Source organism: Nocardia sp. NPDC003693 (assembly GCF_053981095.1).
Genome location: NZ_JBSFNO010000053.1, coordinates 1 through 53,754, shown reverse-complemented (window position 1 = coordinate 53,754; position 53,754 = coordinate 1). Strand labels below are relative to the sequence as shown.

The window sequence follows — 53,754 nt, the reverse complement described above, 5'->3', positions numbered from 1 at the left end:
GGCCTGCGCCGCACCCAGGACCTCATGCTCACCAACCGCGTGCTCACCGCCGCCGAGGCACTCGAGTGGGGATTGCTGCATCGGGTGGTGGCGGACGCCGAGCTCGCCGCGACCGTCGACGAGCTCGCCGAGCAGTTCGCCGCCGGGCCCAAGGGCTCCAACGCGCACGTCAAGAAGCTGCTGCTGGTGTCGGGGCAGCACACGCTCGAGGAGCAGCTGGCCACCGAGGCCACGTTCATCACGAATTCCGCCGAATCGGCCGACGGTGCGGAAGGCATCGCCGCGTTCGTCGGCAAGCGGGCGCCGAAGTTCGCCTGAGCCGGAGCCGGGATACGGGGCGCGGCGACTGTCCGGCGCGCCCCGCCGCTCACCCTTTCATGAAGGCCAGGATCTCCGCGTTCACCTCGGCGGCGTGCGTGATGTACAGGCCGTGACCGGCGTCGGGGTACTCCTTCAGCACCGCGTGCGGGGCGAGCAGCACCGCCTGCCTGCTGCTGATCTCGATCGGGATCGACTGATCGGCCCAGCCGTGCAGCAGCAGGACCGGCAGGGTCAGCGCCTCCACGTCGGGGCGGTGATCGGAGGTGAACAGCTGACGCTGCACCTCGACCGAGGCGTACGGGGAGGCCGAGAGGCAGCGGCTCATCTCCAGGTCCATCACCGCCTGACTCGTGCCGGGCCGCAGGTGGGTGGCGAAATAGCCCTGCGCGCGATCGGCGAACCACTGCGGGCGGTCGGTGCGGAGCTGGTGCAGGGAGGCTTCGAGCAGTTCACGCGGGGCGCCCACCGGGTTGTCCGGGGTCTGGCACAGGTAGGGAATCGCGGGCGCGAGTAGGGCCAGGCGCACCGCGCGGTCCCGGCCGTGCCGGGCCAGATAGCGCACCGCCTCCGCGCCGCCCGCCGAATGCGCGACGAGCGTGAAGTCGCGCAGGTCCAGGTGCTCGACGAGACGGGCCAGGTCGTCGGCGCGGGTGTCCACGTCGTAGCCGGTGCTCGGGCGTTCGGAGCGGCCGTGACCGCGCCGGTCCGGCAGGATGCAGCGGTAGCCCCGGTCCAGGAAGAAGTGCAGCTGGTACTCCCACATCTCCGAGTTCAGGGACCAGCCCGCCACGAAGAGAATCGGGTTCCCGGTGCCGTAGTCCTCGTAAGCGAGGGTGGTGCCGTCGGTGCTCTGGTAGGTCGGCATATCGGCTGCGCTCCTTTGCTTTTCGCGGGTTGGGACAACGGTCCCGCAGCGGGTGAGCGAAAGCGATTACCCGCGGGGTAATGCCGCCTCGCCGACGCCGGACCCTGTTGTGGCGGGGAGCCGGGTCCTATGCTCGGAGCATGGAATTCCAGGCGATGGTGGCACACAAATCGGACAGCGGGATCACGCTCGATCGCGGGGTGGTCACCGAGGATTTCCTGCCCGCGGGCGACGTGACGATCAAGGTGCATTTCTCCAGCGCCAACTACAAGGACGCCCTGGCCATCACCCCCGGCGGCGGCGTGGTGCGCGACTACCCGATCGTGCCGGGCATCGACATCACCGGTGAGGTGTTCCGCTCGGACAGCCCCGACTTCGCCGTCGGTGATCCGGTGGTGGCGCACGGGTACGGCATCGGCGTCACCGAGCACGGCGGCTTCGCCGAATACGCCCGGGTGCCCGCCGAGTGGGTGGTCAAGCTCGACGGGCTGACCCCGCGCGAGGCCGCCGCCATCGGCACCGCCGGGTACACCGCGGCCCTGAGCGTGCAATCGCTGCTCGACCACGGGCTCACCCCCGCCTCGGGTCCGGTCCTGGTCACCGGCGCGACCGGCGGCGTCGGCAGCATCGCGGTGGACATCCTGTCCACGCTGGGGTTCGAGGTCATCGCCTCCACCGGCAAGCTCGGCACCACCGAACTACTCACCACGCTCGGCGCGTCCGAGGTGATCGGGCGGCTCCCCGCCGAGGGCGAGAAGGTCCGGCCGCTGGGCAAATCGCTGTGGGCCGGCGCGGTCGACAGCGTCGGCGGCACCTCGCTCGCGCACATCCTCTCGACCACGAAATACGGTGGGGCGGTGGCGGTCAGCGGTCTCACCGGCGGCACCGACCTGCCCACCACGGTCATGCCCTTCATCCTGCGCGGGGTGTCCCTGCTCGGCATCGACTCGGTGCACCATCCCATCGCCGCGCGCCGCGAACTCTGGTCCCGGCTCGCGAAAGAGCTGAATCCGCAGAGCCTTTCGCTGCTGGAGAACTACGCGCCGGTGACCGAGGCCGGCGCCGTGCTGCACGCCGTCCTCGAGGGCACCCACTCCGGCCGCACCGTACTGGGCGTGGCCGGGGAGTTCTGAGCCCGTCAGTCGATGACGGCGTGGACCAGGTTGTGGTCCGACACCCCCGCCACATCGACCACGGCGGCCGCGCGCACGGCGCGGCCGCGCGCGATGACGTGATCGATGAACTGGGATTTCGAACTCGCGGTGCGTGGCCGGGTCGCGGCGGAGCCGGGCGCGAAACTCGCGAAGGCGAATTCGGGCCCCAGCGCGGTAGCCACGGTGATGCTGTCGGCGTTGAAATCGCCGAGCAGGACCGCGGGCTCGCACCCGGCCAGCTCGGCGAGCCGGGCGAATTGGACGTCTCGGCGACCGTCTCCGGTGACATGGGTGGCGATCACGAGCACACCGTCCACCTCGACGGCGAGAGCGCCGTTGCCTGGGTCGCTGACGAACGGCTCGGCGGACACCTCCCGGCTCGGCCCGTCCACCATGAGCACCAGCGCTTCGGTACCGTCGGCCAACTGCGAGGCAACCCGCTTGGGCCTGGGAATCCGCGGGTACCGCAGCGTGTGAAAACCCCTGTCCGGCATAACCCTTCGCAGTTCCGCCAGCTGGTCGCCGCTGACCTCCTGGAGCGCGATCACCTTTTCCGATCGGTCGGCCAACAGTGCCCCGACGGCGGAGATGCGCTCGCGCTCGTCCGGCCACTTCTCGGCAATCTCGCTGTCCCAGTTGTCAGCGTGTACACGGTGCAGAACGTTCCAGGTGGCAACAGTCATCACAACCAGTCACCGTACGAGAAATGAACGGCCCGTGCAGGTTTCGTTTCATGTGAAACATACACGGGCCGTTCGGGTTGCCAGTTGTTTACTCCCCCGGGCTCATCGGCGGGATGTGCGACCGAGGCCGGACACGGCACGGCGGCCGTGCGGGTGGGGAACACACGCGCACGGCCGCCGTGGGTGAGCGCCGGTCAGGCGGTGGCGCTCAGGGTGCGGCCATCGAGCGCCGGTTCGATGACCGGTTCGATGGCGTAGGCCAGGATGTCGGCCACGTCGGCGACGGGGCGCACATCCAGGGCGGCCAGGACCTCGGCGGGGACCTCGTCGAGATCGGGCTCGTTGCGGGCGGGGATGAAGACGGTCTTCAGGCCCGCGCGCTGGGCGGCGAGGAGTTTCTGCTTCACGCCGCCGATCGGCAGGACGCGCCCGTTCAGGGTGACCTCGCCGGTCATGCCCACATCCGCGCGGACCTGACGGCCCAGGGCGAGCGAGACCAGGGCGGTGACCATGGTGACGCCGGCCGAGGGACCGTCCTTGGGGACGGCGCCCGCGGGGAAGTGGATGTGGATGTTGCGATCCAGGACCTTCGGCTCGATCCCGATCTCCTCCAGGTGCGAGCGGACGTAGGTCAGCGCGATCTGCGCGGATTCCTTCATCACGTCACCCAGTTGACCGGTCAGGGTCAGCGAGCGCTCGCCCTCGGCGGCGTTGGCCTCGATGTAGAGGACGTCGCCGCCGGCGCCGGTCACTGCCAGACCCGTCGCGACACCGGGCACCGCGGTGCGTTCCACCCCGTCGGGGGTGAAGCGCGGACGGCCCAGGTAGTCCTTCAGGTCGCCGACGCCGATCACCAGGCGATCCGCCGCCGACACCGGAACCCCGGCGTCGTAGCCCAGCTCCGCGTCGTAACCCAGTGCGGCGGAATCGCTTCCGGTGTCCGGCACGAACTCGCCGGCGGCGACGATGCTCCCCGCGGCGGGGTCCGCCGACTCCGACAGCCTGGTCGCCGCCTTGCGCAGGGCCTTGGCGATGAGCCTTTCCAACTGCCGCACACCGGCTTCGCGGGTGTAGTTCGCCGCCACCTCGCGCAGGGCCTCGTCGGTGAACTCGACCTCGTCGGCGGTGAGCGCGTTGCGCTCGAGCTGCCGCGGGATCAGGAAGTCACGGGCGATGGCGACCTTGTCGTCCTCGGTGTAACCGTCGACGGTGATGAGCTCCATGCGGTCCAGCAGCGGGCCGGGGATGGTGTCCATGACATTCGCGGTCGCGATGAACAGCACGTCGGACAGGTCCAGATCCAGATCCAGGTAGTGATCGCGGAAGGTGTGGTTCTGCGCGGGGTCCAGGACCTCGAGCAGCGCCGCCGCCGGATCACCGCGGAAATCGGAGCCGACCTTGTCGATCTCGTCCAGCAGGACGACGGGATTCATCGAACCCGCCTCCTTCATGGCCCGCACGATGCGACCGGGCAGCGCGCCGACGTAGGTGCGCCGGTGGCCGCGGATCTCGGCCTCGTCGCGCACGCCGCCCAGGGCGACGCGAACGAACTTGCGCCCCAGCGACCGTGCCACGGACTCACCCAGCGAGGTCTTGCCCACGCCGGGCGGGCCGACCAGCACCAGCACCGCGCCGGAACCGCGACCGCCGACGACCTCCAGGCCGCGGGCGGCGCGACGAGCGCGCACCGCCAAGTACTCGACCATGCGGTCCTTGACCTCGTCCAGGCCGTGGTGATCGGCGTCCAGCACCGCGCGCGCGGCCGAGACATCGGTGCTGTCCTCGGTTTTCACGCCGAACGGCAGCTCCAGGACGGTGTCCAGCCAGGTGCGGATCCAGCCCGATTCCGGACTCTGATCGCTCGCCCGCTCCAGCCGCCCGACCTCGCGCAGCGCGGCCTCGCGAATGTCCTCGGGCAGGTCGGCGTTCTCGATCCGAGTGCGGTAATCCTCCGCGCCGTCCGGCTCGTCCTCGCCGAGCTCCTTGCGAATCGCGTTGAGCTGCTGGCGCAGCAGGAACTCGCGCTGGGACTTCTCGACCCCGTCGCGCACTTCCTCGCTGATCTTCTCGTTGACCTCGGTCTCGGCGATGTGCTGCTTGGTCCACTCGGTCAGCTTGGTCAAACGGGTTGCCACATCGAGGGTTTCGAGCAGCTCACGCTTCTGGTCGTGGCTCAGGTACGACGCCCAGCCCGCCGCGTCGGCGATGGCCGACGGATCGGAGAGCTGATTGACCGCGTCGATGACCTGCCAGGCCTCACGGCGCTGGAGCACCGCGACGACCAGCTTCTTGTACTCGGCGGCCAGATCCCGGGTGCGGCCGTCGGCGGGCGGGGTCTCGACCAGCTCGGCCTCGACCCACAGGGCCGCGCCGGGTCCGGTCACGCCGTGGCCGATCTTCACCCGGCCCTCGGCCTTGAGGACCGCGGCGGGCGCGCCCCCGCGCATGCGGCCGACCTGCTCGATGGTGGCGACCACGCCGTATCCGGCGTAGCCCTGATCCAGTCGCGGCGCTACCAACACCTGGTTGACCTTGCCGGCCTGGGCGGCGTCGATGGCGGCCTGCGCGGACTCGTCGAGCTCGATCGGGACGATCATGCCGGGCAGCACGATCGGATCGGTCAGGAACAGGACCGGGAGGTTCTGGGTGTTGGTCACGACTTCTACCTCTTCCAAGATTGAGCGTCTCCTACTCAACTCAGGTTGAGCGTTACCCAGTCAACCTCGACCCCCGCCCGGTAATTCCGCGACCTTGTTCGCCCCCGGCGAACGCCCGGGCCACCGGGTGGTGATCCGGGCGAAACAGCAGGCCGGGAGGTATTTCGCGGATTACTGGGCCGCACGGGCGACGAGCGCGCCGAGGAACGCCTCGTCGGCCGGGGTCAGGTCGGTGAGGGCGAAGGAGGTCGCCCACATCGCGGCCTCGTCGAGGTTCGCCTTGTCCTCGAAGCCGAAGGTGGCGTAGCGGGACTTGAACTTCTCGGCGCTCTTGAAGAAGCAGAGCACCTTGCCGTCCTTGGCGTAGGAGGGCATGCCGTACCAGAGCTTGGGCATCAGGTGCGGGGCGTTCGCGGTGACGATGGCGTGCACGCGTTCGGCCAGGGCGCGATCGGAGTCGTTCATCTCGGCGATCTTGGCGAGCACGTCGGCGGTGCCGTCCGCCTTGGAGGACTTGCCGCCGCGGCGGGCCTCGGTCTTCAGTTCGGCAGCATGGGCCTTCATGGCGGCGCGCTCGGCGGCGGAGAAGCCGACGGTGGTCTTGGTGGCGGTATCGGTGGTCATTTCGGGTTCCTCCGGATGTGCGGTGTTTCGGGTGCCGTGGTCGGCGAGAATGATTCGGGGACAGCGAGATTCGAAGAACCGCGGCGGTTCAGCGATCCTGGAGCAGGCCCAGGATGTTGCCGTCGGCGTCGCGCACCTCGGCGACGCGGCGACCGTTGCCGGTGTCGCGCAGGGACTGCCGGGCGGTCGCGCCGGCCGGGCCCAGTTCGGCGAGTTTGGCCTCGATGTCGGGCACCTCCCAGTAGATGACCGGGACGGTGTTGCCCTGCGGGCCGCCGTCCGGCACCAGGCCGATGTGGTGGCCGTCGACCGTGAAGCCGACGTAGTAGGTGCCCTCGATCTCGGGCTCCACCCCGAGCAGGGCGGTGTACAGCGCCTTGGCCGCGGTGAGATCGGAGACGGGGTACAGCACCGTCTTGATGCCCTTGGCTGGGGTGGCGGTCATAGTCTCCGGCTCCTGTTCGTGCTGGTTGGTATGGCTATAACGGTATTTCCGGGCGGTCGGCGCGACATCCGTGCTGACCACGGAAGGCACCACGGAAAGTCCACGGGCTCGGCCGTACGGCGAATCGGGGTGGCCGCTCGGAAGTCAGGGGTTGACGAGTTTGGCTAAAGCTATTAGCTTTATGGCTATCGAACTTAGCTTCACTTCTTCGAGAAGAGGGACACCATGACCGAGTACCTGGACATCGACGGCGGCCGGATCGCGTACGACGTGATCGGTGACGGTCCGCTGGTGGTGCTCTCGCACGGCATCGGCGACCGGCGTCAAGCCTTCCGGCACCTCGCACCCCTGATCGCGGCGGCGGGCTACCGGGTGGTCAGCGCCGACATGCGCGGCCACGGCGAATCCAGCCTGAACTGGCCGTCCGAAACCGGGAAGGACGCCATCAGCCGCACCGACGTGGCCCGGGACCTGCTGGCCCTCATCGCGAAACTGGGCGGACCGGCCGTCATCGTCGGGCATTCGCTCTCCGGCGGCGCGGCGACCATCGCCGCCGCCGAAGGGCCGGAACTGGTGCGGGCCATCGTGGAGATCAACCCGTTCACCCTGGTGCAGAAGTTCGACCTCGGCGCGCTCGTCAAGACCCCGCGGTACCGCCGGGGCATGGTGCCGCTCATGTCGACCCTCGTCTTCAAGAGCCTGGGGCAGTGGGCGAAGTACCTGGATGTGTCGTACCCGACCAAGCCCGCCGACCACGACGCCGAGCTCGCCGCCCTCTTCGCCACCCTGCGCGAACCGGGCCGGATGGCGGAATTCATGAAGACCGGCAAATCCACCCCCGCCGACGCGCAGGCCCAGCTCGGCAACGTCACCCGGCCCGCGCTCGTCGTCATGGGCACCGCCGACCCGGACTTCCCGAACCCCGAGGCCGAGGGCCGCGCCGTCATCGCCGCCATGCCCGCCGGACTGGGCAGCCTCGGACTGGTCGAGGGCGCGGGCCACTACCCGCACGCCGAAATGCCCGAGCGCACCGCCGAACTGATCCTGCCGTTCCTCGAGGCGCACGCCTGATGCCGCGGGCCGGACTGAACAGAGCCGAGGTCATCGCCGCCGGTGCGGCGCTGGCCGACGAGGTGGGCTTCGCGAACCTGGCGCTGAGCCCGCTGGCGCAGCGGCTCGGCGTGCGGACGCCCTCGCTCTACAAGCACGTCGAGAGCCTGGCCGACCTGCAGCACGGCATCGCGGTGCTCGCGCTGACCGAACTCGACGCGCGTATTCGCGATGCCATGCACGGACATTCGGGCAGCGCCGCGCTCGCCGCCTTCGCCGACGGGTTCCGGGGCTACATCGTCGAGCACCCGGGCCGGTACGCGGCGACCGTCGGCGTCGAGCCGGCGGGGCCGGACGATCCACTGGGACAGCCGAGTTCACGACTGCTGGAATCCATGGCGGCGGTGCTGCGCGGCTATTCCATCCCCGAGGACGACACGATCCACGCGATGCGGACCCTGCGCAGCACCTTTCACGGGTTCGCCACCCTGCAGTCCGGGGGCGGATTCCAGTGGGACGGGGAGCCGGACGCCAGCTTCGCCTGGATGGTTCGGTTCCTCGACCGGGGTCTGTTGCAGCTGGGCGAGACTTCCACCGGGGCCTGACGGGCCGCCGCACAACGCGATCCGGCACCGAAACCCGGGAAATGCCCGGCGGCGCGCACCGCGCGGCGCACGATGGGTGCGAGACCATCGGCAACGAGGCCCTGGAGCGTCATGAACGAGTTCGAATTCGACGGCACCCGTATCGCGTATCTCCGGCAGGGGGACGACGGCCCGCCGGTGCTCATGCTGCACAACGCCGGTTCCTCACACCTGATCTGGATGCCGCAGCTCACCGCGCTGGCCCGGAACCATCGGGTGTACGCGCTGGACCTGCCCGGCTACGGATCCTCGGACCGGCCCGCGGCCGGCTACACCCTCGAGCGCTACACCGAACTGGTGCGGGAGTTCGTGATTCGGCACGAGCTCACCGGCATCGGCCTGGTCGGCAACTGTCTCGGCGCGGCCATCAGCCTCACCCTGGCCCGCCGCGAACCCGGGCTCGTGCGCGCGGTGGTGGCGATCAACCCGCTCACCGAGAACACCGCCATGCGCGGCGATCTCGGCCTCGCGGCCCGCGCCACCCGCGCCCTGCCGGAGTTCGGCGCCCGGGTGCTCGGCGGCTGGCACACCCCGGAATGGTTCGCGCGCACCACGATTCGCACCTGGTTCAGCAGCGGCCGCGCCTACCGCGAGTGCCCGTACGTCACTCCCCTGGCCGCCGGTTTCCCCGCCCGCGCTCTGGTGGGCCTGGTCCGCGACCTGGGTTCCTTCGCCGCCCTGGACGACTGGCCCGATCGCGACGCGCTGCCCCCGGTCTGCACGATCTGGGGCACCGAGAACCGGATCCTGTCCGCCGCCGCCGGCCGGACCGTGAACGCCGCCCTGCGCCCCGAACGCGCCGAATGGCTGGACGGCTGCGGGCATGTCGCGATGCTCGAACGGGCGCCGGAGGTTACGGCGATCGTCGGCGAGTTCTTCGCCGAGCACCTGTCTCCCGCGGTTCCGGCGCCGGTGGCGGCCGAAAGCTGAACGGGTTCAGCCGGATACGGGCCGACCGGGCGCGTGAAGGACCGCCGTACCCACCGACCGTCGGCGGATTCGGCGATGGGTCAGAGTGACGGGGGCGGGGGCAGACGCGGGGACGGGCGGCGGGTGAACCACTCCCCCAGGCGGTCGGTCCAGGGCTCGGCCGCCGCCTGTTCGTGGGTGAGCTCGATGGAGTCCACGGTCGGGCCGCCGAGTTCGTACCAGCTCACCGCCAGGGTGTTTTCGGTAGTGGCGAGCGCCAAGCGGGGGGCCGGGGCGGGTCGGCCGGGTATACCGGACAGCTCGAAAACCTGGCCGCCGTCGAACAGCTGGCTCGTCTTCGGCTCCGCGCCCAGGGCGACGGCGGCGTTCAGGACGGCAAGCTGGGCGGGGAGCGGCACCACGCGCAGGGGGCGGGTGTGCCCGAGCGCGGGCGCACCCGCGCGCTCGGCGATCACGCGGATGTCCATCGACAGGGGGTGGATCGGTTTGCCGCGCGATTCGGTCAGGGCCGTGTCCCACGGGATCCGGATGCGGAAGGGGATCAGGACCGAGCCCGAGTCCCGGACCCGGGTATCGGTCGCCACCGTCTCGTCGAGATAGATCCGGTGCCGGGCGGAGCCGAGGTCGTCGTCCCAGTCGGTGGGGTTCCGGCAGTTCACCTGGATCCGGGTGCGCGACACCGTCATCGGGTCCGAGCCACCGGTCAGGCGCACCTGGCCGCCGAGTCGCCGCCCGGGCTGCACCCGCAGGGCGTCCACCGTGAATTCCACGCCGCCGTCGACCATCGCACCGACCTCCCGTCCGGTCCCCGCCGGGACCCCACCACCGAACCACAGCCCGGGCGATCACCCGAACCCGGCACGCGATCGGCCTAGCATGGCGGTCGGAGTGCCCGAACCGATCTGCCACGAGGAGTCGATGACCATGCTCGCCGCGCGTCTACACCTGGGACCGAACCGCCGGTTGGAACTCGACGAGGTGCCGATCCCCGAACCGGGCCCCGATCACGTGCTGATCAAGGTGGAGGCGGCCGGGGTGTGCCTGTCGGACGTGCACCTCATCGACGGCACCCTGACCCCGCTGTTCCTGAAGGGCGACGTCGTCACCCTCGGGCACGAGGTCGCGGGCACCGTGCACGCCCTGGGGCCGGGCGTCACCGGACCCGAGATCGGCGACCGAGTCCTGTTGCAGGCCGGGGAGATGCGCGGCCAGGCCACCTTCACCCGCGGCGTCGACTACGACGGCGGCTGGGCCGAATACACCCTGGCCCGGGTCGACACGCTGGTGCCGATTCCCGACGAGCTGCCCTTCGAGCAGGCGTGCTTCATCCCCGACGCGGTCTCCACCCCCTGGGCGGCCATCACCGCGACCGCCGAGATCAAAGCCGGTGAGCCGGTGGGCGTCTGGGGCGTCGGCGGCCTCGGCGCACACGGCGTGCAGCTCCTGCGCCTGGTCGGCGCCGCGCCGATCATCGCGGTGGACCCGCTGCCCGCCGCCCGCGAACGCGCCCTGGAGTTCGGCGCCGACCTGGCCTTCGACCCCGCCGACCCCGACCTGCGCGCCAAGATCTTCGCCGCGACCGGCACCGGCCTGGCCGCGGCCTTCGACTTCGCCGGCGTCGCCGCGGTCCGCGAACAGGCCGTGGTGTGCCTTGGCCCCCAAGGCCGCCTGGTCCTGGTCGGCCTGACCGACAAGCCGATCACGGTGTCCGGCGGGACCGCCTTCAGCTTCTTCCAGCAGCAGCTGCGCGGGCATTACGGGTCGGGGCCCGAGCATGTGACTCAGCTGGTGAAGTTGCAGGGGTTGCAGCGGGTCGACTTCTCGCGGTCGGTGAGTGCAGTGGTGCCTTTAGCGGACGCCGCCAAGGCAGTCCACGCGCTGGAAGCCAAGGAGGGCAACCCGATTCGGATCGTGTTGAAGCCCTGATTCGAGAGCGGGACGCTTGATCGCTGCTTTCCCGGATGTGCCCGCGTCAGACTGTTCGGTGGACAGGGACGCGGCCGGAACCGGGACTGCGGCGGCCTCGTTCAGAGGACATCTCGACAATGCCCGCTACCTGCGACAAGCTGCAGTCCGACACGAGGGGGAAGTGTTGTCCGACAACGCATACGGCACCGGCGCTCTGTTGCGCTACCGAGTATGGATTCTGGTCGAAGGCCCGGACGGGGAGGGGGCGATCACGTTCAACGCCTACGGCCCCGCCCTGCCCCGGGTCGGGGAGCGCCTGAACTTCAACGGCAAGTTCGGCGACGAGCTCAGCGTCGTGGTCACCGAGATCGACCACACCTGGTTCCGCGCGGGCGAGAGCACCAGGGACCTCGGCGTCACCGTCGCCGCCGAGCTCACCGCACCACGGAACCAGACGTTGGCGGTGCGCCTGATGGACGATATCGAGGCCACGGCCGAGTGGGTCGGTCAGTTCGCGCACCTGGAAGCGATGGACTGGTCCTAGCGGACTCCCTCGGTGCGGCCCCGACGAGCTGATCGTGTCCGTCAGCCCTGATCAAGTCCGAGCGATGGCACGAGTTGGCAAAGGGCGCGGCAGGAGTACTCACTGCGTGATCGATTGGAGTCCACGTGTATCTACCCCGCTCCCGCAGCCGAAGTGGTTGCGGGAGCGGGGACTTGGGGACGTTCAGGCCAGGCGGCGTTGGAAAGCGTTGACCGGCTGACCGGTCGAGGGATCCACCGTGTAGACGGCGAGGTCGGCGGTCGACGGGGTCAGGTCCAGGACCATGAAGCCCAGATCTGTGAAATTCTCGTACAGGGCCGGGGTCGTGGCGCCCTTCGCGTGGGAACCCGAATTGGTTTTGGCGGCGGCGCCGGAGACCAATTGGCGGGTGCCCTTCGTCGCGGGGGTCGGCTCCAGGACCTGGAGGCAGTGGTCGTGGCCGGAGAGGACGTAGTTCGCGCGGCCCAGGACGTGCGTTTCGAAGAACGTCTTCACGTGGTTGCCGTTGATCGGCTCGATCGTCAGGCCCTCGTAGGCGCCGGCGTTGCCGTGGCTGCCGTTGCTCAGATACGGGTGGTGGGTGCAGACGATCTTCCACTGGGCGGTGGACTCGTCGAGGGCGCGATCCAGCCAGGCTGCCTGCTCGGTCATGAACTGGCCGTCGGCGGCCCAGAAGGGGGCGAACAGGGGCGGCAGGTACGCCGCGATCGGGTTCAGGTCGAGCACGAAGAACTCGACCACCGGGCGACCGGGCGGGCCGACCGGGACCGAGTAGTAGCGGGCGGGCATCCACCAGCGCGGGGACCGGGCGTGATAGGCCACCTCGTGATCGCCGCGCAGCAGCCAGCCGCCGTCGCCGGGGATGATCGAGGAGTTGTCGTGGTTGCCCTGCACCATGATCCAGGGGAAATCGAGGCCGTGATTGGGGTCCTCGAACTTGGCGGCGAACTGCGCGTCGTCACTGGCCCACGGACCCGACTCGTACACGTTGTCGCCGAGGCCGAGTGCCAGCGCGAACGGATTCTCCGCGTGCAGCGCGCGGATCGCGTCGGCGACCGCCCACTGCGGCCGGGCCCCGGTGCCCGCGTCGCCGGTGATCAGCACGCGCAGGTCGGCGCCGCCGGGGAAGGGGAACTTCGTCACGGCCGGCGCGGGTGCGGGCTCGGCCCAGGCGGGCCCGGCCGCGGCGGCCAGGGTCGCGACACTCGCGGCGGTGGCGGCGCCGGTCAGAAAGCCACGGCGGTCGACGGTCATCGGGATCTCCCTCACCCTTTCCTTCTGGTCGATTGACCAGTATTCCCGGTCCGCGCGCCCGCCGCGCGGTATGCCGATATTTCGCCCCACCCTATCCACCGGAAGCCACATGTTTGCCGGACCCCGGAGCACGCGCCGGACCCGGCCGCGCGGACACGTTCGCCGAGGCCATGGACCTTTTGACACCATCCGCCGCCGGTGAGAGTGTTGACCGACGCTTGTCTCGAGTGGCAGGCGTCTCGGGCATCGAACGCGCAGGGGGACGCAGCATGACGACACTGGCCTCGGGCGTCTTCATCAATTGGGAAGAGCTGACCGGCCAGTCCAAACTCGTCGTGGATCTGATCAGCTTCCCGCTCTTCAGCGCCATCGCCGGCTGGCTCACCAACTGGACCGGCGTGCTGATGCTGTTCTGGCCGGTCTACTTTCGCGGATTCCGCATCCCCGGCCTCGAACTGCTCTACCCCTACTTCCCGCGCCGGGTCCAGGTGCTGCCCACCTTCTCCGGCGACGGCAAACGCCTGGGCTTCCAGGGCTTCATCCCCGCCCGCGCCGAGAAGATGGCGAGCATCTGCGTGGACGTGGCCATCATGCGAATCGGCAGTCCCCGGGACTTCATTCGCGAACTCGACCTGGACGGCATCGCCGACTACATCGCCGAGGTCGGGCGCAAGCAGGTGCCGTCCCTGGTCAACGAGGTGATGCTGCGGGAAAACCCGGACATCTGGAACGCGGTGCCGCGCGCGGTCCGCAACGTGCTGTACCAGCGCATCGAGCGCGAACTGCCCACGCTGGCCCGCACCGCCTTCGAACAGCTCGGCGACAATGTCGATCAGCTCATCGACATCAAGGCCTTCGTCATCCGGTACCTGCGCCAGAACCCGCACATCCTGAAGGACCTCACCACCACCGTCGCCGCGCCCGAACTCAAGTTCATGGTGCGCATCGGCCTGCTGGGCGCGCCGTTCGGCCTGCTGCTCGCGCTGTACATGCATGTGCACCAGAGCATTCCGGTCATCGGCTGGATCCCGGGCTGGGCCGTCATCCTCACCGCGGCCGCGGCCATCGGCGTCGCGGTCAACGTCATCGCCATCAAGATGATGTTCGAACCCGGCGATCCACAGCCGCGCTACAAATACCTGTGGAAGCAGGCGCTGCTGGCCAAGCGGCAGCCCGAGGCCGCCGCCGACCTCGCGCACATCCTGGCCTACCAGGTGCTGACCCTGCCCAACCTGGCCGAGGAACTGCTGGACGGGCCCAACGGCGACAAGACCCGCCAGCTGCTCGAACGGCTCATCTCCGCCGAGATCCATCGCCAGCTCGGGCCGACCCACACCTTCGTGCGCGCCGCCTTCGGGGCGCGGCAGTTCGACAATCTCAAGGTCGGCGCGGCCGGCGCCGCGGCGGGCCTGGCCCCCAGCCTCACCGAGGATCCGGAATTCGCCGCCGCCCAGGCCAAGAAGATCGACGAATTCGCCGCGCGCAAACTGCAGCTGCTCACCCCCGGCGAGTTCATGGAGATGTTCTACGCCTCGGTGGAGCAGGACGCGTGGCTGCTCTACCTGCACGGCGCGGTGCTCGGACTCGCCGTCGGCGGGGTGCACCTGGCGCTGTTCGGCTGGTAGCCAGAAAGTCGCTCACCTGCGTGAACGGCGTCGCCATAAATACAAGCACGCACGCTTGCATTTTTCTGGCCGCACTGCGATGCTGACCGTCGACGGCATTCACCGGCACGGTGAACGACCGGTTTCCGCGCGGCGACAAGGACTTGCGATGGCCGATCTCGAGGCGCTACTGGCCGACTTCACCGCCGAATGCGGTGACCTGGACGCGCTGGTCGCCGACCTGGACAGGGTCGACTGGACGCAGGACACCCCTGCCGCCGGCTGGACCATCGCCCATCAGATCGGGCATCTGCACTGGACCGATCAGGTCTCGGTCATCGCCGCCACCGACGCCGAGCGCTTCGGCGCACTGGTGCAGGAAGCCCTCCCCCGGGCGCTGACCTTCGTGGACGAAGCCGCCGAGATCGCGGCCGAACAGCCGGCAGCCGACCTGCTCGCCGCCTGGCGCCGCGACCGCGCCGCCCTGGTCGAGGCGCTGCGCGTCGTTCCGGCCGGGGTCAAACTCCCCTGGTTCGGCCCGCCCATGAGCGCCGCGTCCATGATTACCGCCCGTCTCATGGAGACCTGGGCGCACGGGCAGGACGTGGCCGACGCGCTCGGGATCACGCGCACGCCGACCGCCCGGCTGCGCAACATCGCCCACCTGGGCGTGCGCACCCGGAACTTCGCGTACATCACCAACAATCGGGCCGTGCCCGCCGAGGAGTTCCGTATCGAACTCACCGCGCCGGACGGCGACACCTGGGCGTGGGGCCCCGAGGACGCGGCGCAGCGGCTGCGCGGACCCGCCCTGGACTTCTGCCTCGCCGTCACCCAGCGCCGGCACCTGGACGATCTCGCACTCGAGATCGAGGGCGCGGACGTGGCCGAATGGCTGGGTCTGGCACAGGCTTTCGCGGGCCCGCCCGGGACAGGACGAACGGCAGGCCAGTTCCACTGACCTGCCGTCGATCCCGGCCTCCGGCCCGTCGGACCTTCACCTGAGGCGATGTCGGCGCGACATCTGCCCCGAGTCCCATTCCAGGAGGCAAGGAGCGAGCGAGCGCCACCGTGGGTGCGCCGTGCCTGGTGCGACCGGACGACATTGGCCGGAAGTCCTCGATGGCAGTCGAGTTGGCGCTCGCCGCTACCCGGTATTTACCCACCCTTTCGAGGGCGGAAACCTCTCCGTTCCCGCGGAATCGCTGGCCACCGCGATATGCGTTCCATGCTGTGATCCTGCTCTCATCGACGACTGCCGCCACCGCGCGCCGCCGTAACCTGGACGCGCGTACGACTTTCAATGGTGCGGGTCGTGGGCGTCGAAAGACGCAGGGGGACCAGGGGAGAGGAAGGACGCACCAGTCATGTCGCACGAACTCGCGACGCAGGCCGTCCGGTCGACCCGGCGCGCGGCACAGGCGGCCCGCTACACCGCCGTCGTCACCGCCGCCATGGCCAGCATCGGCCTCACCGTCACCGCGGGCGCCTACATCGCCAATCAGATGGCGGGCGTACAGCATTCGGACAGCATCCTCGCCGGACCAGCGCCCGCGCGGGATCGCACCGCCGTGAGCGCGGATCGCTACCCGGGCGACGTCGTGCCGCTCGCCGAAAGAACCGATATCGCAGCGCTGCTCGGACATCCGCGCACGGTGGCGATCAACAACGACGGACCGGCCACGACGCAGGGCGTCACCGCCGACGAGGCGCCCCGACCGCAGAGCTCCGCGCTGGCCGGGCAGCTCCGGGTCGGAAACACCTACGTCGGCGCGCAAGTTCTTCCCGTGCAGCGCAATTCACTGACCTTCACCGTGGACACCAATCTGTTCGCCACCCTCGCCGACCTGGTGCTGCGCGGGCCGATCGGCGAACAGCTCGGCGTGGCCGGCGGCAATCCGAGCGCGGTCACCCAGTTGCGCACCGATCTCGACACCCGGCGCGGCGAGGTCACCCTGACCCTGTCCGACCCGGCCATCGGGGCCCACGGCCTGCAGCTGGCCCGCCACCCCGCGCCGGCGGCCACCACCGGCGAGCTCGCCACACCGGAACACCCCGTCGTACCCGAACACCCCGGCGCGGCCGCCACGCTCGACCCCGCCGGCACCCGGGAAGGGTCGCCCGACGCGCCGGACGGCACCGCTGTGTGAGACTTCCCCCGTGTACGACTACTGCGTGATCGGCGGCGGCATCGTCGGGGTGGCCACCGCGCACCGCCTGCTCGAACTGCATCCGGGCGCCCGCCTGCTCCTGATCGAGAAGGCGGACCGGCTCGCCGTCCACCAGACCGGGCACAACAGCGGGGTCATCCACTCGGGCATCTACTACGAGCCGGGCAGCCTCAAGGCCCGGCTGTGCCGCGAGGGCGCGGAGTGGACCAAGACGTTCGCCGCCGAGCACGGGATTCCGTTCGAGGTGTGCGGAAAACTGCTGGTGGCCACCGACGCCGCCGAGCACGCCCGCATGCTGGCGCTCTACGAGCGGTCCGTCACCAACGACGTCGAGGTGGAACTGCTGGACGCCGCCGAACTCCGGCGGCGCGAACCCCGGGTGCGCGGGGTCGGCGCGCTGTTCGTCCCGAGCACCGGGATCATCGACTACACCCGCGTCACCGAGGCGCTGGCGGACCGGGTGCGCGCGGGCGGCGGCGAGATCGTGCTGGGCGCGGAGATCACCGCGATCGGCGAAAACGAGGACGCGGTAACGGTTTCCGGACCCGCGGGCACCTGGCGCACGGCCCGGCTGGTGGTCTGCGGGGGTTTGCAGGCCGATCGCCTGGCCCGGCTCGCCGGTCTCGATCTCGACCTGCGCATCGTGCCGTTCCGCGGCGAGTACTACCGGTTGCCGGCGCATCGCCGGAATCTGGTGCGCACCCTCATCTATCCCATTCCGGATCCCGAATTGCCTTTCCTGGGCGTGCATTTGAGCCCGACGATCGACGGCGAGCTGACCGTCGGGCCGAACGCGGTGCTCGGGCTCGCCCGCGAGGGCTACCCCAAGGGCAGCGTGAATCTGCGGGACGCGCGAGAGGTGCTGGGGTTCCCCGGTTTTCACCGGGTGGCCGCGGCCAACGTGCGGACCGGACTGCGCGAGATGCGGAACTCGCTGTTCAAGCGCGGATACCTGGCCGAGTGCCGCCGCTACTGCCCCGAACTGACCGCGGCAGACCTGCTCCCGCGCACCGCGGGCATCCGGGCGCAGGCGGTGCTGCGCGACGGCACGCTGGCGCACGACTTCCTGATCGAGCGCACGCCGCGCTCGGTGCACGTGCTCAACGCCCCGTCCCCGGCGGCCACCTCGGCGCTGCCGATCGCCGAGCACATCGCCGCACAATTGGACAATTGACCGAAATCGGGGGAATTGCCGGGCGAGCGCTGGATATCCACATCGGCACCCGCGATATCCGGGTATCCATGTAATAAATAGGATTGCTGTAGTACTTTTGTTGGCAGCCGTGGGACAGGGAGCAGCCTATGGGCCACATCAAATACGCGAGTGACGTCGGTGCGCCGGTCGAGGTCGCGTTCACGTACACGGACAACCATCAGTTCGTGCCGGACTGGGCCTTCACCGTGGCGGCCTTCGAACCGATCGGGGAATCCGATCACGGTTCGGGAGCCGTCTTCGCGACGACCCTCCGGGTCGGCCCGTGGCATCCCACGGTCGAGTGTGAGATCACCGAGTACCGCCGCAACGCGGTCATCGAGTACACGCTGCGCAGGCGCCGGAAGGGGAAGCCGGCGCCCGCGCGGCGTGGCGAGGACGAACGGGCGGCCACCGGCTGCGCCGATCCGCTCGCGGTGATCAAGCTGCGCTTCGACCCGCTCGGCTACGGCCGCGCCGTGCTGACCTCGGAAACCGAGTACTGGACGCCGCCGGGACTCACCGGGCGACTGCTCTCCCGTATGCTGGCAGCCGCCGTACAATCAGCGGTTCGGCGTACCGAGTCGCAATTGCGTAGGGAGATAGAGGAATTCCACGGAACGGATCTTGTCGGCCGGATTGCGTAGGGTAACCAGCATGATCATCGTGAGCACCGACGGATCGTGCCTGCGGAACCCGGGCGGCGCCATCGGCTGGGCCTGGGTCAATCACGCGGGCGGGTCGGGCGACGGCGGTGCGGTCTCGGGCACCAACCAGATCGCCGAACTCCGCGCGCTGCTGGAAGCCGTGCGCGCACACTCGGGCTCCGAACCGCTGCTCATCGAGAGCGACTCGCTCTACGCCATCAAATGCGCCTCCGAGTGGATCAACGGCTGGCGGCGCAACGGCTGGCGCACCTCGAGCGGCGCCGACGTGAAGAACATCGAGCTGATTCGCGAGATCGACCGGGCCATCGCCGCCCGGCCCGGTCCGGTGCGATTCCGCTGGGTGCGCGGCCACGTGGGCAACTACTTCAACGAGCAGGCCGACACGCTGGCCGGACAGGCCGCCCGCAAGGTCGCCGCGTCCGGCGTAGGCACCGACGCGCCCGGCAGCAACGCTGCCGGGGTGCTCGCCGCCACCGAACCTGCGCCGGCCGAGCCGCGGATCGAACCGCTGCCCGCCGAGCCCGTCACCGAGCCGATCCCGGTGATCGCCCCGCAGCCCGCGCCCGCCGCACCGGCCGTCGCCACCGCGCTGCCCGCGACCGCGCACACCGCGAAGACGCCCCGCCGCCGCGCGACCGCGGCCAAGAACGCACCGGTCGCGGACGCGCTGACCCTGTTCTGAGACACGGCCTTTCGAGGCTGTACCAGCGTGGCGACACGCCCGGATACAACGAAACCGCCGCCCGTGGATCCTGCACGGGCGGCGGTCGCCGACGATCGGCTCGACTAGTTGCCGGGGGCCGGGGCGGTGCTCGGCGCGGGCGCGGTGCTCGGCGCGGCGCCGCCACCGCCGGTCGGGCCGGCGAGGCTCTTCATGGCGGGGGAGTCGAAGTTGGCGACCTTCCAGACGCCGTCCGTGTTCTCCAGTTCCGCCACGCCCGGCACGGTCAGCATGTCGGACTGGGCCACCACGCCGTTGGACCGGACCTGGGTCAGGATCAGCACGACCTTGGCCTTGCTGTCGTCGCCCGACTCCCACGCGCAATGGATCTCGTCCAGCGTGGACTTGGCCTGCACGCTGGACATGGCCTCCTTCAGCGCGCCGGACGCGCCGTCGAAGAAGGACAGCCACTGCCCGGTGGACAGGTCCTTCACCCGGGTGAAGTAGTCGTCCAGGCTCTTGGCGTCGTAGTTGGAGACGGCCTTGCCGAAATCGCAGGCCGCGGCGGTCGCGGCGTCACGTGCCTCGATCTCCTGCTTGCTGTCGTCGGCCTGCTTCCACAGCACCGCACCGGCCGCGACCGCGGCCACCAGCACCACGCCCGCGGCGAACGCGGCGATGAGCGGGACCGGCCCCTTACCGAACCGGCCACCGCCGGACGTGGCGGGCGCCGGAGCCTTGGACGCCTTGGGCTCCTTGGCCGCGGCCTTGGGCGGCTGCGGGATCGCGGCCGTGTCCGACTCCTTGGTCAGCTCCGGCTTGGCGGCGGGCGCCTGCTCGGCCGCCGCGTCCGCGGCGGGGATCTTCGCGGTCTCGGCATCGGCGCCGGAACCACTCTCGGAACCGCTCCCAGGGGCTACGGCGTCGGCCTTGGTGGTGGCCTCGTCTTCAGTTGTCTTGTCCTGGGCGGCGTCATCCGACATGGATCGATCCCCACCTTTCCCGGCGCGCTGCGGACGCACCGTCTCGGTTCAGTTCAGCGAGTATGCCGGAACCGGCGGCAACGCCGCCGGTGACCGGGTTTGTCACACCGCGCAGCGGTGGAGTGCGGAGGGATGTGGAGTTATTTGATCGGCGGCAGCGTCCGCTCGCTCGGATCGGCGCCCGCCGGCGGCAGCGCGCCGTTGTCCGGCACGTTCGGCCGCGGCGCGTTGCCCGAGCCACGAATCTGGGTGCCCGCGTCGGGGTTGACGCAGTAGCCGGTCCACTTCGGCAGCGAACCTTCGGTCGCCGCCTCGTTGCGCACCTTGGCGGTGGGGTATTCGCAGGTCGGGCGGGGCCAGATATCCAGAATCGTATAGAACTCGCCGTCATGAGCGGGTACGCCCATGGCCGAGGTGCCCACCACGAGCGAGGGGAACAGCGCGCGCAGTGCCGGGGTCCGCAACTGCGCCGCCTTGGTGACGGCGGCGAAATTGGCGGCCAGGCTGCTCATCGGGTCGGCGGTGCGGTCCAGGACCGCGCCGAGCGACTCGAGCTGCCCGGGTGCCTGCTCCAGGATCGTCTGGAGCTCGGCGTTGGCATCGTTGAACTGCCGGAACAGAACAGACGAGTTGGCAGTCAGCGTACCCAGATCCGGCTGCGCGAGCGAGGTCGTGGCGTTGATGGTCTGCAGATTGCGGATCAGGTTGGTGGTCTGCGGCAGCAGATTGTCCAGGCCGGTGGTGGCCAGGCTGATGCCGTCGATGAGCGAGCGCAGCTGATCCGGCCCGCCCGACAGGGCGGTGTCGAGCTCGGTCAGGATGACGCTGAACTGATCCGGGTTGACCTGCGCGATGAGTTCGCTGGCGTTGTCGAGCACCGACCACACCGGGGTCGGCGTCTTGACCTTTTCCTTGTCGAACTGCACGACATCGTTGTTGCCCAGGAACGGCGCGCCGTCCGAGGCCGGCCGGAAGTCGATGTACTGCTCACCGGCGCCCGACAGCGCGCCGACCGACACCACGGTGTCCTTGGGAATGCGGTACTTGGAATCGATCTCGACGGTCGCGGCCAGCGCCGCGCCCTTGTCGACCAGCTTGATCTGGGTGACCTTGCCGATGCGGTAGCCGCGCAGGGTCACGTCGTTGCCGGCCTGCAGACCACCGGACCGGTCGAGATTGACCGTCACCTGGTAGGTTTCGCGGGTCGGGTTGATCCGCATGACGCTCACGGCCAGGTACGCCGCGCCCACCAGCAGGATCAGCACCAGGGCTCCGTTGGAGACCAGGTTCTTGTGGTTCTTCACCCAGTTCACCGGTGGCCCCCGTTGATTCTGCCTTGGACGATCTGCAGCACCTGGATGAGGCTGCCGGCGAAATCGTTGAGATCGCGGAGATCCGGGAACTTGCTGTTGGCCGGATCGGTGAGCAGCCCGATGTCGAGCATGGTCAGGGTCGCCCCGACCGCGAGCGTGTTGCCCTTGAACGACGCGTCGGCGAGCGGGCGGATGTCGTGCAGGCCGTCGAGCATCGGACCGAAGTCCGCCTCGGTGCGGGCCAGCGCGTCCATCAGCTGATGCACGTTGTCGAGCAGGCTGGCCAGTTCGTCCTGGGTGGTGTTGGCGTAATCGCCCAGGGCCGCACTGGTTGTCGAGACCTTCTCCAGCAATTGCGCGATGGCCTGGTTGTTCTCGGCGATGGCGCCGATCATGCCCGGCAGCGTGTCCGCGACCTGGCCCAGCTCACCGCGATTGGTCTCGAGGGTGTCCGCGAGCGCGCCGAAGTTGGCGAGCACGTTGTCGATGTTCTGGCTGTTGGCGTTGAGACTGCCGACGACGCCGGTCATCTCGGTGAGCAGGTGCGCCAGCTGCGGTCCGCGGCCGCCCACGATCGAATCGAGTTCGGCCATGAGCTTGGACAGGCTCGCGATGCCACCGCCGTTGAACAGCAACGACACCGAGAGCAGCAGCTCCTCGACCGTCGCGCCCGCCGAGGTCTTGGACAGCGTCTCGCCGTCTTTCAGCGCGGGCCCGGCCTCGCCGGACTTGGGCTTGGAGACCGCCACGAAGACGTCACCGAGCGGGGTCGCCTGGCGTAGCTCGGCGGTGGAATTCGCCGGCAGCTCGATGTCCTTGCGGATGTCGAGGTCCACGATGGCCTGGAAATCCTTGGTCGTGATCTTGGTGACCACGCCGACATCCGAGCCGCCGATCTTGACCTTCGCCTGATCGGGCAGGTTCAGCGCGTTCTCGAAGACCGCGTGAATGGTGTAGGTGTCATCGCCCGCACCGGGTTTGGGCAGCGGCAGGCTCTCCACGGTCAGACCGCAGCCGGAGGTGGCGAGCGCGGTGGTGGCCGCGATGGCCACCACGGCGCGGCGGGTACGGGTACTCGCCTTCAGCTGCTGCAGGAATCGATTGTTCATCGCGTCAGTCCCAACATCGCGGCGGTGAGGCCGAAATCGGGTCCCATGTCCTCGATCTTTCCGGTGCGGCAGCCGTCCGCCTTCATCTGCACGCGTTCGCAGAACACGCTGATGATCTCACCGGACAGCGCCGTGCCGATCAGACCGTGCAGGCGGATGAAGCCCTTCTCGCGGTTGACCGAGCGGTCCAGGTTCTGCATGAGCAGCGGCGCCACGTCGACGATCTCGACCACGCCGGCGGCGTTGTCGCGCAGCTGCTGGGTCACCGCGGTGAGTCCGGTCAGCGTGCCGTTGAGCTGGTCGGCGTACTGGGAGAACGCGCCACTGGTGTTGCCCAGGAAGGCGTTCAGCTGATCCAGGGTGGCCTGCAGGCCGGGGGCCTGCTCGGCGAGCAGCGTGCTCATCTGGGTGAGGCGATTGCTGAAGTCGCGCACCGACTGGTCGTTGTCGGCCAGCATCGTGGTGAGTTCGTTCAGCTTGATGATGATGGTGGAGACGGCGTCCTTGTTGTCGACACCGATCTTGAGCGCGCCCGAGAGCGAGTTCAGGACGTCGCGCAGCTTCTCGCCGTTGCCGTTCATCATCGGGTAGAGCACTCGACCCGAGAGCGGCCCGACGCCCTCCTGGCCCTCCTGCGGCTTGAGCGCGGCGGAGAAGGCGTCGATGGTCTTGATCATGGTGTCCAGCTCGACCGGGGTCTTGGTCTGCTGGACGGTCAGGTGCGCGCCGTCCTTCAGCTTCTCCCCGCCGGTGTAGCGCGGCGACAGCTCGATGTGGCGGTCGGTCACGATGGACGGCGAGATCAGCGCCGCGACAACGTTCTTCGGCAGTTCGACGCCCTTGTCCACGGTCAGGTGGACCTCGACGTACTGGCCCTTGGGCACGATCTTGTCGACCTTGCCGACCTCGAGGCCGAGCACGGTGACCGGGTTGCCCTCGAACATGCCCGCGATGTTGAGGAAGTCGGCGGTGATGTGCTGGGTCTGCCCGACCGCGTCCTTCACCCCGAGCGGCACGATCGAGCAGCTGGCCACGGCCAGGGTGGCCGCGCCGATCATGCCCGCCTTGGCGATTCGGGCGAGATTCATGGATTTCATTTCTGCACGCACCCCTCGATCACCTGGACGGAGCACAACCAGTTGTCCGGGAACAGCCACGGCAGGGCGACCTCGCCGTAGTTGCCGTTACCGAAGACGTTGTTGAACTGCCGCACCGCCGGCGGCATGATCTGCAACAGCCGGTCCAGGTTGTCCTTGTTCTTCTGCAGACCGTCGGCCATGGTGTTGAGCTGGATCAGGGTCGGGCCGAACAGATCGTTGTTCTCGGATCCGATGGCCTGCAGCTGCCCGCTGAGCTGAGCGACGTTGTCCAGCAACGTCCGCAGCAGGGCCTGGCGCTCCATCACCCGGCTGGCGATGGCCTCGCCCTGGGTGATGACCAGCAGCACGCTGTTGCGGTTGTCGCCCAGGATCCGGGTGACCCGGTCCAGGTCCTTGAGCAGCTGATCGACCGCGTCCTTGCGATCGTTCATCGTCTTGGCCAGCGCGCCGATCGAGTCCAGCGCCTGCACGGTGAGCTGCGGGGTGTCGCCCAGCTGCTGGTTGATCAGGTCGAGCGACTCGGCGAGCTTGACCGTGTCCAGGTTCTCGAACTTCGGCGTGCCCTCCTGCACCACATCGGACAGGTTGTAGGGAACGGAGGTGTTGGACTTGGGGATTCGCTTGCCCGGCAGGCCGGAGCCGTCGCCCGGATCCAGGTCCAGGAAGCGGGCGCCCAGCAGGGTCGCCATCTTGATCGAGGCGCGGGCGTCGGCGCCGAGCTTCACGTCGTCGTTGATGGACAGCGTGATCAGCACGTGGTCGCCCTCGAGTTCGGCGCCGGAGACCCGGCCCACCGACACGCCCGAGACCGCGACCTTGTCGCCGACCTTGATGCCGGCGGTCTGCGCGAACTCGGCCTTGACGCTCTGTTCACCGACCCCGAGCATGTTGAACACGCTGGAGGCCAGCAGCAGGCCGACCACGATCGCGGCGCCGAGCAGGCCGAGCCAGAAATTGCGGTTGGAATCGAAGCGGGACTTGAGTTTCGCCATCATGGCCGGCACACCGCCGAGTGGTTGTTGCCGCCGATCTGACTGAACAGACCGCGCGGGAAGAGGACACCGTACAGCGAGACATCCAGGCTGCAGATATACGCGTTGGCGTATGCGCCGTTCTGGGTGAACTTGCCGACGTCGGACAGGATGCCGGGCAGATCGACCGCGGCCTTGTCCAGCTTGTCGCCGTTGGCGAGCAGCAGGGTCAGGGCGTCGCGGGTCGAGGTCTGCGCCAGGGCCAGCTTGGGCTGGATGAGGCCGAGCATGCCGACCAGCGCGGTGGTGGCGTCGGCGATCTGCACCGTGGACGCCTGCAGCGACTGGCCCTGCTCGTACAGCCCGCCGATGAGCGAACGGGTCTGGGTCACCAGGGTTTCCAGTTCGTCGCCGCGCTTGGCCAGGCCCGACATGACCCCGGAGAGATTGGTGATCACGTCCGAGAGGATGGCGTCGCGCCGCTGGAAATCGCTCGCCAGCGCCGCGGACTGGGTGATGAACGCGGACAGCGAGACGTTGTCGCCCTGCAGCGCCTGGATGAACGTGTTGGACAGGTTGTTGACCTGCTCCGGCTGCAGCACCTCGAACAGCGGCTGGAAACCGTTGAGCAGCCCCGAGATGTCGAACGACGGCTCGGTGCGCTCGATCGGAATCGAGTCCTTGTTCTTCAGCGGCGTGTGATCGCCGCCCTTCTTGTCCGGGGCCAGCGCGATGTAGCGCTGCCCGATCAGGTTCTGGTACCGCACCAGCGCCTTGGTGTCGCCGAACAGCGTCTGATCGCGCTGCACGATGAAGGTCACCCGCGCGTCGTTCTTCTTGTCGAGCTCGATCTTCTCGACCTTGCCGACGCGCACGCCCGCCATGCGGACGTCGTCGCCCTCGCGCAGGCCGAGCACGTCGCTGAAGGTGGCCGTGTAGGTGTTGGTCTTCCCGTCCACGGTGCGCGCCAGCGTGTTCCAGATGACCGTGGTCACCAGGATCGCCACCACGGCGAAGAGGGTGAAGCCGATCAGCGGTTTACGAATGCTCATCGACCGGCCCCGGTTTCGGTCACTTGCAACGTTCCACCCCTAAGGATCGAGCTGAGCAGCAGGTACTCACCGGCGGTCGGGCGACGGCCCAGGAGCTGGGTGATGGCGTCGTCCGAGTTGTAGGAGATCGGGCCGGCGGCGGGGGCCGCGGCGGGATCCGCCGCGGGTGCGGCGGGCGCGGCCGGCGGCACCAGGTTCGGGAACAACCCCTGCAGCGGGGTGCCCGCGAAGGGATTGCCCGCCTGCGGATCCGGCTGGGTGATCTCGCCGCCGGTGGTCAGGCCCGGCAGGCCCGCGAGACCCGGCGGCAGCGTGAAGGGACCGAGGCCGGCGGCCGAGTCCAGGGCCTTGGGCCGCAACGACTCCGGCAGCGTGCCCGGATCCGAGACCTCCGGCGCGGTGCCGCAGCTCGGGGCGGCCAGCTCGCCGTAGCGCGGGCAGTCCTCGCGGCTCCACGGCTTGTACGGGGTGAAGGTCAGGCCCAGGTTCCAGACCATCTGCCGCTGCGGACCCCAGTGGAAGGTCGACATCAGCTTCTGAATGGACACGTTCAGGTTCTTGATGGCCAGCGGGATCGCGTTCGGGTCGTCGGACAGCGCGCCGAACAGCGCGCTGGTGCCGGTGGTGACCTGCTTGCCCACATCGGGATTGCGCGCGAAGAGACCGTTGACCTTGTCGACGGTGCCCGACGCGCCCGCGATGAGCGCGATGAGCTCACCGCGCCGATCGGAGATGGTCTGCGCGGTCTTCACCGAATCCGCCAGCACGCCCATGAGTTCGGGCGCGGACTGGTTCAGCGCGTGGAACGAATCGGAGAAGTCGGTGAGCATGACGCCCAGGTCCGGAATCGACTCGTCCACCGCGAGCAGCCAGCGATCCACGCGTTCGATGGTGGAGCCGGGCATGCGGCCGCTGCCGTCCAGCGCGTACGACAGGGTGCCGAGCACCCGGCCGAACTGGATGGGATCGATCTTGCTGAGGATGTTGCGCACCGTGGTGAGCGTGTCCTGCAGCGCGATGGTGCCCTTGGAGCGGTCCTCGGCGATCTGCGAACCCTCCTTCAGATGCGAACCGTCGCTGCCGTTGTAGACCAGCTCCACCGAGGTGACCGCGAACAGGTTGGACGGGACCACGCGGGCCGTCACGTTCGCCGGGATGCCGTCGGTGAACTCCGGCTTCATCTCGATGTGGACTTCCTGCAGCTCGCCCTTGGCGGCCACGGACACATCGCGGACCGCGCCGACCAGGACGCCGCGGAACTTCACGTCGGCGTTCTCCGGGAGACCGTCACCGGTGGTGGTGAGGTTCGCGGTGACGTTGACCTTCTCGACGAAATAGCCTTTGTACCTGGCCATCAGGAAGCCCAGGATGATGGCGAAGACCGTGAGGCCGGCGACGCCCGCGATGAGCAACTGCCGCATCGTCGGTCCGCGCCCGCTCGGATCGATGATCATCGGTTACGCCCCCTATCCCGAGATCCGGATACCGGGGTCGACGCCCCAGATCGCCAAGGTCATGAACAGGTCCGCGAATACCACCGCGATGATGCAGAGCTTGATCGCGCGACCGGCCGCCACACCCACGCCCTCGGGGCCGCCGGAGGCGAAGAACCCGTAGTAGCACTGGATGAAGGTGGTGATCGCGACGAAGATGATCGCCTTCACCAGTGAGTACAGCACATCCTGGGGTATCAGGAACTGATAGAAGTAGTGCTGGAACGTGCCGGATGCCGTGCCGCCGATCAATTGCACGGTCAGCGAGCAGGAGATGTAGGCCAGCGGCAGCGCCAGGCAGTACAGCGGCACGATGGCGATCATGGCCGCGATCATGCGGGTGCTCACCAGGTACGGAAGCGGCCGGATGGCAACCGATTCCAGCGCGTCGACCTCTTCGGAGATGCGCATGGCGCCGAGCTGCGCGGTGAAGCGGCAGCCCGCCTGCGCGGCGAAGGCGAGGGTCGCGAGCATGGGCCCGAGTTCACGGGTGGTGGCGAACGCCGAGATGGCGCCGGTCAGCGGGCTCAGCCCGAGCAGGTTCAGCGAGGTGTGGCCCTGGATGGCGACCGTCATACCGCCGAACGCCGAGAGGATGAGCACCACGCCGATGGTGCCGCCACCGACGACGAGATTGCCGTTGCCCCAGGTGACGTCGGACAGCAGGCGCCAGACCTCTTTGGGGTAGTGCTTGAACGCCATCGGCATGGAGCCGACCGAGCGCAGGAAGAAGAAGACCTGATGCCCGATGCGCGCCAGGAAGTCTCGGGGCGAGGACGCCACGCCCCGGATGCGTTGGAACGGCCGCAGCAGCGGCGGAACATACGTTGCTGACACGACTCAGACCATCTGTGGTGGGAACAGGGAGTTGTAGACCTGCGTGAGGATCAGGTTGACGCCGAAGAGCATGACGGCGGACATGACGACCGCGGTGTTCACCGCGTTGGCGACACCGCCCGGGCCGCCGCGCGCGTTGAGGCCGGCGTCGCACGCGATGATCGCGGCGAGCACGCCGAAGATGAGCGACTTGAGCAGCGCGACGAACAGGTCGGTGGTGATCGCGAACGAGGCGAAGGTGCCGATGTAGGAACCGGGGGTGCCGCCCTGGGCGAAGATGTTGAAGACGTAGCCGGTCAGGAAGCCGACGAAGACCACGAAGCCGCAAAGCAGGACCGAGACCAGCATGGCCGCGCCCAGTCGCGGGGCGACCAAGCGGCGCATGGGATCCACGCCCATCACCTTCATCGCGTCGATCTCCTCGCGGATGGTGCGCGAGCCGAGATCGGCGCAAATCGCCGAGCCGACCGCGCCCGCGATCATGAGCGAGGTGACCAGGGGCGCGCCCTGTTGGATGATGCCGAGGCCGTTGGCCGCGCCGATGAACGAGGTGGCGCCGACCTGCCCGGCGACCGAGCCGACCTGGATCGAGACGATGACGCCGATCGGGATGGCCACCAGCAGGGTGGGCGCCGCGGCGACATTGGTCATGAAGGCGCACTGCCGGATGAACTCGGCGAACGGAAAGCGTTTGCGGAAGATCGCTATGAAGAGCTCCGCGATGGCCGACACGCCCATGGCCATCATTCGGCCGCCGGTCTCCAGCGACCGTTTGGGATGGTCGTCCCAGTAGCCCTTGGCCCAGTCGACCGCGCCACTCACCTTCGACCCGGTTGGGCTCCCCTGCCCGTCCTGGCTCTTGGTCAACTGCACTGACTACCCCTCTCGACGCCGGGATACCCGCCTCCGACGACTGTTTGCTTGACGCACCTTACTACGGAGTTAGGAAAAACACATCACGCTCTTGTGGTTCCGGTCATAGAGCCGGATCACTTTCATAGAACGTCCGTGAACAGCCACGTCACGGTTGGTTTTCGTCACAAAGAACCAGGCAGAAGACTAGAACTTGTTCTAATTCCAACTAACTGTGGAGCACTTTCCGAGATGTGAACACGAGCCCTGTAAGAATTAAATGGAAAGAATTTATCGTAATTCGATAGCCAATGTGCATTATTCCGCTGCTCTTCATCCAACTAGGTCCGAACCGAAACTTCGCGCAGGACACGGCTCGGCAACATGCGGCAGTACAAGCGGCCCACTGGGACGAATACTGACAGGATGAAGGACGCAGGTTGGTCCTAAGCGGCTTCCGAAACTTTCTGGAGGGACATGATCAGGAAACTCGCCGGGGCGGCAGGAGTCTTCGCCGTCGCCCTGAGTACGGCGTTGCTGGGCACGGGGGCCGCGAACGCAGATCCCGCGCCGGCAGTGATCGGCGGCGGCTCCGGGATCATCATCGACGACATGTTCGAGTGCACCGTGACCACCATCGGTCACGACGGCGCCGGACGCCTGGTCGGACTCACGGCCGGGCATTGTGGTGACGCGGGCGCCGAGGTGTACGCCGAGAAATCGCGGGGCACCGGGCTGATCGGCAAGTTCGTCTACTCCAATCACGATCTGGATTACGCGGTCATTCAGTTCGATCCGGATCGGGTCGTTCCGGTGAATCGCGTGGGCAATGTCTCCATCACCGGGATCGGCGGTCCCCCGGGATTCCCGATGATCGTCTGCAAGGAGGGCCGGACCACCGGCAATACCTGCGGCATTTCCTGGGGCGACGTTTTCAACAGCAGCATCGAGACCTGGAGTCAGATGTGCGTCGTCGAGGGTGACTCGGGCGCGCCGGTCGTGGTCGGCAGCACCCTGGTGGGCATGGTGAACGCCTACCTCGCGGTGGCCTGCTTCGGCCCGGAGGTCGGCACGAACATGTCGACCATCATGAGCGACATCAATGGGCGCGGCGGGATCGGCTCGGGCTACTACCCGATCTGATTCGCGGCGAGAACGACAGGGCGGGGCGGTGATCCGAACGGATCACCGCCCCGCTCGCGTCTACGGACCGCGACCTCACAGCGCCGAGACGCACACCACGAGTTTGCGTTCCGCATAGGTATAGCCCCGTCCCCCGACCGTGCAGTCGTTGACGTCGGAGGTCCCCCGCATGATGGCGAGCACGCGCACCGCGTCCTTCCCGGTCTTGGCGGAACAGTCGATGCGCGCCGGGTTGTCCGAGCCCAGATCCATGCAGTCCCCGACGACCCAGTCGATATCGAGGCACAGCGCACCGGTCTCGACGCCGGCGATGGTCCGGAAGTAGGCCTGGTCGGCGTCGCCGGGGCACTGATCGTTGGTGGGCGCCTTGGCGATCACCTTGTAATTGGCGTCGGTCGCGCCGCACGTCGCCTTCACGATGGTGGCGTCGGTCATGGTGCCGCCCAAGCGAACACAGTCGCCGACCGCGGCGTCGAAACCGGTGACCCCGCCCCTATCGTTCGCGTCGGCGGGTTCCGCGGTGGCGGTCTTGGGCACCGGCCGGGTCGGCGGCGGCGAGGTCGGCGGCGGCGGGGGATCGGCGGCCAGTGAGGCCAGCGGGCTGCCATCGGTGATGTCACCGCAGCCCGCCAGGAGCACGGTGGCGGCGGCGATCACCGAAGCGGCGATCCGGGCGGAAATCTGCTGACGCGACACGCGTTCGTCCTAAATTCGAGAAACACCGAAGCCTTACTTCCCCGCCCATGAATACACCACGCCCGCGGACACCGTCGACCGCCGCGAACGCGGGCGGGACACGCTTCTCGAACCGCGCCGCAGGTCACCTCGTATAGGGGAGCATGAGGAGCACGACCGGACAGCCCGCATCCGAGACACCCTCCCCGCCGGGGGAACCCCGGCTGGTGCCCCTGCACGCGGTGGCGGCGGGGCTGGACCTCGAGCGGTATTTCCGGTGGCGGCGAGCGCGGGAGGGCGACCCGTTCCGAATGCGGTTCCCGGCCTTCGGTTCGGCGGTGTTCACCGGGAGTCCGGCGGGGGCGCGGGAGCTGTTCCGGGCGCCGGTGGAACTGCTGGAACCGCCGCTGCCCAATCCCATCGAGCCGATGGTGGGCGCGGGATCGCTGATCCTGGCGCGCGGGGCGCGGCATCGGAGCGGGCGGGCACTGCTGATGCCGGCCTTCCACCGGGCGCGAATCAGCGCGTACGGCAGTGTGATTCGGGACGCGACGCGCGCGGAGATCACGGGGGAGCGGACCGGGCGGGCCTGGACGCCGGGCACGCGGGTGGATGCCCGGGCCGCGGCGCGGGCCATCACGCTGCGCGTCATGCTCACCGCGGTGTTCGGTATCGAGGATCCGGCGCGACGGGCCGAGTTCACCGCCGCCACCGCCGCGTTCCTGACCTCGTTCGGCGGTCCGCTGTTCCTGGTTCCGGCCTTGCGGCGCAACGTGTTCGGCGTGACGGGGTGGGAGCGGTTCACCGCGGCCCGGGACCGGCTGGACGCGCTGATCGACGCGGAGATCGCGCGCCGGCGGGCCGCGGCGGACCCGGCCGGAGCTCGGGGTGCGGGATTCGCCGCGGGCGCGGGCGCGGGCCCGGGTGCGAAAGACGATGGCGCCGCGGACATTCTGGGCATGCTGCTGAGCGCCCGGTACGACGACGGCGCGGAGCTCGGCGCCGAGGAACTGCGCGAGCAGGTGCGCACCCTGCTGGTGGCGGGACACGAGACCACCGCGACCGCGCTGGTGTGGGCGCTGTACCGGCTGCACCGCACGCCCGCGGCGCTGGCGCGGCTGCGCGCCGAACTCGCCGCCGCCGGGCCCGGCGCCGATCCGGTCGAGCTCGCCGCCCTGCCGTATCTCGACGCCGTCTGCCAGGAGACGTTGCGGATGCATCCGCCGGTGCCGATCGTGGTGCGCAGGCTCACCGGTGATTACGCCCTGCGCGGGACGCCGCTGGTGAGCGGTGACACCATGGGGCTGTCGGTGCACCTGTTGCACTCCGATCCGGCGGTGTGGCCCGAATCGCACCTTTTCCGGCCCGAGCGCTTTCTCGAACGGCGTTACAGCCCATTCGAATTCGCGCCGTACGGCGGCGGTCACCGGCGCTGCGCCGGGGCCGCGCTGGCCGATTTCGAGCTGCGGGTGGTGCTGGCCACGGTGCTCGGATCGGTGCGGATGCGGCTGTCGCCGCGCTTCGCGCGCGGGCGCGTTCCGCTCACGGTGCCGCACAACATCGCGACCGGTCCGCACGCGGCGATCACCTTCGACATACCCGAGCCCGGCCGCGACTCCAGTGATCTCCCTCACAACCAGGTTTGACCCCGAGTGAGCGCGCCAACCGCGCGCGGGCGACGCCCGGTCGCCGAATCGCCGATGCGAACGGCACATACGCACCCGCGGCACCCGGCCCTCACGCCACTGTGTCGCGGACCACACTCGTCGGTTCGGATGAATAACTCGCGCAACCCAATTGGCAGGCCGCGCACCGGCATGTAGGAATGGATGGTCAGACACGACTGATTTCGTCAGTTCGGAGCAGCTCGCCGCGTACACCCCAGCGGGTTGCTCCCCAACCGCCGCCACGTGTTTCTCAACGGTCATCCACGGCTAATCGGGCAAACAGCCCAGCCGTGCGCACACGATCCCGGAGAGGCGGCAACGAGAGGATCATCGCTGTGCGCGTTACCCGGTTCGGAATGCTCTCCCTCGCCACCCTCGCGGCGGCCGGGGCCGTGGTGGCTGCGCCCGCCCAGGCCGCGCCGCTCTGGCCGGGCGGCCCGGAGGTACCGGGCGTGCCCTCGGCCGTGATGCCGCAGCCGGTCCCCGGCGACCTGCCGACCGCGCCGGGCGCGAGCACCCCGCTGCCGCCCGCGGACTTCACCGCGCCGAACATCAGCCCCGGTGACGGCGAAGTGGTCGGCGTCGCGCAGCCGATCATCATCAACTTCAAGGAGCCGATCGGTGACCGCGCGGCCGCCGAGAAGGCGATCCGCATCACCTCGACCAACAAGGTGGACGGCCACTTCTACTGGCGCAGCGACAGCCAGGTCCGCTGGCGGCCGGAGAACTTCTGGCCGGCCGGCTCGCAGATCACCGTCGAGGCGGGCGGCACCAAGACCGCCTACGAGATCGGCGACGAGTTCATCACCACCGCCGACGACGCCACCCACCAGATCGTGGTCACCCGCAACGGCGAGGTCGTGCGCACCATGCCCACCTCCATGGGCAAGAAGGGTCACGAGACCCCCAACGGCACGTACATCGTCAGCGAGAAGAACCGCAAGATGATCATGGACTCCTCCACCTACGGCGTCCCGATCACCGCGCCCGAGGGCTACAAGCTCGAGGTCGAGTACGCGACCCGCATGTCCAACAGCGGCATCTTCCTGCACGCGGCCCCGTGGTCGGTGGCGCAGCAGGGCGTCTCCAACGCCTCGCACGGCTGCCTGAACGTGAGCACCGAGGACGCGAAGTGGTTCCAGGAGAACGTGAAGAAGGGTGATCCGGTGCTGGTGCAGAACACCGCCGGCGGCACCCTGAGCACCAGCGACGGCTGGGGCGACTGGAACTGACGAGTTCCCGCACTCGGTAAGACATCTCGAATGCCCCGCCCTGAATGGGCGGGGCATTCGGCGTGAATGGGGAGTGCGGACGGCAAGCCCCACCGTCCAGCGCGCCCGGTCCGCCCATCGGCCGACCACCGCGCCGAGGTCCGCCGCGGCTTGTGCACCTGGACCGCTGATGGCCGGGCTGCCGATCGGTGATCCACGCCTGTGGGCAAGACCTGGCACCGCGGGCGAGTTCGGTTATCCGTTTCCGGCATGAAAGGGACTGGGCGGCCGTACTATTCGTCCCATGTCCGCGCCACCCGCGGGTGCTGCTGATGAACGGTCGGTAGCCCCTGTGCGCCGACTATTCAACCGTCCAGCATCTAGACGTTACCGGCTATTCGCTCGCAACCGTCACGCTGCGCGGGTGCGATCCGAGACCGAGAGAGTGCTGCCGCGGGCGCGGGCGCGTGGGCTGCGCGGGCGGCCCTGGACGGACTACGCGCTGTTCCTGGTGCTGGTCGGTCCCAACCTGATTCTGCTGTCGCTCTTCGTGTATCGGCCGCTGATCGACAACATTCGGCTCTCGTTCTTCGACTGGAACATCTCCGACACCACCGCGACCTTCGTCGGCGTCGACAACTACGTCGAGTGGTGGGGGCGCGACGATTCATGGCAAATCGTCGGCAATACAGTGATTTTCACGCTCGCGGCGGTCGTCGGCAGTATGGTGCTCGGTTTGGCGCTGGCCCTGCTGCTGGACCGGAAGCTGTTCGGACGCAATGTGGTCCGCTCCGCGGTGTTCGCGCCGTTCGTCATCTCCGGCGCGGCCATCGGCGTCGCCTTCCAGTTCATCTTCGATCCCGGATTCGGCCTGGTGCAGGACGTGCTGCACCGGCTGGGCGTGGAGAAGGTGCCGGACTTCTACCAGAATCCGCGCTGGGCGCTGTTCATGATCACGCTCACCTACGTGTGGAAGAACCTCGGCTACGCCTTCGTCATCTATCTGGCCGCGCTGCAGGGTGTTCGGGCCGACCTGATGGAGGCCGCGCAGATCGACGGCGCGAGCCGGTGGACCACCTTCACCCGGGTGCTGCTGCCGCAGTTGCGGCCCACCACCTTCTTCCTCTCGATCACGGTGCTGCTCAACTCGCTCCAGGTCTTCGACATCATCAACGTGATGACGCGCGGCGGGCCGCTGGGCACCGGCACCACCACCATGGTCTTCCAGGTGTATCGCGAATCGTTCGTCAACTTCCGGGCCGGATACGGCGCGACCGTGGCCACCATCATGTTCCTGGTGCTGCTCACGGTCACGCTGATCCAGGTGCGGGTCATGGATCGAGGTGAGCGATGACCACGGCGACACCGGTTCCCGCGACGCTGAAGACGGCGCTGAATCGGCTCGACAACACCCGCTGGGCAACGATTTTCGGCTATGCCGCCATGGTGTGCGTGCTGATCATCGTCGGCGTCCCGCTGCTGTGGATCCTGCTCACCTCCTTCAAGGAGCGCGGCGACATCTACACCCAGCCCGCGGTGTACTGGCCGCGCAGCTGGCACGCGGAGAACTACGGGGAAGCGACCACGGTGCTGCCGTTCTGGACCTTCCTGCGCAATTCGATCGTCATCACCCTGGCCATCTCGTCGGTGAAGTTCGTGCTCGGCGTGCTCAGCGCGTACGGGCTGGTCTTTCTGCGTTTCCCGGGCAAGACCGTGCTGTTCCTGGTGATCATCGCCGCGCTCATGGTGCCGAACCAGATCACCGTCATCTCCAACTACGCGCTCATCGCGCAGCTGGGCTGGCGCAACACCTTTCAGGGCATCATCGTGCCGCTGTGCGGGGTCGCGTTCGGCACTTTCCTGATGCGCAACCACTTCCTGTCGCTGCCGCACGAGGTCATCGAGGCGGCGCGGATGGACGGCGCGGGCTGGTGGCGGCTGCTGACCCGGGTGGTGCTGCCCATGTCCGGGCCGACCATGGTGGCGTTCGCGGTGGTGACGCTGGTCAACGAGTGGAACGAATACCTGTGGCCGTTCCTGATGGCCGACGACGCCCGGGTCGCCACCCTGCCGGTCGGGCTCACCCTGCTGCAGAACACCGAGAACCCCAGCGTCACCGACTGGGGGCCGGTCATGGCCGGCACGGTGCTGACCATGCTGCCGATTCTCGTGGTTTTCCTGGCGCTGCAGCGCCACATGATCAAGGGCCTCACCTCCGGTGCGGTCAAGGGCTGATGCCGAGCGAACGCAAGTCCCCGAAGGAGATTCCCGTGTCCGATTCACGTTTTCCCGCCCTGTCGCGGCGTGGCTTCCTCGGCCTGGCCGGCGCGGCGGGCGCCGGGCTGGCGCTGACCGCGTGCGCGGGCACCGGTGGCGGCGGCAAGCAGGACGGTGACGCCAACACCATCACCTTCTGGTCCAATCACCCTGGCACGTCGAAGGATCTGGAAGCCGAGCTCATCACGCGTTTCCAGGCGAAGTACCCGGAATTGCGGGTCGAGCTGATCGACGCGGGCAAGAACTACGAGGAGGTGTCGCAGAAGTTCAACGCGGCGCTCTCGGGCGGTGACCTGCCGGATGTGGTCGTGCTGTCCGATGTCTGGTGGTTCAACTACGCGCTGAACGGCACCATCGAACCGCTGGACAGTCACTTCGCCTCGGCCGGGGTCGATGCCGCGGACTACGTGGACTCGCTGCTCACCGACTACAGGTTCAACGGCAAGCACTACGCGCTGCCGTACGCGCGGTCGACGCAGGTCTTCTACTACAACAAGGACGCGTGGTCCAAGGCCGGGCTGCCGGACCGCGGCCCGGAGTCCTGGGCCGAGTTCGACGAGTGGGGCCCCAAGCTCCAATCCACGCTCAGCGGTGAGAAGTTCGCGCACGGCTGGGGTGACGCCAAGGCGTATCTCGCGTGGACGTTCCAGGGTCCGATGTGGACGTTCGGCGGCGGCTACTCCGACGAGTGGAAACTGAAGTTCAACGACCCCAAGTCGATCGCGGCCGGAAACTTCCTGCGCGACATGATCAATGTGAAGAAGTACGCGAGCGTGCGGCCGCAGATCGCCGTCGAGTTCGGCAACGGGCTCATCGCCTCCACCATCGCCTCCACCGGCGATCTCAAGAGCATCAAGCAGAACGCCACCGGCAAGCTGGAATTCGGCACCGCGTTCCTGCCGCACCCGAACGGCGCGGGCGCCACCACCGGCGGTGCGGGACTGGCGATTCCGGCGCGCATCTCGGACAAGCGCAAGGAGAACGCGCTCAAGTTCATCGAGTTCATCACCAATCCGGCCAACACCGCGTACTTCTCGCAGGGCACCGGATACATGCCGGTGCGCAAGTCCGCGTTGCAGGACCCGAGCGAACTGGCATTCCTGGCCGCGAACCCGAACTCCAAGACCGCCATCGATCAACTCGCCCTGACCCGGTCCCAGGACTACGCCCGCGTCTTCATTCCCGGCGCCGACCAGATCATCGGCACCGGCCTGGAGCAGATCGGCCTCCAGAACCGGGACGCGGCAGCGGCTTTCGGCGACATCACCACCCAACTGCAGAACATCCTCGACCGGCAGATCACCCCCAAGCTGCCGAAGTAGCGTGCTGCCCGAGTAGACGGCCAGGAGAGGCATCCGCATGGCGACCGTGCAATTCGAGGGCGCGACCCTCAGCTACCCGGGTGCACCGGACCCGGCCGTGGCCGATCTGAACCTGGAGATCGCCGACGGCGAATTCCTGGTCCTGGTCGGCCCGTCCGGCTGCGGCAAATCCACCAGTCTGCGCATGCTGGCGGGCCTGGAAGCGGTGACCGCGGGCCGCATCCGGATCGGCGGGCAGGACGTGACCGGCCTGCCGCCGCGCGCCCGGGACGTGGCCATGGTGTTCCAGAGCTACGCGCTCTACCCGAACATGACGGTGGCGCAGAACATGGGGTTCGCGCTGCGCAACGCCGGAATGAACAAGAGCGACACCATGGTTCGCGTCCGCGAGGCGGCCGCCATGCTGGAACTCGAGGATCTGCTGGACCGCAAGCCCGCCAAGCTGTCCGGCGGGCAGCGCCAGCGGGTCGCCATGGGCCGCGCCATCGTGCGCCGCCCGCAGGTGTTCTGCATGGACGAACCGCTCTCCAACCTGGACGCGAAACTGCGGGTCAGCACGCGATCCCAGATCGCTGCGCTACAGAAACGCCTCGGCACCACGACGGTGTACGTCACCCACGATCAGGTCGAGGCCATGACCATGGGCCACCGGGTGGCGGTGCTGCGCGACGGCCGGCTGCAGCAGATCGCGGCGCCGCGCGAGCTGTACGACGATCCGGTGAACACCTTCGTGGCCGGTTTCATCGGGTCGCCCGGCATGAACCTGCTGACCGCCCCGGTCCGGGACGGCGCGGCGGTGCTGTCCGAGCTGCGAATCCCGCTCCCGCGCACCGTCACCGGCGATCGTGTGGTGGCCGGCATCCGCCCCGAGTCCTGGGAGGTGACCACCGACCCGGCCGGCGCGCTGCCGGTGGAGGTCGAGCTCCTCGAGGAACTCGGCGCGGAGTCGTTCCTCTACTCCCACGGCATCACCGGCGACTGGTCCAGCCGCTCGGGCCGGATCGTCGCCCGCGTGGATCGCCGCTTCTCGGTGGCCCTGGGCGACCGCCTGTACCTGCGACCCAAGCCCGAGGAGATCTTCTACTTCGACGCGGCCACCGAGGACCGGATCCGGGTCGAGTAACGCTGCCCGGTCACAGCACAGCGGCCCGCACCCCGGGTGGGGTACGGGCCGCGAATGTCGTTCGCTACCAGATCTTCACGCGCTGCTCGGGGTCGAGGTACAGGGCATCGCCCGGCTTCACGTCGAACGCGGTGTGGAAGGTGTCGAGGTTACGGACCACGCCGTTGCAGCGGAACTCCGGCGGGGAGTGCGGGTCCACGGCGAGGCGGCGGATCGCCTCCTCGGGGCGGGCCTTCGTGCGCCAGACCTGGGCCCAGCCGAAGAACACGCGCTGCAGGCCGGTGAGGCCGTCCAGGACGGGGGAGTCGCCGTTCTCGACCGAGATCTCGTAGGCCGACAGCGCGATCGACAGGCCACCCAGGTCGCCGATGTTCTCGCCGATCGTGAACTCGCCGTTGACCTTGTGATCGTCGGACAGGTCCTTGGGGGAGAAGGTGTCGTACTGATCGATCAGCGCCTTCGTGCGCTTGCCGAACTCGGTGCGGTCGGACTCGGTCCACCAGTCGACCATGTTGCCGTCGCCGTCGTACTTGGAGCCCTGATCGTCGAAGCCGTGGCCGATCTCGTGGCCGATGACCGCGCCGATACCGCCGTAGTTGGCTGCGTCGTCGGCGTTCATGTCGAAGAACGGCGGCTGCAGGATCGCGGCGGGGAACACGATCTCGTTCATGCCCGGGTTGTAGTAGGCGTTCACCGTCTGCGGGGTCATGAACCATTCGCCGCGGTCGACCGGGCCGCCCAGCTTGTCCAGATCCCGATCGTGTTCGGCCGCATAGCCGTTGCGGTAGTTGCCGACCAGATCGGCCGGGTCGATGACGATGGCCTCGTAGTCGCGCCACTCGTCCGGGTAGCCGATCTTCGGGGTGAACTTCTCCAGCTTGGCCAGCGCAGCCTCGCGGGTGGCGGGGCTCATCCACTCCAGGTCGGCGATGTTGCGGCGGTACGCCTCCTGCAGGTTGCCGACCAGCTCCACCATGCGCGCCTTGGCCGCGGGCGGGAAGTGCTGGGCCACATACAGTTTGCCGACCGCCTCGCCGAGCAGATCCTGCACCACCGAGACGCCGCGCTTCCAGCGCTCGCGGTTCTCCGGCGCGCCGGTCAGGGTGCGGCCGTAGAAGTCGAAGCTCGCCTCGACCAGTTCGTCGGTCAGGTACGGGGCGCGCGCCTTGACCACGCGCCAGGCCGCCCACGCCTTCCAGTCGTCGAGCGACTCCGAGGCCCACAGCTCGGCGAAGGTGCGCACGAAATCGGGCTGGCGGACCACCAGTTCGGCGAACAACTCCGCGCCCGAACGCTCGACGCCCGCGGCGAGGGCCGAAGTCCAGGCCGCCCAGTCGAACTCGGGGTGATCCGCGATCAGCGCCTCGATCGTGGTGAGGTTGTAGCTCTTCTCGGCGTCGCGCCGGCGCACCACGTCCCAGTGCCCGGCCGCGAGCTTGGCCTCCAGCGCGAACACGCGCTCCGGGTCGTAGTCCAGGCCCGCCAGGTCGAAGACCCGGGCGATGTGGGCGCGGTACTTGTCGCGGATCTCCGCGTAGTCGTCCTTGTGATAGTAGGACTCGTCGGGCAGGCCGATGCCGGACTGGGTGGCGTGCACCAGGTACCGGGTGGAGTCCTTGTCGTCGGTGTCGACGTAGAAGGCCAGGGCGCCGCCGACGCCGGTGCGCTGCAGCCGGCCGATGAGGGCGGCGAACTCGCCGCGATCCGCGACCGCGGCCACCTCGGCCAGCTCCCCGGCGATCGGGGTCAGCCCGGCCGCGGCGATGGCGGCCTCGTCCATGAAGCTGTTGTAGAGATCACCGATCTTGCGCTGTTCGCTCCCGGGCGCGGCGTCCGAGGCCGCGGCGTCCTGGATGATCCGCTGCACGTCCAGTTCGGCCCGGTCGTAGAGCGTGCGGAACGCGCCGTCCACCGCCCGATCCGACGGTATCTCGTAATTGTCCAGCCATTCGCCGTTGACGTGCGCGAACAGGTCGTCCTGCACCCGTACTCCCGCATCGCGGAACGACAGGTCGAGACCGGAGGGATTGTTCAGCTGCGAAGTCACGATCCCCAGTATGCCGATTCCGGGCGCGGCGAGCCCGGCGGATCGTCCGGTGTTCGCGCTACGCGGATTCGAGCACCCGATCGAATTCGCCGTCGCGCGCACCGGCCAGGAACGCCTCCCACTCGCCGGGGGTGTAGACGAGACCGATGCCGGCGTGCCGCAGCGCGGTGTGACCGCCGGGGGCGGGCCGGGCCTGCAGGAGCCCGGTATCCGCGGGCGCGGGCCCGGGGTTCAGCAGAACGGTGAGGAAACGCATCCATTCGGCGGCGGTCACGGTGATGATCGGCTCGTGCGCGTGGCTCCGCGCGGGGTCACGCCGGAACTTGCTGTCCCGGATGAACACCGCATCGCCGTCGAAACGAACCTCGACACATTGATTCCCATTGTTGGTGCGGGACGATGTGAACCACCCGGTGGATTCCGGAAGGTATTTCGCGGTGCTGTCCATGGTCGGTATTTTACCGTCTCGCATGTGTCTCCTACCCTTGCGAATAAGTCTTGATCAACTCCAAAGACTCTGCACGACTGAGTGATTGGTCAAGTGCACGCACGAATGCGAAACCCAGATCGCGAATCTGATCCGAATCGTCCACGGCGCCACCGAAAACCGCGCTCTCCGCCCAGCCGAAGGTGGGCAGCGACTCCGAAGCGAAATCCAGCAGATGGAAACTCGAGCCCCCGAGAATTCCGCCGCCCGGCGCGGTGAACGGAATCACCCGCACCGTCAGCGAATCCAGCTCGTCCAGCAGGTGTGCCAGATGTTCGAGCTGGCCGCGCAATACCTTGGAACCGCCGATCTGCTGCAGCAGCGTGGCCTCGCCGACCACCGCGGTCAGCTCCAGCGGCGCCGCGTCCCGCAGCCGCTCCTGCCGCCGCATGCGCACCGCGACAAGCTGTTCCACCTGCACCGGCCGGATCATGACGTCGGCGCTGATCAGGGCCCGGGTGTATTCCTCGGTCTGCAGCAGGCCCGGGATCACCAGGCTGTCGTAGCTGCGAATGCTGTCCGCGCCGAACTCCATGCCGTAGTAGCGCTGCAGCTCCGGCCCGATGAGCGCGGACGATTTGGCCCACCAGCCCCGCTCCTTGCTCTGCGCCAGCAGCGCGAGCAGTTCACCGCGCTCCTCGCCCTCCACCTCCAGCAGGGCGAGCACCGGTTCGATGGTGCTGGCGGTGAGCACCCGTCTGCCCTTCTCCACGTGGGACCAGTTGGCCGGGGTGAACCCTGTCCGTTTGGCGAACGTCGCCGAATCGAAGCCGCGCTGCTCGCGCAGCTCCCGTAATCGCAGGACCAACTCCCACCGGGCGACGGTGGGCGAGACGGGTGCCATGCCAGCCGATGCTACCCCCGCAACTCACCGGCGTGTGACTATTGTCATACCGATTGCGGCAGAATAGGGTCGGTAGCAGGAGGTTCGCCATGAGCGCGCTGGACCCGTCCTCGTACACCGACACTCAGGAAGCGCTGGCCCGCTGCCGCCGCTACCGGAAGGAGCACGGACTCTACGGCATCGTGGACTCCGCGCTCGGCCGAATCATGTTGGAAGTCGGCGCCGTCGGGGCCGTCACCATGCCCGCCGACCTCGGTGCACGCGTGCGCGACCACCTCGCGGCCCGCGCGCGGTGCGGGCCCGTCATCGGCCATCCGCGCGCCGGGCGCTGGACGTTCCTCACCGGACCGACCGACGACTCGTACCTCGATATGGTCCTGTTCTCCGACCTTTTCAGCGAATGCGCCGCGGTCGCGCTGCCCGGTAGCCACATCGTGCTGCCGTCACCGACGGACGAGCACACCGGCTACCGGACCTGGATCCGCCCACCGGACGGCGACTTTCGGCCCGAACTCGCGGAAGTGGTGAACGCGACCCGCGCGTGCAAGCCCGTTCAGCACCGGCCGCCGCGCCTCAGGGGGTCGGGGTCGGCTCCAGCGTGATGCTGTACTTGTCCTCGATGCGCTGGTTCCAATCCCGTTCGCACTGATCGAGCTTGGACTGATCACTGCCGGCGTTGCTGACGCAGTCCAGGAAATCCTTGCCGCCGCTGTCCTCGAAGATCTTGTAGCCCACCAGGCCGATGACGACCGCGGCGATCAGGCCGAGAACGCCGAGAATCAGGCCGGTGACGGCCATTCCGAGCCCGCCCGCGCGACCCTTGCGGGCCTTCACCATGGCGATCGCGCCGAAGATGATGGCCAGGATGCCGCCGAAGACGCCGCCGACGATGGTCCAGCAGAACAGCAGCGCGAGGATGCCGAGGATCAGGGCGGCGATCGCCAGGCCCTTGCCCTTGGGCGATTCCTGCCAGTACTGGCCACCGGGCGGCGGGTAGTTCCCGGGCGGCGGCGCGGGGTACTGACCCGGGTACTGCCCACCCTGCGGGTTGTATTCGCCGGGCGGTGGGGGCGGGTACGACATGAGACGTCCTTCCGTGGGTGGTGCTCCCGGTATCGCGGACGTACGAGCCAACCGTTAACGTGCCCGATTCGTCCCTTTTGACGTATTCACGAATCGCTCCCGATGCTATTGCCCACCCAGGCGCGCGTGCATCTCCCACACCAGAATTTCCGACGGCAGGTTCGCGATGACCCGCTGCCCGCCGCTGCGCACCATGCGGACCGCGTCGCCCGCGTACAGGGTTCCGACGCCCTCCAGCTCCACCTCGCCGTGCGCGACGAACAGGTGCAGGTAGGGCGCCTCGGGTAGGCGAACCTCGGATCCCTCGCCGAAACCGGGCATCCGAGCCACATGCATCGCCGAATGACTACTGCCGATCGCGATGGCCGTGCGATCGCGATACCGCGGCAAACCCGAGGCCACCGTCACCAGCGCACCACCCGCCAACTCCGCGTCCACCTCGAGCTGCTGATACCCCGGGGTCGCGCCGGGCTCGTCGGGCACCACCCACATCTGGACGAAGTGCACCGGCTCCTCGTGCGCGGGCGCCGTGCTCAACCGCCAGGAATCGTTCTTCTCCGAATGCAGGATGCCCGAACCCGCCGTCATACGCTGCGCCAGACCCGGATAGATGACCCCGTTGTGACCGAGCGAATCCTGATGCACCAGGCTGCCGCTCAAAACCCAGGTGACGATCTCCATATCCCGATGCGGATGGGTTTCGAATCCCTCCCCGGGCAGGACGATGTCCTCATTGTTGACCAGCAACAGTCCATGATGCGTGTTGTCGGGATCGTAATGTTCCCCGAAGGAGAACGAATGCTTCGAATCCAGCCAGGCGACACGGGTTTTCATACGGTCACCGGCACGATGGACGTTGATGTGTGGTGTCGTGAGCGTGGACACCGCCGTACTCCTCTCACCGGCGTGCACCGATCAGAATCCAGGGTAGGGGCACTTCGGATGGGCCAACCTGAATTCCCGGTAAATTCTAGCGTGCGGACAGCAACACCCCGCACGCCCCAGACCAGGCACTTCACCCCCGGACTCCGATTCGGGCAAATACCCGGCGGCGCGACCCCGACCCGAGCACCCCGGCAGCGGGGTTCGGTCGGCGACCGTATCATGATGTGCCGCAAGTGAAACCGGAGGGAGAGCAAGGGGATGCGACCCGACGTATTAGCGGGCATCGAACGCGAACTCCGGCAGCAGGCCAGTAGCGAGGGGATCAACCACTTCGTGGTGGGCGTCGCGGTATTCCGCGGCGGAAAACTCCTGGTCGTAAGGCGTGTCGCCGACGACTGGCATGGGGGTAAGTATGAACTTCCGGGCGGTGGCGTGGAACCCGGCGAAACCTTCGCCGAATGCGTCGAACGCGAACTCTTCGAAGAAACGGGACTCCGAATCCTGCGTATCACCGAAGTACTCGGCGGATTCGACTACGCGACCCGCACCAAATCCCGGGTACGCAAATACAGCTTCGTCGTGGAGGCCGACGCGGGAGAAGTACTGCTCTCGCCCGGCGAACACGATGAATTCCAGTGGATCGACGCCGACAGTCTCGACAATCTCCCCATGGCCGAGGACATGCGCGCCGCGGTATTCGCTCTGGTGACCACGCACCCCGCCCGGTGAGCGAACCGGACACGCGCCCCGCCGGCACCCCGGCGGGGGGCACCCGGCTGTCCCGGCTCCGCTCCGGACTCGCGCACGCCCGCACGGGCATCCGCGAGAATCCGGGCACGCTGCGGCTCAGCACCGTCCGGCTCACCGGGCAGTTCGGCGACGGGATGTTCCAGGCGGCGCTCTCGGGCGCCATCCTGTTCAACCCCGAACGCGAGACCGATCCGCTCGCCATCGCCGCCGGATTCGCGGCGCTGCTGCTGCCCTACTCGGTCATCGGGCCCTTCGCGGGCGCGCTGCTGGATCGCTGGGATCGGCGCCGAGTCCTGCTGGTGGCCAACGTGCTGCGCGGATCGCTCATCGCGCTCACCGCGGCCGGACTGCTGGCCGGGGCGCCCTCACCGCCGCTGCTGGTGCTGGCGCTGGCCGTCATCGGCACCTCGCGGTTCATCGGGGCCGGCGTCTCGGCCGCGCTGCCCCGGGTGCTGGACACGCACTGGCTGGTGCCGATGAACTCGGTGCTGGTCACCATCTCCTCGGCGTGCGCGTTCCTCGGCGCCGGGATCGGATTCGGGATCATCGGGATCATCGGGGCGGGCGACACGGCCTCGGCGATCGCGGTGGCGGTGAGCGCCTCGGGATCGATCCTGGGCGGCCTGGCCGCCGCCGGCTTCCGGCCGCACGTCCTGGGACCCGACCGCGCGGGCGGCGCGCCGCCGGGCAGCGACCACGCCGACCTCGGGCCGGCCCGCGACACGCCGCGCACCGATGCCCTGGGTTCGGTGCGCGCGGTCGCCGCCGGACTGCGGCGCGGCGCGGGCGCGGCCTGGCACTCACGCGAGGTCACCACCGCGCTGCTCGGCATCGGCGCGCACCGCATGGCCCTCGGCATGAACGCGCTGCTGGTGGTGCTCGTGCTGCGGCGCGGCAACTGGACCGAGGACGCCGCCTACCTGGCCCGCTTCAGCGCGGCCATCACCGCCACCGGGGCCGGCATGCTGGTCGCGGCGCTCGTCGCGCCCTGGGTGATTCCCCGCTGGGGGAAATCGCGAACGGTCGTGGCGGCCCTGGGTTTCGCCATCGTCGTCCAGCTCGCGCTCCTCACGCCGATCACCCTGGCCACCGGCGCGGGGGAGCGGCGCGCGGAAACCTGTTTCCTGGCGGGACTGTTCCTGCTCGGCATCGCGGGGCAGACCATCAAGCTCACCGGCGACGCCGCCATGCAGATGGATATCGACGACCTGCACCGCGGACAGGTGTTCGCGCTGCAGGACACCATCTTCAACATGAGTTACGTCGGGGCGCTGGCGCTCACCGCGGTGTGGATTCCCATCGACGGGCGCGCGCCCGCCGCGGTGCTCGTCGCGGCGGGGATCTACGCGCTGGGTATTGCCGCCATCGCAGTGAACTCGCGCCGCACGCCCTGACTCGCGCCGGTCGGCCCGCGTGTTCCACGGCCGGTCGACCGGCGTGTTCGTCTCGGCTCGATCACAACCGGCCGACAACGTGTTCCACCCGGCGCGGGCTCCGCGAACCGGCGGTTACCGTGGGAGCGAATCGCTCTCGGTGCACGTCCGGACGAGGAGAAGTACGCCGTATGGGATTTCGACCCGGTTCGCGCTCGGAAATCCCGGCGGCGCTGCTGTGCACGGGCGTGCTGACCGTGGGCACGCTGCTGCTGCCCGCGGCCCCGGCCCAGGCGCGCAGTCACCCGTGGGCGCCGCCGCCGGTGAACAGCTGCGGCGAAACCGGATTCGATCCGCTGCGCCGCGACCCCGAGCCCGGGGTTCCGATCCCGCCGCCCCCGCCGCCGGACCCCACCATCCGAATCCAGTTCCCGCTACCGGAATTGGTGCCGGTGCCCATGCCGGGGCCGAGACCGGACAACACGCGCATCGACCCGGCGCCGCTGCCCGCCGATCCGTGTGCGAACCCCTGCCCGGACATTCGCGACAACAAGCCGCCGGCCGACCCGGAACCCGGACTCGCGCCGGGCGTCCCGGACGCGCCGCCCGCCACCGGCGGCTCGTCGGGAAGCGGACCGCTGCCGCAGCTGCCGCGCCTGGAATTCCAGCCCGACATCGAACCCATTCCCGTTCCGGTGCCGGGCGGGGAACCGCCCGAACCACAACCCCTTCCGCCCGCCGCGGTGCAACCGCCGGAGGTCGCGCGAGCCGTCGCGCCGCTGCCCCTGCCCGCGGTCGAATCGGTCGAACTGGTCCAGCAGGTCACCGGGCGCGGGTCCGAGAATCGCACCGACATGCGCTGGTCCGTGGACGGCACCGACCTCGGACTCGTGTGGGAGCACCGGCCGGGGGAGGTCGCTGTCGTCTTCGGCGACACCTTCGGCAAGGGCTGGGAGCCGCCGGGCGCGGGCACCGGGGATCAGGACTGGCGCAGCAACGTCATCGCCTACAGCACCGATCGCGACCTGAGCGACGGACTCGCACTGGACACCTTCGTCCAGGACAGCCGCTGCCACGCCGCCGAGATCCTGGACGCGCGACGGTTGAAGAACCTGGAGGTCACCACCATTCCGACGTCCGGATTCAGCGTCGGCGACCGGCAGTACCTGAGCTACATGTCGGTCGCCCGGTGGGGAATGCCCGGCATGTGGTGGACCGGGCACGGCGGGCTCGCCTGGTCCGACGACCACGGGCGCACCTGGACCAAATCGCAGTGGGCGCGCTGGGAGAACTTCTTCGGGCTCGGCCGGTTCCAGGTGGTGGCGATGGTGCCGCGGGGCGACTGGGTCTACATGTTCGGCACGCCAAACGGGCGCATGGGCACGGTCGGGCTCGCCCGGGTGCCCGCCGGCCAGGTGCTGAACAAGACCGCCTACCAGTACTGGATCGGCGACACCTGGACCGCCGCCGCCGGACCCAACGAGTTGCTCGCCACCCCACTGGTTTCCGGCACCGCCAGCGAGCTCTCGGTGCACTACGACCCCGGCAGCGGGCGCTGGCGCATGGTCTACCTGGACCTGCAGCGGAACCAGATCGTGCTGCGCACCGCCGCCGAACCCCAGGGCGTGTGGACCGAACCGGTCCCGCTCGCCGACCTCGACGACTATCCCTCGGCGTACGGCGGGTTCATCCACCCGTGGTCGACGGCCACCGATCTGTATTTCCTGATGTCGGCCTGGGACAGCTACAACGTGTATCTGATGCGGGCGCGGCTGCGGCCGGAGGAATGAGTCGCGGCGCATCCGGGACGTCGGCGCGCGCCTCGGGCAGGGAAAGCGGAGTGGCCGGGTGGCCGGGGCGGGGCGTCGAGCGCGCGGCCGGGACGTGGGTGCGGCGCAGCCGGTTTCGGCATGCGGCCGGATCGCCCGGCGCGCGGCACAGCGCGGTGGGCCGGCGCGCGGGTCAGTAGTAGGGGAGGAAGCGTAGTGGCTGGCCGGGGCGGGCCTGGGCCACGGCGTCGACGTCGGCGGCGAGCACCACGGCGATGACGGGGTAGCCGCCGGTGATCGGGTGGTCGGCGAGGAAGACGACCGGCTGGCCGCTCGGGGGGACCTGGACCGAGCCCAGCGCCATACCCTCGGTGGGCAACTCGCCGGATTGCGCGCGTTCCAGGGCGGGGCCGGTGCGGCGGTCCAGGCGCGCGCCGATGCGGTCGGTCTCCGAGGCGATCGACCAGTCACCGCGGAAGAGGGCGGCCGGATCGGCGAACCAGTCCGCGCGCGGACCCGGAATCGCCCGAACGGTGACGCGCCCGGCCGGCGGCGGAGCCACCGGGGCCACGTCGACGATCGGAAACTCGCGCGGCGGTGCGCCGATCGGCAGTGCGTCGCCCGCGCGCAGCGGATCCGGGCCGAGGCCGGACAGCGTGTCGCGACTGCGCGAACCGAGCACCGCGTCCACCGCCAGCCCACCGCGCACCGCGACGTAGCTGCGCAATCCCGCTGTCGCCCAGCCCAGCCGGAGCCGCTGGCCCTCCTCCAGCCGCAGCACGCTGGCCGCCCCCACCGGACACCCGTCGACCGTCGCGGGCGCGGCCGCACCGGTCACCGCGACGGTCAGATGCCGCTCGGCCAGCAGCTCCAGCCCACCCAGCAGCACCTCGATTCCCGCCGCCCCCTCGGGATTTCCCACCAGCCGGTTGGCCAGCCGCAACGACCCGCGGTCCGCCGCCCCCGCGACCCCGACCCCGGAGTCGAACCACCCCGGCCGCCCGAGATCCTGCACGGTGGCCAGCGGCCCCACCTTCTCCACTCGCAGTCCCGCGCTCATCGCCCCGTCTCCCGGCTCGCCGTGGTCCCCGATCTCCGACGAGGCGCGCGCGAACTCTCGCCCGGCGAACGATTCGATCCGGTACTCGCCCACGCTCCTCGCCCGTCGCACATCGACTTGCCTCCCGGTCGGGAGTCGTCGTGGTCGGTCTTTCCGCCGCACCGGCCGGCGGGTCGACTCCCGGACGTCCGCCGTTCCGGTCCCGAATCACCGGCTCGCCACGCGCGATTCGCCGGCTTCACGAGGTCCCGCCGAGCCCGTGGTGCCGGCTGCTCGCCCTTACTCATCGCCCCGCCTCGATATCGACGAACCGGACGCGCGTACCCGCGCGGACGAGGGCGGGCGGGTCTTGATCCACGTGAAACATCACGGCCTCCGTGGTGCCGATGAGCTGCCAGCCGCCGGGACTGCGCCGGGGGTAGACCGCGCTGTAGCCGCCGGCCAGTGCCACCGCGCCCGCCGGGATGGCGGTTCGCGCGCGATCGCGGCGGGGGACCGACAGGCGGCCGTCGGGGGATTCGAGATACCCGAAGCCCGGCGCGAATCCCGCGAAGGCGCACCGCCATTCGACCCCGGTGTGCTGGGCGATGACCTCGGCCTCGGTCAGCCCCAGCAGCTCCGCCACGGCCGCCAGGTCCTCGCCGTCGTACCGGACGGGGATGAGGACCGGCTCGGTGGGCGAATCGACGGCGGCGGGTTCCCCGGGATCCGGCGCGTGTGCACGGAAATCACCGGCCGCCGAATCCGTGCTGTCCACCCGTGAATCGGTAGCAGCAGGGGTGCCGCCGGTTTCAGCCGCTCCGGGGCGAGGGTGGGTCCTCGTGTCCGAGTCCCGCGACTCCGGGGTGGAACGGCCCGCGGCCGCTCGTTCGCCACCCACGCTGACCCGGGCGGCCGCGTCCAGATGGCGCAGCAGCGTATCCAGGTGCCGCCGTACCGATTCCACGGCGGCGGGGGAGACCAGGGTGACCAGTACCGTCTCGGCGGCCGGCAGCACGTCCTGCACCCCCGCCGGGCGCGGGCGCAACGCGGCGACCAGGTCGGCCACCATCGACCGCACGGGCGGGATCACCAATAGCGCGCTGTCGCCCGCGCGGCGGATCTCGCCCGCCTGCTCGATATCCGAATCGCTCATGACTCGCTCATTCCCGTGGGTGCGGCCGGACGATCGGGCCGCCACGCCGTCAGCGCCGAGGCGCGCACGGCATCGGCCGCGTGCCGGTGGGCAACCCGCCGACCCGAACCATCGAACCCCCGATCACGCGCGGCGGAGGGCGTTTTCGGCAAGGCCACATCGCCGGCACACCGTGCGATCCGCGCCGAGGGCGCGAGGGGCCGGCGCTCCCGCGCGGGATCCGGCTCCACCGGGGTGCGAGCGCTCACGGCGCACCCCCTCAGGTGAAGGGCCGGACGGGGATCCGGGCCTCGTCGAGGGCGGCGCGGATCCGGCGGGCCATCTCCACCGCGGCGGGGGAGTCGCCGTGAACGCAGATGCTCGCGGCGTCGACCGTCACCGTGCCGCCGTCCACCGTCGTGGCCTTGGCGTCGCGTGCGATCGAGAGGGCCTGGGCCAGGGCGGCATCCGGGGTCAGGACCGCGCCGGGGCGACCGCGGGGGGCGAGCAGACCGTCGGGGGTGTAGGCGCGGTCGGCGAAACCCTCGGCGTGGAAACGGGTTCCGTCGGACTCGGCGGCCCGGGCCAGCTCGGTGTTCGCGGGGCCGAGCAGGGCCAGGTCCGGGTCGAACTCGCGCATCGCCGCGACGATCGCGTCCGCGAGGGCGCGGTCGGCGCCGGCCGCGTGGTAGAGCGCGCCGTGCGGTTTGACGTAGCGCACCCGATCACCGGCCGCGCGCGCGAAAGCGTCCAGAGCTCCCAGCTGGTACAGGGTCTCGTCGCGCAGCTCGGCGGGGGACACCGCCAGCGCGCGGCGGCCGAAACCGGCGAGATCGCGATAACCGATGTGCGCGCCGATCCGGACGCCCCGCTCGACGGCCACGGCACAGGTGCGGCGCATGATCACCGGGTCGCCGGCGTGGAAACCACAGGCGATGTTCGCGCTGGTGACCACCTCGAGCATCGCGGCGTCGTCGCCCATGCGGTACGCGCCGAACCCCTCGCCCAGATCGCTGTTCAGATCCACGGTCATACGGCCTCCCAGCAATCGGTCCTCGGGTCGCAGCTCCGATTGTGAAGGCGCGCCGGGCCCGGGACAAGAAACGCGGTCCGCGCCCCGACCGCCCGGGTGTGTCCTGAGTCACGCGCGTGCCCCTGGTGTGCGGACGAGTGACCAGTACGCTCGATGCAGACATGGCCACGTATTTCGATCCGAAGGCCTGGTCCCCGCTGCGCGCGGTGGACCTCGGGCTGGACCTGGGAAAACGCCTGTTCGACCAGACGTGGGTCGACCAGTGGACCAGCTTCACCACCGCCTGGATCGACCCCGTCACCGAAATCGGCGTCGGCACCGTCACCGCGCTCATGCCCGACGTGCTCATGACCCTGCTCTCCGAGGGCATCCTGAGCCGATTCGGCGGGCAGGAAGCCGCCGCCACCTTCATGGGTCACGAACTGCGGGCCACCCTGCACACCCTCAAGGTGCGCAGACGCGGCGCGCACTTCCAGACCAAAACCGTTGTGACCGGCATGTATTGGAACGAGCACCCGGTCGAGGAGCTGACCGTCATCGCGCACGGCGTCCGACTCGTCCCGGGGGTGCCGACCACCGTCCGCGCCGCGCAGCTCGACGTCACCGGCGTCGTCACCATCGCCGCGCTGCTGAACTGGATCAACTCCTGGCAACCGGACTGGACGGTCGAGCCCGCCGGCGACGGCCTGGTCCTGGCCACCCACCGGCGAAAACGCCTGCGCGCCCTCATCGAAGCCCACATCACCGACAACGTCCTGAGCATCACCGTGCAGCGGGCACACTGGCTCGGCGTCCGCGCACCCCGCAGATGGACCCGGCTGCAACCGATTCCGCTGTCCGAACTGCCCAATCAGGCCCGGATCACCAGCGCGCACCGCGAAGGCGACCACATCCGCTTCACCGCCGACCTGCCCGGCGTCGAGGGCTCCTTCGATCTGGCGCAGATCCGCTCGGCCATCGTCGCGGGCACCACGCTCATCGTGTTCTGAGCCCGGGCCCTCGAACCCGGGCCCCCCGCGCCTATTTCGCGCTCTGCCACCACTCCAGCAACGCCGCCTCGGCCTCGTCGCGCGGCAGCGGGCCGCGATCCAGGCGCAGTTCCTTCAGGAACTTCCACGCCCGGCCCACGTCCGGCCCCGGCTGGATGCCCAGCAACTCCATGATCGCGTTGCCGTCCAGGTCCGGGCGCACCCGCGCCAGATCCTCCTGCTCGGCCAGCTTCTCGATCCGCGCTTCCAGATCGTCGTAGGTCGAACTGAGCAGCGCGGCCCGGCGCTTGTTGCGGGTCGTGCAGTCCGCGCGCACCAGCTTGTGCAGGCGCGGCAGCAGTTCCGCGCCGTCGGTCACGTAGCGGCGCACCGCCGAATCGGTCCACTGCCCCTTGCCGTACCCGTGGAAACGCAGGTGCAGGTACACCAGCCGCGCCACGTCCTCGGTGAACTGCTTGGGATACTTCAGGGCCCGCATGCGCTTGCGCACCATCTTCGCGCCCACCACCTCGTGGTGGTGGAAGCTCACGCCGCCGCCGGACTCGTTCTTCTTGGTGGGCGGCTTGCCGATGTCGTGCAGCAGCGCGGCCCAGCGCAGCACCAGATCCGGATCGCCCTCCTCCTGATCGATGGCCTGGCGCAACACGGTCAGCGAATGCTGATAGACGTCCTTGTGCTGGTGGTGCTCGTCGATCTCCAGCTGCATCGCGGGCACCTCGGGCAGCACCTGCGCGGCCAGCCCGGTCTCGACCATCACGTCGATGCCCTCGGTGGGATGCGCGCCGCCGATGAGCTTGTCCAGCTCCGCGCGCACCCGCTCGGCGGTGATGCGCTCGAGCTCCGGGGCCATCTCCACGATCGCGGCCCGCACCCGCGGCGCCAGGTCGAACCCCAGCTGGGACACGAACCGGGCGGCGCGCAGCATGCGCAGCGGATCGTCCTGGAACGAATCCTCCGGCAGCGCGGGCGTATCCAGCACGCCCGCCAGCAGATCGTCCATCCCGTTCAGCGGGTCCACGAACTCGAGTTCGCCGAGCCCGCCGATGCGCACCGCCATCGCGTTGACCCGGAAGTCGCGGCGCACCAGATCACCCTCGAGGCTGTCGCCGAAGGTCACCTCCGGATTGCGCGAGACGCGGTCGTAGTTCTCGCTGCGGTAGGTCGTGATCTCCAGCTGCTGACCGTCCTTGGCCAGGCTCACCGTGCCGAACGCCAGCCCGCCGGTGTCCCACAGATGATCGGCCCACCCGCGCACGATGTCCTGCACCGCCTCGGGCCGGGCGTCGGTGGTGAAGTCCAGGTCGGTACCGAGCCGCCCGAGCACCGCGTCGCGCACCGTGCCACCCACCAGGTAGAGCTGATGACCGTGCGCGGCGAACATCTCCCCCAGCGGGGTCAGTACATCGGAGAGCCGCCCCACGGTGATCGCCGCCGAGGCCAGCAATCGGGTACGGCGGTCCACGCTTGCTTGCTCGGACTGCTGCGAAACCACGAAAGCCGAGCTTAGTGGAGAACCGGGAACCACCGTCCAGGACCACACCCACCCGGACACGCCGACCCGACATAAAGACATAGCGCCCCTCGCACACCCTTCGAGAGACCCCGAGCGAACGGTGTCACAACCTCAACGAACTGCTCGCCGACAACCGAACTTCTCGGTCGTGTCCGTTTCACACGACCGCGACCCGAATCCGGCCAAGGCTGCTCACTTGCCCTCGACGAGATAACAGCAAGGTTCGCGGCCCGTCTCGTTCTGGACTGAGTGGAGCGGGGGAGCGAAGCGGAGGAGCGGAAGGAGGGAAGAACGAGACTTCGGG

51 protein-coding genes are annotated in these 53,754 nt (G+C 69.0%); 25 read left to right on the top strand and 26 right to left on the bottom strand.

Annotation, left to right across the window (positions count from 1 at the left end; all coding sequences use genetic code 11):
* The coding region (locus tag ACWDOP_RS35765) for an enoyl-CoA hydratase/isomerase family protein (RefSeq protein ID WP_456348600.1) at positions 1–318 on the top strand (318 nt) is incomplete at its 5' end.
* Between the two features lie 49 nt (positions 319–367).
* Here the strand turns inward: ACWDOP_RS35765 and ACWDOP_RS35760 are convergent.
* Positions 368–1,186 carry an alpha/beta fold hydrolase gene (locus tag ACWDOP_RS35760; RefSeq protein WP_456348599.1) on the bottom strand — a complete coding sequence of 273 codons (819 nt, stop codon included), beginning with the start codon at positions 1,184–1,186 and terminating at the stop codon, positions 368–370.
* 140 nt (positions 1,187–1,326) lie between these two features.
* On the opposite strand from ACWDOP_RS35760, the gene ACWDOP_RS35755 reads away from it, so the two are divergent.
* Complete coding sequence (locus ACWDOP_RS35755) at positions 1,327–2,319, top strand: acrylyl-CoA reductase family protein (protein ID WP_456348598.1); 993 nt, start codon at positions 1,327–1,329, stop codon at positions 2,317–2,319.
* A 5-nt stretch (positions 2,320–2,324) separates the two neighbouring features.
* Here the strand turns inward: ACWDOP_RS35755 and ACWDOP_RS35750 are convergent, their stop codons facing one another.
* The 4 genes from ACWDOP_RS35750 to ACWDOP_RS35735 all read right to left on the bottom strand — a co-directional run bounded on the left by ACWDOP_RS35750 (position 2,325) and on the right by ACWDOP_RS35735 (position 6,749).
* Positions 2,325–3,023 (bottom strand): endonuclease/exonuclease/phosphatase family protein, encoded by a 699-nt coding sequence (locus tag ACWDOP_RS35750; protein WP_456348597.1) that lies wholly within the window; start codon positions 3,021–3,023, stop codon positions 2,325–2,327.
* Positions 3,024–3,217: 194 nt separating this feature from the next.
* Complete coding sequence (lon, locus tag ACWDOP_RS35745) at positions 3,218–5,680, bottom strand: endopeptidase La (RefSeq protein WP_456348596.1); 2,463 nt, start codon at positions 5,678–5,680, stop codon at positions 3,218–3,220.
* A 171-nt stretch (positions 5,681–5,851) separates the two neighbouring features.
* Positions 5,852–6,304, bottom strand: coding sequence for an iron chaperone (locus ACWDOP_RS35740; RefSeq protein ID WP_456348595.1), 453 nt, complete (start codon positions 6,302–6,304; stop codon positions 5,852–5,854).
* Positions 6,305–6,392: 88 nt separating this feature from the next.
* Positions 6,393–6,749, bottom strand: coding sequence for a VOC family protein (locus ACWDOP_RS35735; protein WP_454200868.1), 357 nt, complete (start codon positions 6,747–6,749; stop codon positions 6,393–6,395).
* A 225-nt stretch (positions 6,750–6,974) separates the two neighbouring features.
* On the opposite strand from ACWDOP_RS35735, the gene ACWDOP_RS35730 reads away from it, so the two are divergent.
* The 3 genes from ACWDOP_RS35730 (at position 6,975) to ACWDOP_RS35720 (ending at position 9,373) form a co-directional block, all read left to right on the top strand.
* The gene (locus ACWDOP_RS35730; RefSeq protein WP_456348594.1) at positions 6,975–7,820 is read left to right on the top strand and encodes an alpha/beta fold hydrolase; all 846 of its coding nucleotides are present in this window, start codon (positions 6,975–6,977) and stop codon (positions 7,818–7,820) included.
* Positions 7,820–8,404, top strand: a complete 585-nt coding sequence (locus ACWDOP_RS35725) for a TetR/AcrR family transcriptional regulator (protein ID WP_456348593.1) — start codon at positions 7,820–7,822, stop codon at positions 8,402–8,404. The genes ACWDOP_RS35730 and ACWDOP_RS35725 overlap by 1 nt, the downstream gene beginning before the upstream one ends.
* Positions 8,405–8,515: 111 nt before the next feature.
* Positions 8,516–9,373: an alpha/beta fold hydrolase gene (locus ACWDOP_RS35720; protein WP_456348592.1), complete on the top strand. Its 858-nt coding sequence runs from the start codon at positions 8,516–8,518 to the stop codon at positions 9,371–9,373.
* Between the two features lie 80 nt (positions 9,374–9,453).
* Here the strand turns inward: ACWDOP_RS35720 and ACWDOP_RS35715 are convergent, their stop codons facing one another.
* Positions 9,454–10,158 (bottom strand): sporulation protein, encoded by a 705-nt coding sequence (locus tag ACWDOP_RS35715; protein WP_456348591.1) that lies wholly within the window; start codon positions 10,156–10,158, stop codon positions 9,454–9,456.
* 133 nt (positions 10,159–10,291) lie between these two features.
* On the opposite strand from ACWDOP_RS35715, the gene ACWDOP_RS35710 reads away from it, so the two are divergent.
* Together ACWDOP_RS35710 and ACWDOP_RS35705 are read left to right on the top strand one after the other, a co-directional pair.
* Entirely contained in the window at positions 10,292–11,299 is a 1,008-nt protein-coding gene (locus ACWDOP_RS35710) for a zinc-binding dehydrogenase (protein WP_456348604.1), read from the top strand.
* 166 nt (positions 11,300–11,465) lie between these two features.
* Positions 11,466–11,825 carry a hypothetical protein gene (locus ACWDOP_RS35705; RefSeq protein WP_456348590.1) on the top strand — a complete coding sequence of 120 codons (360 nt, stop codon included), beginning with the start codon at positions 11,466–11,468 and terminating at the stop codon, positions 11,823–11,825.
* 183 nt (positions 11,826–12,008) lie between these two features.
* On the opposite strand, the gene ACWDOP_RS35700 is transcribed toward ACWDOP_RS35705, so the two are convergent.
* Positions 12,009–13,079 carry a metallophosphoesterase gene (locus ACWDOP_RS35700; RefSeq protein ID WP_456348589.1) on the bottom strand — a complete coding sequence of 357 codons (1,071 nt, stop codon included), beginning with the start codon at positions 13,077–13,079 and terminating at the stop codon, positions 12,009–12,011.
* Positions 13,080–13,348: 269 nt separating this feature from the next.
* Between ACWDOP_RS35700 and ACWDOP_RS35695 the strand changes: the two genes are divergently transcribed.
* The 6 genes from ACWDOP_RS35695 (at position 13,349) to ACWDOP_RS35670 (ending at position 19,396) form a co-directional block, all read left to right on the top strand.
* Positions 13,349–14,704 (top strand): hypothetical protein, encoded by a 1,356-nt coding sequence (locus ACWDOP_RS35695; RefSeq protein ID WP_454200858.1) that lies wholly within the window; start codon positions 13,349–13,351, stop codon positions 14,702–14,704.
* Positions 14,705–14,852: 148 nt separating this feature from the next.
* Positions 14,853–15,644: a TIGR03084 family metal-binding protein gene (locus tag ACWDOP_RS35690; protein ID WP_456348588.1), complete on the top strand. Its 792-nt coding sequence runs from the start codon at positions 14,853–14,855 to the stop codon at positions 15,642–15,644.
* Between the two features lie 406 nt (positions 15,645–16,050).
* Positions 16,051–16,833, top strand: coding sequence for a hypothetical protein (locus ACWDOP_RS35685; protein ID WP_456348587.1), 783 nt, complete (start codon positions 16,051–16,053; stop codon positions 16,831–16,833).
* A gap of 10 nt (positions 16,834–16,843) precedes the next feature.
* Positions 16,844–18,028: an L-2-hydroxyglutarate oxidase gene (gene lhgO, locus ACWDOP_RS35680; RefSeq protein ID WP_456348586.1), complete on the top strand. Its 1,185-nt coding sequence runs from the start codon at positions 16,844–16,846 to the stop codon at positions 18,026–18,028.
* A gap of 128 nt (positions 18,029–18,156) precedes the next feature.
* Positions 18,157–18,693 (top strand): SRPBCC family protein, encoded by a 537-nt coding sequence (locus ACWDOP_RS35675; RefSeq protein WP_454200854.1) that lies wholly within the window; start codon positions 18,157–18,159, stop codon positions 18,691–18,693.
* A 10-nt stretch (positions 18,694–18,703) separates the two neighbouring features.
* Positions 18,704–19,396, top strand: coding sequence for a ribonuclease H family protein (locus ACWDOP_RS35670; RefSeq protein WP_456348585.1), 693 nt, complete (start codon positions 18,704–18,706; stop codon positions 19,394–19,396).
* Between the two features lie 104 nt (positions 19,397–19,500).
* Here the strand turns inward: ACWDOP_RS35670 and ACWDOP_RS35665 are convergent, their stop codons facing one another.
* The 9 genes from ACWDOP_RS35665 to ACWDOP_RS35625 form a co-directional block, all read right to left on the bottom strand.
* A complete protein-coding gene (locus tag ACWDOP_RS35665) occupies positions 19,501–20,358 on the bottom strand; it encodes a hypothetical protein (RefSeq protein WP_456348584.1) in 858 nt (285 codons plus the stop codon).
* Between the two features lie 140 nt (positions 20,359–20,498).
* Positions 20,499–21,662 carry an MlaD family protein gene (locus ACWDOP_RS35660; RefSeq protein WP_456348583.1) on the bottom strand — a complete coding sequence of 388 codons (1,164 nt, stop codon included), beginning with the start codon at positions 21,660–21,662 and terminating at the stop codon, positions 20,499–20,501.
* Between the two features lie 5 nt (positions 21,663–21,667).
* Positions 21,668–22,780 (bottom strand): MCE family protein, encoded by a 1,113-nt coding sequence (locus ACWDOP_RS35655; RefSeq protein WP_456348582.1) that lies wholly within the window; start codon positions 22,778–22,780, stop codon positions 21,668–21,670.
* Positions 22,777–23,868: an MlaD family protein gene (locus tag ACWDOP_RS35650; protein ID WP_456348581.1), complete on the bottom strand. Its 1,092-nt coding sequence runs from the start codon at positions 23,866–23,868 to the stop codon at positions 22,777–22,779. The genes ACWDOP_RS35655 and ACWDOP_RS35650 overlap by 4 nt, the downstream gene beginning before the upstream one ends.
* A 5-nt stretch (positions 23,869–23,873) precedes the next feature.
* The gene (locus ACWDOP_RS35645) at positions 23,874–24,872 is read right to left on the bottom strand and encodes an MCE family protein (RefSeq protein ID WP_456348603.1); all 999 of its coding nucleotides are present in this window, start codon (positions 24,870–24,872) and stop codon (positions 23,874–23,876) included.
* Positions 24,872–25,903: an MCE family protein gene (locus ACWDOP_RS35640; protein ID WP_456348580.1), complete on the bottom strand. Its 1,032-nt coding sequence runs from the start codon at positions 25,901–25,903 to the stop codon at positions 24,872–24,874. Before ACWDOP_RS35640 ends, ACWDOP_RS35645 begins: the two co-directional genes overlap by 1 nt.
* Positions 25,900–27,357, bottom strand: coding sequence for an MlaD family protein (locus ACWDOP_RS35635; protein WP_456348579.1), 1,458 nt, complete (start codon positions 27,355–27,357; stop codon positions 25,900–25,902). Before ACWDOP_RS35635 ends, ACWDOP_RS35640 begins: the two co-directional genes overlap by 4 nt.
* Positions 27,358–27,369: 12 nt before the next feature.
* Positions 27,370–28,233: an ABC transporter permease gene (locus ACWDOP_RS35630; RefSeq protein WP_454200846.1), complete on the bottom strand. Its 864-nt coding sequence runs from the start codon at positions 28,231–28,233 to the stop codon at positions 27,370–27,372.
* A 3-nt stretch (positions 28,234–28,236) separates the two neighbouring features.
* Positions 28,237–29,055 carry an MlaE family ABC transporter permease gene (locus ACWDOP_RS35625; RefSeq protein ID WP_454201023.1) on the bottom strand — a complete coding sequence of 273 codons (819 nt, stop codon included), beginning with the start codon at positions 29,053–29,055 and terminating at the stop codon, positions 28,237–28,239.
* A gap of 507 nt (positions 29,056–29,562) precedes the next feature.
* Here ACWDOP_RS35625 and ACWDOP_RS35620 point away from each other — a divergent pair.
* Positions 29,563–30,228 (top strand): S1 family peptidase, encoded by a 666-nt coding sequence (locus ACWDOP_RS35620; protein ID WP_454200845.1) that lies wholly within the window; start codon positions 29,563–29,565, stop codon positions 30,226–30,228.
* A gap of 75 nt (positions 30,229–30,303) precedes the next feature.
* Here ACWDOP_RS35620 and lppU read toward each other — a convergent pair whose 3' ends face one another.
* Positions 30,304–30,924, bottom strand: coding sequence for an LppU family putative lipoprotein (gene lppU / locus ACWDOP_RS35615; RefSeq protein ID WP_456348578.1), 621 nt, complete (start codon positions 30,922–30,924; stop codon positions 30,304–30,306).
* Between the two features lie 143 nt (positions 30,925–31,067).
* On the opposite strand from lppU, the gene ACWDOP_RS35610 reads away from it, so the two are divergent.
* The 6 genes from ACWDOP_RS35610 to ACWDOP_RS35585 all read left to right on the top strand — a co-directional run bounded on the left by ACWDOP_RS35610 (position 31,068) and on the right by ACWDOP_RS35585 (position 38,503).
* Positions 31,068–32,549, top strand: a complete 1,482-nt coding sequence (locus tag ACWDOP_RS35610) for a cytochrome P450 (RefSeq protein ID WP_456348577.1) — start codon at positions 31,068–31,070, stop codon at positions 32,547–32,549.
* Between the two features lie 377 nt (positions 32,550–32,926).
* Positions 32,927–33,802: a L,D-transpeptidase gene (locus ACWDOP_RS35605; RefSeq protein WP_454201022.1), complete on the top strand. Its 876-nt coding sequence runs from the start codon at positions 32,927–32,929 to the stop codon at positions 33,800–33,802.
* A gap of 403 nt (positions 33,803–34,205) precedes the next feature.
* Positions 34,206–35,135, top strand: a complete 930-nt coding sequence (locus tag ACWDOP_RS35600) for a carbohydrate ABC transporter permease (protein WP_456348576.1) — start codon at positions 34,206–34,208, stop codon at positions 35,133–35,135.
* A gap of 89 nt (positions 35,136–35,224) precedes the next feature.
* Positions 35,225–36,016, top strand: coding sequence for a carbohydrate ABC transporter permease (locus ACWDOP_RS35595; protein ID WP_456348602.1), 792 nt, complete (start codon positions 35,225–35,227; stop codon positions 36,014–36,016).
* Positions 36,017–36,051: 35 nt separating this feature from the next.
* Positions 36,052–37,380 carry an ABC transporter substrate-binding protein gene (locus ACWDOP_RS35590; RefSeq protein WP_456348575.1) on the top strand — a complete coding sequence of 443 codons (1,329 nt, stop codon included), beginning with the start codon at positions 36,052–36,054 and terminating at the stop codon, positions 37,378–37,380.
* A 37-nt stretch (positions 37,381–37,417) separates the two neighbouring features.
* Positions 37,418–38,503: an ABC transporter ATP-binding protein gene (locus ACWDOP_RS35585; RefSeq protein ID WP_456348574.1), complete on the top strand. Its 1,086-nt coding sequence runs from the start codon at positions 37,418–37,420 to the stop codon at positions 38,501–38,503.
* A gap of 64 nt (positions 38,504–38,567) precedes the next feature.
* On the opposite strand, the gene ACWDOP_RS35580 is transcribed toward ACWDOP_RS35585, so the two are convergent.
* Genes ACWDOP_RS35580 through ACWDOP_RS35570 form a run of 3 tightly spaced genes read right to left on the bottom strand, consistent with a single transcriptional unit; the run spans position 38,568 to position 41,881 of the window.
* Positions 38,568–40,550 carry a M13 family metallopeptidase gene (locus tag ACWDOP_RS35580; protein WP_456348573.1) on the bottom strand — a complete coding sequence of 661 codons (1,983 nt, stop codon included), beginning with the start codon at positions 40,548–40,550 and terminating at the stop codon, positions 38,568–38,570.
* Positions 40,551–40,608: 58 nt separating this feature from the next.
* Complete coding sequence (locus tag ACWDOP_RS35575; RefSeq protein ID WP_456348572.1) at positions 40,609–40,998, bottom strand: DUF397 domain-containing protein; 390 nt, start codon at positions 40,996–40,998, stop codon at positions 40,609–40,611.
* A 31-nt stretch (positions 40,999–41,029) separates the two neighbouring features.
* Positions 41,030–41,881 (bottom strand): Scr1 family TA system antitoxin-like transcriptional regulator, encoded by an 852-nt coding sequence (locus ACWDOP_RS35570; RefSeq protein ID WP_454200838.1) that lies wholly within the window; start codon positions 41,879–41,881, stop codon positions 41,030–41,032.
* An 89-nt stretch (positions 41,882–41,970) separates the two neighbouring features.
* Here ACWDOP_RS35570 and ACWDOP_RS35565 point away from each other — a divergent pair, with 89 nt between their 5' ends.
* Positions 41,971–42,483 (top strand): hypothetical protein, encoded by a 513-nt coding sequence (locus tag ACWDOP_RS35565; RefSeq protein ID WP_454200837.1) that lies wholly within the window; start codon positions 41,971–41,973, stop codon positions 42,481–42,483.
* Here the strand turns inward: ACWDOP_RS35565 and ACWDOP_RS35560 are convergent.
* Positions 42,455–42,964, bottom strand: coding sequence for a DUF4190 domain-containing protein (locus ACWDOP_RS35560; RefSeq protein ID WP_454200836.1), 510 nt, complete (start codon positions 42,962–42,964; stop codon positions 42,455–42,457). The two genes, ACWDOP_RS35565 and ACWDOP_RS35560, sit on opposite strands and share 29 nt — an antisense overlap.
* Before the next feature lie 105 nt (positions 42,965–43,069).
* The gene (locus ACWDOP_RS35555; RefSeq protein ID WP_454200835.1) at positions 43,070–43,849 is read right to left on the bottom strand and encodes a pirin family protein; all 780 of its coding nucleotides are present in this window, start codon (positions 43,847–43,849) and stop codon (positions 43,070–43,072) included.
* Between the two features lie 258 nt (positions 43,850–44,107).
* Here ACWDOP_RS35555 and ACWDOP_RS35550 point away from each other — a divergent pair, with 258 nt between their 5' ends.
* From ACWDOP_RS35550 to ACWDOP_RS35540, 3 genes are all read left to right on the top strand, one after another.
* Positions 44,108–44,578, top strand: coding sequence for an NUDIX hydrolase (locus tag ACWDOP_RS35550; protein ID WP_454200834.1), 471 nt, complete (start codon positions 44,108–44,110; stop codon positions 44,576–44,578).
* Positions 44,575–45,993, top strand: a complete 1,419-nt coding sequence (locus ACWDOP_RS35545) for an MFS transporter (RefSeq protein ID WP_456348571.1) — start codon at positions 44,575–44,577, stop codon at positions 45,991–45,993. Before ACWDOP_RS35550 ends, ACWDOP_RS35545 begins: the two co-directional genes overlap by 4 nt.
* Positions 45,994–46,163: 170 nt before the next feature.
* Positions 46,164–47,762: a DUF4185 domain-containing protein gene (locus tag ACWDOP_RS35540; protein WP_456348570.1), complete on the top strand. Its 1,599-nt coding sequence runs from the start codon at positions 46,164–46,166 to the stop codon at positions 47,760–47,762.
* A gap of 172 nt (positions 47,763–47,934) precedes the next feature.
* Here ACWDOP_RS35540 and ACWDOP_RS35535 read toward each other — a convergent pair whose 3' ends face one another.
* The 3 genes from ACWDOP_RS35535 to ACWDOP_RS35525 form a co-directional block, all read right to left on the bottom strand.
* A complete protein-coding gene (locus tag ACWDOP_RS35535; protein WP_456348601.1) occupies positions 47,935–48,801 on the bottom strand; it encodes a 5-oxoprolinase subunit C family protein in 867 nt (288 codons plus the stop codon).
* A 283-nt stretch (positions 48,802–49,084) separates the two neighbouring features.
* Entirely contained in the window at positions 49,085–49,936 is an 852-nt protein-coding gene (locus ACWDOP_RS35530) for a 5-oxoprolinase subunit B family protein (RefSeq protein WP_456348569.1), read from the bottom strand.
* Between the two features lie 259 nt (positions 49,937–50,195).
* Entirely contained in the window at positions 50,196–50,948 is a 753-nt protein-coding gene (locus tag ACWDOP_RS35525) for a LamB/YcsF family protein (RefSeq protein ID WP_456348568.1), read from the bottom strand.
* Between the two features lie 161 nt (positions 50,949–51,109).
* Here ACWDOP_RS35525 and ACWDOP_RS35520 point away from each other — a divergent pair, with 161 nt between their 5' ends.
* Entirely contained in the window at positions 51,110–51,937 is an 828-nt protein-coding gene (locus ACWDOP_RS35520; protein ID WP_456348567.1) for a hypothetical protein, read from the top strand.
* Positions 51,938–51,968: 31 nt separating this feature from the next.
* On the opposite strand, the gene ACWDOP_RS35515 is transcribed toward ACWDOP_RS35520, so the two are convergent.
* A complete protein-coding gene (locus tag ACWDOP_RS35515; protein ID WP_454200827.1) occupies positions 51,969–53,429 on the bottom strand; it encodes a CCA tRNA nucleotidyltransferase in 1,461 nt (486 codons plus the stop codon).
* Positions 53,430–53,754 lie beyond the last annotated feature (325 nt).

Excerpts from the sequence above, each read along its gene's own strand:
- ACWDOP_RS35760 (WP_456348599.1), bottom strand. The coding sequence starts at position 1,186 with ATGCCGACCTACCAGAGCACCGACGGCACCACCCTCGCTTACGAGGAC.
- ACWDOP_RS35755 (WP_456348598.1), top strand. The coding sequence starts at position 1,327 with ATGGAATTCCAGGCGATGGTGGCACACAAATCGGACAGCGGGATCACG.
- ACWDOP_RS35750 (WP_456348597.1), bottom strand. The coding sequence starts at position 3,023 with ATGACTGTTGCCACCTGGAACGTTCTGCACCGTGTACACGCTGACAAC.
- ACWDOP_RS35740 (WP_456348595.1), bottom strand. The coding sequence starts at position 6,304 with ATGACCACCGATACCGCCACCAAGACCACCGTCGGCTTCTCCGCCGCC.
- ACWDOP_RS35735 (WP_454200868.1), bottom strand. The coding sequence starts at position 6,749 with ATGACCGCCACCCCAGCCAAGGGCATCAAGACGGTGCTGTACCCCGTC.
- ACWDOP_RS35730 (WP_456348594.1), top strand. The coding sequence starts at position 6,975 with ATGACCGAGTACCTGGACATCGACGGCGGCCGGATCGCGTACGACGTG.
- ACWDOP_RS35725 (WP_456348593.1), top strand. The coding sequence starts at position 7,820 with ATGCCGCGGGCCGGACTGAACAGAGCCGAGGTCATCGCCGCCGGTGCG.
- ACWDOP_RS35720 (WP_456348592.1), top strand. The coding sequence starts at position 8,516 with ATGAACGAGTTCGAATTCGACGGCACCCGTATCGCGTATCTCCGGCAG.
- ACWDOP_RS35715 (WP_456348591.1), bottom strand. The coding sequence starts at position 10,158 with ATGGTCGACGGCGGCGTGGAATTCACGGTGGACGCCCTGCGGGTGCAG.
- ACWDOP_RS35710 (WP_456348604.1), top strand. The coding sequence starts at position 10,292 with ATGACCATGCTCGCCGCGCGTCTACACCTGGGACCGAACCGCCGGTTG.
- ACWDOP_RS35700 (WP_456348589.1), bottom strand. The coding sequence starts at position 13,079 with ATGACCGTCGACCGCCGTGGCTTTCTGACCGGCGCCGCCACCGCCGCG.
- ACWDOP_RS35695 (WP_454200858.1), top strand. The coding sequence starts at position 13,349 with ATGACGACACTGGCCTCGGGCGTCTTCATCAATTGGGAAGAGCTGACC.
- ACWDOP_RS35690 (WP_456348588.1), top strand. The coding sequence starts at position 14,853 with ATGGCCGATCTCGAGGCGCTACTGGCCGACTTCACCGCCGAATGCGGT.
- ACWDOP_RS35685 (WP_456348587.1), top strand. The coding sequence starts at position 16,051 with ATGTCGCACGAACTCGCGACGCAGGCCGTCCGGTCGACCCGGCGCGCG.
- ACWDOP_RS35675 (WP_454200854.1), top strand. The coding sequence starts at position 18,157 with ATGGGCCACATCAAATACGCGAGTGACGTCGGTGCGCCGGTCGAGGTC.
- ACWDOP_RS35670 (WP_456348585.1), top strand. The coding sequence starts at position 18,704 with ATGATCATCGTGAGCACCGACGGATCGTGCCTGCGGAACCCGGGCGGC.
- ACWDOP_RS35665 (WP_456348584.1), bottom strand. The coding sequence starts at position 20,358 with ATGTCGGATGACGCCGCCCAGGACAAGACAACTGAAGACGAGGCCACC.
- ACWDOP_RS35655 (WP_456348582.1), bottom strand. The coding sequence starts at position 22,780 with ATGAACAATCGATTCCTGCAGCAGCTGAAGGCGAGTACCCGTACCCGC.
- ACWDOP_RS35650 (WP_456348581.1), bottom strand. The coding sequence starts at position 23,868 with ATGAATCTCGCCCGAATCGCCAAGGCGGGCATGATCGGCGCGGCCACC.
- ACWDOP_RS35645 (WP_456348603.1), bottom strand. The coding sequence starts at position 24,872 with ATGGCGAAACTCAAGTCCCGCTTCGATTCCAACCGCAATTTCTGGCTC.
- ACWDOP_RS35640 (WP_456348580.1), bottom strand. The coding sequence starts at position 25,903 with ATGAGCATTCGTAAACCGCTGATCGGCTTCACCCTCTTCGCCGTGGTG.
- ACWDOP_RS35635 (WP_456348579.1), bottom strand. The coding sequence starts at position 27,357 with ATGATCATCGATCCGAGCGGGCGCGGACCGACGATGCGGCAGTTGCTC.
- ACWDOP_RS35620 (WP_454200845.1), top strand. The coding sequence starts at position 29,563 with ATGATCAGGAAACTCGCCGGGGCGGCAGGAGTCTTCGCCGTCGCCCTG.
- ACWDOP_RS35610 (WP_456348577.1), top strand. The coding sequence starts at position 31,068 with ATGAGGAGCACGACCGGACAGCCCGCATCCGAGACACCCTCCCCGCCG.
- ACWDOP_RS35605 (WP_454201022.1), top strand. The coding sequence starts at position 32,927 with ATGCTCTCCCTCGCCACCCTCGCGGCGGCCGGGGCCGTGGTGGCTGCG.
- ACWDOP_RS35595 (WP_456348602.1), top strand. The coding sequence starts at position 35,225 with ATGGTGTGCGTGCTGATCATCGTCGGCGTCCCGCTGCTGTGGATCCTG.
- ACWDOP_RS35585 (WP_456348574.1), top strand. The coding sequence starts at position 37,418 with ATGGCGACCGTGCAATTCGAGGGCGCGACCCTCAGCTACCCGGGTGCA.
- ACWDOP_RS35575 (WP_456348572.1), bottom strand. The coding sequence starts at position 40,998 with ATGGACAGCACCGCGAAATACCTTCCGGAATCCACCGGGTGGTTCACA.
- ACWDOP_RS35570 (WP_454200838.1), bottom strand. The coding sequence starts at position 41,881 with ATGGCACCCGTCTCGCCCACCGTCGCCCGGTGGGAGTTGGTCCTGCGA.
- ACWDOP_RS35565 (WP_454200837.1), top strand. The coding sequence starts at position 41,971 with ATGAGCGCGCTGGACCCGTCCTCGTACACCGACACTCAGGAAGCGCTG.
- ACWDOP_RS35560 (WP_454200836.1), bottom strand. The coding sequence starts at position 42,964 with ATGTCGTACCCGCCCCCACCGCCCGGCGAATACAACCCGCAGGGTGGG.
- ACWDOP_RS35550 (WP_454200834.1), top strand. The coding sequence starts at position 44,108 with ATGCGACCCGACGTATTAGCGGGCATCGAACGCGAACTCCGGCAGCAG.
- ACWDOP_RS35540 (WP_456348570.1), top strand. The coding sequence starts at position 46,164 with ATGGGATTTCGACCCGGTTCGCGCTCGGAAATCCCGGCGGCGCTGCTG.
- ACWDOP_RS35535 (WP_456348601.1), bottom strand. The coding sequence starts at position 48,801 with ATGAGCGCGGGACTGCGAGTGGAGAAGGTGGGGCCGCTGGCCACCGTG.
- ACWDOP_RS35530 (WP_456348569.1), bottom strand. The coding sequence starts at position 49,936 with ATGAGCGATTCGGATATCGAGCAGGCGGGCGAGATCCGCCGCGCGGGC.
- ACWDOP_RS35525 (WP_456348568.1), bottom strand. The coding sequence starts at position 50,948 with ATGACCGTGGATCTGAACAGCGATCTGGGCGAGGGGTTCGGCGCGTAC.
- ACWDOP_RS35520 (WP_456348567.1), top strand. The coding sequence starts at position 51,110 with ATGGCCACGTATTTCGATCCGAAGGCCTGGTCCCCGCTGCGCGCGGTG.